Genomic DNA, 55,070 nt, shown 5'->3' on the forward strand with positions numbered 1-55,070 from the left:
GAAGAAGATCTTCAGGTTGCCGATCATGTGGACGACCAGGTACAGCAGCATGATCAGCCCGCTGACGGCCATCACGGTCTTCTTGCCGACGGAGCTGTCCCACACGGTGCGTGCCATGGACGGCCGTCGGTCCGTCCGCGTTGCCAGAGCCATGGGTCAAGACGTTAGAACCGTCCCTCCCGATCGGTCCAAGACATGGTCCGGCTTGATTCCATAGCCGGCGGCTATCGTAGGAGAGTGCAGTTCCAGCAGCTCCAGTACTTCGTGGCGGTCGCCGAGACCCGCCACTTCACCCGTGCCGCCGAGACGGTCCACGTCGCCCAGCCCTCGCTGTCCCAGCAGATCAGGGCGCTGGAGCGGGAGCTCGGGGCGGATCTCTTCCTGCGCGCCCGCGGCAACATCACGCTCACCGACGCGGGCGAGGCGCTGCTGCCGCTGGCCCGCCGCATCCTGGCCGACGCGGACACCGCCCGGCACGAGGTGCAGGAACTGGTGCAGCTGCGCAGCGGCCGGATCCGGATGGGCGCGACCCCGAGCCTGTGCACGGGTCTGCTGCCGGACGTGCTGCGCGCCTTCCACGACCGCTATCCGGGCATCCGGCTGATGATCGAGGAGGGCGGTTCGCACGATCTCGTACGGCTGCTCGCGCGCGGTGCCCTCGACCTGGCCCTGGTGGTCCTGCCGCTGCCCACGCCGTCCCCGGCGCTGACCACGGTGGAGCTGCTGCGCGAGGACCTGGTCGTGGTCTCCTCGCCGGAGGGTCCGGCGCCGGGTGGTCCCGGCCGCCGTACGGTCCGCGTCGCCGATCTGGAGAGCGCGCCCCTGGTGATGTTCCGGCACGGCTACGACCTGCGCGAACTGACCGTGGCCGCGTGCCGTGCCGAGGGGTTCGAGCCGGACTTCGCGGTGGAGGGCGGGGAGATGGACGCGGTGCTGGGCTTCGTGCGGGCGGGGCTGGGCGTGGCCGTCGTACCGCGCATGGTCGCCACGCGGGCGGGGCGCGGGCTGCGGGTCACGCCCCTGGCCCGGCCGGGCCTGCACCGGACGATCGCGCTGGCCCACCGCAGCGACGTGGCTCCGCCGCGAGCGGCACGGGAGTTGCAGCGGATGCTGCTGGAGCGCTGAGCGGCCTTAGCATGGGGCTTTCTCGCGCGGGGGTGGGCGGATGACACGGCGGGCGGTTGTCATGGGCGCGGCGCTGCTGGTGCTGGCGGGGTGCACCGCGTCCGGCGGACCGAGGAACCCGGCCGTCTCGTCGTCCCGCGCCCCGGGGCCGACGGTGGAGACGTTCTCGACCTCGGTCTCGGGCCCGTGGCGCGCGTGGACGGCGTCCCTCACCCGCCCGGAGGCGCACGGCAGTTGCGGCGCGACCGCGCACCAGGTGGTGTGTGCGACCGACACCGGTGCCCTCGTGGGGCGTTCGCGGGCCGACGGCCGGGTCACCTGGACCGTGCCCGGCGACACCCACGCCAAGACCGCCCAGCTCCTCGTCGACGCGGCCGACGCACGGGCCGTCGCCGGGGTTGCGGGCGTGCTCCGCGCGGCGGACCTGCGGACGGGTGAGCAGGCCTGGACCCGTCGGCTGCCCGCCGGCCGCGCCTACGTCGCCCTCGCCGCCACGAACGGGATCGTCTACGCCCTGCACGCACCGGACCCCTTCATCCGCACCGGCGCCGTCCTGGACGCCGTCCGCGCGTCCGACGGCACGCCGCTCTGGCACCGGAACGTCACCTGGAGCACCGGCGAGCCCCTCGCCGCCTTCCGGGGCCGCGTCTACACGGCCGACGGCGTCACCCGGGTCACCGCCCGCGACGCCCGCACCGGCGCCACCGTGGCGACCAGCCCCGCGGCCGTCGAGTGCCAGCACCTCGTCACCGGCGGCCACTACCCGGTCTGCACCGGCAGCCCGTACTCCGCCGGGGACGTCTTCCCGCCCATGCGGCGCCTGGATCCGGCCACGCTGAAGCCGCTGCCGACCCCGCGGAACACGATCAACAAGCCCGTGCAGGGAGTCATCTCCGACGACGGCGTCCTGGTGCTGTACGAGGCCGGCGCGGAGGACACGAGCGCGGGCGCCTGGTACGCGTACGACCTCGTCAACGACCGCAGGCTGTGGAGCACGTACGCCACCGCGACGGACGGCGTCGGTGTGGCCGACGGCCGGTTCGTGACCTTCACCCCCGTCAACGACCGCGCCACGCGGGACCGCGTGATCACGATCGACCTGCACGCCGGTCCGCAGGGCACCGGAAGCACCGCGCCCCGCCTGTCCCCGGCGTACGCGCAGACCAGGGGCGGCGAACACCCCGCACTCGTGGTACCGGGCGGGGACACGGGCCATGTCGTCGTCATGGCCCGCACCCACGGTTCGCTGCGGTCGCTCCCACTGCCCTGAGGAGGCGGGCGTTCAGCCCGTCGCGTCCACCAGGGCCAGCTCGTGCAGGCGTTCCGGTGGGCCGGGGCGGGCGTAGTACCAGCCCTGGGCGGTGTCGCAGCCCAGTATCCGCAACTGCTCGGCCTGGGCGCCGGTTTCGACGCCCTCGACCGTCACCGCGAGGTTCAGGCCGTGGGCGAGCGAGACGATCCCCTCGACGATCTTGAGGTCGACGGGGTCGGCGGGGAACTGCTGCATGCTCTGCGTGAAGGAGCGGTCCAGCTTGAGGACGCTGACCGGCAGGCGGCGCAGGTTCGCCAGGTTCGAGTAGCCGGTGCCGAAGTCGTCCAGGGCGATGTCGACGCCCATCTCGGCGAGTTGGCGCAGCGGCTTGAGCAGGTCGTCGTCGGCGCCGATGAGGGCCGACTCGGTGACCTCCAGGCAGAGGGCGTCCGGAGCGACACCCGTGCGTTCCAGGATGTCGACGGTGTCCTGGACGAGACCGGGGTGGGTGAGCTGGCACGGCGACAGGTTGACATTGATCCGCAGTGGACCGCCCGCCGTGTCCTCACCGTAGCGTTCTCGCCATTCCCGGGCCTGGCGCACCGACTGCTCCAGGACCCAGCGGCCGAGCGGCACGATCAGCCCGGTGTGCTCGGCGAGCGGGATGAACCGGTCCGGGCCGAGGACGCCGTGCTGCGGGTGCAGCCAGCGCACCAGCGCCTCGGCGCCGCGCACACTGCCGTCGCCGAGGTGGACCAGCGGCTGGTACTCGATGAAGAACTCGCCGCGATCCAGGGCCGCGGGCAGCTGGGTGGTCAGGCCGTGCCGGGTGATCGCGCGGGCGTCGGCCTCCGGGTCGGCCAGCTCGAAGCGGTTGCCGCCCGCCGACTTGGCCCGGTACATCGTGATGTCGGCGCTGCGCAGCACCTCCGCCGGGCCCCGCTCCCCCGCCGGGCCCTCGACGATGCCGATGCTGCCCCGCACGGTCAGCTCCCGGCCGTCGATGCGGACCGGGGCGAGCAGGACGTTCATGATGCGGGTGGCGAGCTCGTCGACCTCGCTCTCGGTGTCGGGGCCGGTGGTCAACGCCACGAACTCGTCGCCGCCGAGCCGGGCCACCATCTCGCCCGGCGCGGTCGCGCAGGACTGCAACCGGTCGGCGACCTCGACGAGCAGCCGGTCGCCGGCCGCGTGGCCGAGGCTGTCGTTGATGGTCTTGAACCCGTCGAGGTCGAGGTAGCACAGGCCGAACCGCTGGCCCTCGCCGGCACTCAGCGCCTTCTCCAGACGCTCGAAGAACAGCGTGCGGTTGGGCAGTCCGGTGAGGGCGTCGTGGGTGGCCTCGTAGCGCAGCCGGAGGTTGAGCAGCCGGCGCTCGGTGGTGTCCTCCATGAGGGCGAGCTGGTACTGCGGGGTGCCGTCGGCGTCCCGCAGCAGGGAGACCGTCAGATTGGTCCACAGGACCGTGCCGTCGGGGCGGGAGAATGCCTTTTCGACGTGGTAGTGCTCGCGCTCGCCGCGGACGAGCTCGTCGTAGAGCGTCCAGGTCTGGGGCGCGTCCTCGGGATGGATCCACCCCCGGACGTTGCGGCCGCGCATGTTCTGGTCGGTGATGCCGAACATGCGCAGCAACGCGTCGTTGACCTGGAGGACGTTGCCGTCGAGGTCCGCGATGCCGATCCCTATGGCCGCGCCTTCGAACACCGCGCGGAAGCGGGCCTCGGTCGCGTGCAGCGCCTGGGCCACCACGCCCTGCGCCTCCAGGGCGGCCTGCGCGATGGCCTCCTGCTCGGCCAGGGTGCGCTCGCGCAGCGCCTGGGCGAATCCGGCGGCCATCGCGTGCTGGAGTCGGGCGGACCGGCTGCGCAGGTCCTCCCGGTCGCCCTCGCCGCCGCAGTACAGGACCAGGTAGGCGTCGACGCAGTCCAGGGAGCGGGTCAGCGCGTCGGGGTCGGTGCAGTGCGCGGTCACCAGGGCGGCGCCCACCGCCCGGCCCTCGTCCGTGTCGACGGTCCTGGCCAGCAGCGCCTGGCTCAACCGGCGGGCCAGCGGCAGCAGTTGTCCCTCGAACTCCGCGCGGGTCAGCGAGGTCGAGGTCACCGGGAACACGGCCCGGCTCCAGATCGTCGCGAACCGGCGCAGTCTGTCCTCCGGCCCGTCCGGCTCCGCGCTCACGCCGTCCGCCCCACGCCGCCGAACTGGGAGAAGGCCCATGGATCCTCTTCGTCGGGGTCCCAGTTCTCCGACTCCGGCCGCCACCGCGGCATCGGCACCAGCCCGGGTTCCACCATGTCGTACCCCTCGAAGAACCGTGCGATCTCGTTGTGCGAACGCATGATCAGCGGGTTGCGGATGTCCTTGTACACGTCCACCGCGCCCTGCACCTGCTCCTGCGACAGCGGGATCCCCTCGAACGCGGCGTGCGTCAGCACCAGCAGGCTGCCGGGCGCGAGCGCGTCGCGCAGTTCGGCCACCGCCCTGTAGGGGTCGTCCGCGTCTTCCACGAAGTGCAGTATGGCAACGAGGAGCAGCGCCACCGGACGCTTCAGGTCGAGCAGCCGCTGGACCTCGGGGCTGTCGAGGATCTCCTGCGGCTTGCGGAGGTCGGCCGCGACGACGCCCGCGTCGGGGTTCTCCGCGATGACCGCCCGGCTGTGCGCGACGGCCACCGGATCGTGGTCGACGTACACCACACGGGCGCCGGGGCTGGCGCTCTGGGCGACCTCGTGGACATTGCCGAAGGTGGGGATGCCGGAGCCGATGTCGAGGAACTGGGTGATGCCCTGCTCGACGGCGAACCGCACCGCCCGCCGCATGAACGCCCGGTTCGCCTGCATGATCTTCGGCAGTCCCGGTACGTGCTCCATGGCCTTGCGGGCCGCCTCCCGGTCGGCCTCGAAGTTGTGCGAACCGCCCAGGTAGAAGTCGTAGATACGCGCCACGCTCGGCACCGAGATGTCGATGCTCCGGGGAGCCCAGGCGGGACGCTCCATGTATCTCTCCAAGGCGTAGACGATCCGGTGTTCGAGCTGAGGCTACTGATCGCCCGCCAATGGAGCGAGTGGAAACGGAAATTGACCATCCGTTCCCGGTCACTGCCCGCGGCACGTGCCGCCGGTGCACGGCCGCCGGGCCACCACGAAACGTAGGCGCCGCACTCCGGAGAGTTCCGGAACGGGCGCCGACTCGCGGGGAGTTGGGGGGAATGACGGCAAACCGGTCCGACCCCTCCGTGCGGCGCGGAGGGGTCGGACCGGTGGTCCTGGCGAGGCCCTGGTGAGAGGGCCGTCACTTGTCGGAGACGCCGACCATCTTTCCGTCGGGACGGACGGCGTACCACGTGCCGCCGACGCCCTGGCCGTTGGTGTCGCCGGGCTCCTTGTCGCCCGAGAAGGTGTAGATCGGCGAGCAGTTGACCGTCTGCTGCCTCGCCCCGTCACCGCGGGTGAAGCTCATGAGGCCCTTCTTCTGGACGCCCTTGGTGTCGTTCGCCGACACCGGGCTCACGACCGGCCACTTCTCCAGGCAGGCGCCGTTGCAGTTCGAGACCGGCTTGGGCCACGCCTTGTCCTTGGCGAAGCGGTAGACCGTCATGCCGTTCTTGTCGACGACGATCTCGCCCAGCTTGGGGTCGTTGCGGGTGGACAGTCCGGGAAGGCTCGCGACGGACGCCTTCTTGCCCGTGGGGGCCAGCGCGTACCACTTGCCGCCCACGCCCTGACCGGTCAGGTCGCCGGCCTTGGTGTCCTTGGCGTAACGGTAGGCGGGCCAGCCGGCGATGGTCAGCTGCTTGCTGCCGTCGGCGCGGGTGACCTCGCCGAGCAGCGCCTTGTCGATGCCGGCACCGGCCGAGGCGTCGTCCGCGGGCACCGGCGGCCAGGCCGTCGCGCAGTCGCCGTTGCAGTTCGACTTCGGCGGCTCGGCGGTGTCCTCGTCGAAGCGGTAGAGGGTGAGGCCGGTGGCATCGGTCAGCACGTCCCCGAGCTCGGGGTTCGCGGACACCTGCAACTTGCCGGCCGAGGCCGACTGGGCGCCCAGGTTGCCCTGGCCGACCGCGGAGGTCGAACTCGCGCTCGGGCTGGTCTCGGTGCCGGTCCCGATGCCGGAGCCCAGACCGCCGTAACCGCCCGCGGCCGCGGTGGCGCCGACGTTCTGGCTGCCCACCGACGAGGCGCCGCTGTCCTGACCGCACGCCGTCGTGAGGGCGAGCACCGCCGCGGCGCTTGCCACGAGTGAGGCGTTCCGCCAGGAGGTCTTCATCGTCAACTCCCCATAATTAAAAAGGGTGTTGCAGCGCCCTGCTGCGCCGCCGCACGACAATGGGTACGCATCGGGGCAGGGGTTGTGTTCAACCGTCCGGCAAATTTCTTTCCGGACGCTGTGACCACACCCGGCTCAGGCCGCACAGACGTACGCCTGATCGGACGCACGAACGTCCCGGATTCAAACATCGGGTGGCCTTTTTCCCTCCTTCGGAGCAATCTCTTCGCGCCCGCGCGTAAGGCGGCGCGGCAGGCCTCATGATCTCCGACGTGCATCGACCCGAATCGCCCCAAACCGCCTCCGCCATACGGGTGTTGGCCCTGCTGGCCTTGACGTGGGCGCTCGTCGCCCCGACGGCCGGGGTGGCCGAGGCGGATGCCTGCGCCTACGCCTCCGTCGGCCCCGACGGCGCCAAGGTCGTGGCGGTCGCCGGGAGCCTGGACTGGCCCACCCTGCCGCCCTGCCCGAAACCGAAACCGCCGCCGCCCACCCCGACCCCGACTCCCCCCGAGCCTCCTTGTACTCCGACGCCCTCCCCCGATCCGACGCCGACGCCGCCTCCGACCCGGAAGCCGCCGAAGCCGACCCCTCCGCCGCCCCCGGCCCCCGAGCCGCCGGCGCCCGAGCCCACACCTCCGCCGCCCGCACCGGCCCCGCAGCCGGCCGCACCGCGGCCGCGGCCCACCCCACCCCCCGAGCCCACCCCGACCCCGACTCCCACCCCGACACGGACGCCGCCGAAGCCGGCCCCGGGTCCCTCCGCGAGCCCGGTGACGTACCCGGCGTACCACCACGCGAAGGCGCCCGACCGGACCACGCACAGCACGACCTCGCCCGTGATCTACGTCTTGCTCATCACCGCGCCCGCGGTGGTCGCCGTGGCCGCCCTGCGGCCCCGCTAGTGCCGATCCTGGAGGCATCCCTTGCCGGAATGGCTTGTTCTCATCCTCGCGATGCTGGCCGCGTGCGCCGTGGTGGTCGCCATCACGCTCATCCGCCACAAGGCGGCACCCGTGGACGAGGATCCCAGCGAGACCCCGGACGTCATCGAGTACATGACGATGTGGATCGGGGTGGTCTACGCCATTGTGCTGGGTCTGGCCATCGCGGGGGTGTGGGAGGCCCGCAGCGCCGCACAGGACCACGTCCAGGCGGAGGCCCAGGCGCTGCACGAGATCTCGGAACGGGTCCAGGTGTATCCGGCCGGTGTCCGTGACCGTATTCGGGCCGATGTCAACGCCTATGTCGGACACGTCGTCACCGTCGAGTGGAAGGAGATGGCCGACCACGACCGGACGACCGCGCGCGGCGCCGAGCTGCTCGACCGGATCCGCACCGACGTCACCTCCTACCAGCCGGCGACCGACTTCGAGGCCCAGGCCTACCAGCCGCTCGTCGACCAGGTGGCCGCCGTGGACCAGGCCCGCAACGCGCGCGCGGACTCGGTCGAGCCCACCATGCCCGGGGTGGTGTGGTTCGGACTGCTGGGCGGGGCGGTGATCACCATCGGGATGGTGTTCGCGCTCCAGATCAGGCGTACGGCGCGTGAGCTGATCCTCGCCGGGCTGTTCTCCGCGCTGATCGCCTTCCTGCTCTTCCTGATCTGGGACTTCGACGCCCCCTACAGCCGGGGCATCACGGCCTCGGCCGAGCCGTTCCTCTCGCTCTTCCCGGGCATCAAGGGCTGACGGCCGCTCACCACGGGCCGGTCGGGGGGTGCTCGGCGTGCGACACGCCGTCGGTGTCCCCTGACCGGCCCAGTGCTGTGCCCCATTCGGCGCGACAGGGATCGCGCGGACGTACACGTGTTCCTAGCGTTTCGGTCATCGAGGTGCATTTCTGACGTAGGCGGAAAAGGTCCGCAGCTGCTCCTCGGGGACCGGAGGAACCACCATGCGCGCGATACGCGTCGCCTCGGCCGCACTGCTGGGCCTGACCGCCCTGACCTTCGCCGCACCGGCCGCCGTGGCGAAGAGCGACAACAACATCACGCCCTTCGGGTTCAGCGTGCTGCCCTCGACGGTCGCGCCGGGCGGCGAGGTGACGCTGCTGCTGGAGCGGGACCACGGTGGCTGCAAGGGCTCGGCCACGGTCACCTCGGCGGTCTTCGACACCATCACCATTCCCTCGCACCGGAGCCAGGCGACGGCCGTCGTCGACTGGGACGCGAGGCCGGGGGCGGTCCACCGGGTCACCTTCACGTGTGACGGCGTCAGCGGGTCCACGTCCCTCACCATCGCCGGGGTCCGGCCGGTCGAGCCCACACCGGTGCCGCTCCACCCGGGCCGGGGTGTCCAGGCCGGTGAGGGCGGCAGCCTCGCCGGGTTCGACCTCAAGCAGATCGGCATGGGCGCCGCGCTCGTCGTGGGCTCGGTCGGCACGGCCTACGCCCTGTCCCGCCGCCGCGGCAACGAGGACGGCACCTGACGGGTCGGCGGGGCGCGTGCCGGCAATGCCGGGCCCGGAAACACACCGCACCGGGAACGACCGAGGCGGGCAGATTCGGGGGCGAGCCGAATCGACCTCCCGCCCCGCGCTCAGAAACGGCCGAGACCGGGCAGACCTGAACCCCGACCTCGGGAGCGAGCCGGCTACCCGGCTCTCCACCCGGCCTCAGCAACAACGGGAACAGGGCAGCGCTCAGCCCCACGCAAGAAAGCGACCGGAAACCGGGCACGCCCCCGCCACGGACTCATCAGCAGCCGCGACCGTGCAGCACCCCACCCGAACCGGCAAGGAACCAACCCCCGCAGACCTCCGCCCCGGGCCCGGAAGCGAGGCGGGGCGGGGCGGAGGGTCGGGGGCGGTGTGGGCGGTGATCTCCGAAGGGGTGGGGATCAACGGGCTCCGAAGGCGTGCGGACTCAGATGTGCCGCTCCGACCTGCGGCGCATCCAGAACACGCCGCCGCCGATGACCGCCAGGGCCACGAGTCCGCCGCCGATGGCCATGTCGGTCGGGGTGGCGCCGGTGGAGCTGCTGCCGCCGAGACCACCGCGGACACCGCCGATGACGGTGAAGGCCGTGGGGTTGATGACGGTGCCGTTGCGGCACACGACGCTGATGCTGTGCGACCCCGTCCGCGCGTTCTGGTTCACGGTCGCCCGTCCCGTCGCCACGTTGCCCTGTCCCACGCGCAGCGTGATCGTCGGGAAGGCGTCCGAGCTGGCGGTGGCCGGGGCCGTGCAGTTGTTGACCGTGATGGTGAGCTGACCGCCCCGGGCGATGACGCTGGGCAGGGCGACGACGTTGCTCGGGCTCAGGTTCATGCCGTCCTTGGCGACGGCGACCGGGGTGGCGAGACCGAGAACCGCGACGGCGGCGCCGGCGGCCGCCAGGGCACGAGTGGTACGCATGTGATCCTCCGCGGGAGACGCCCGGGGAACGGTCCCCGGTTGATCGGCGAGAAAGCGCCTCCCAGACAGACCCTCAGATGCCTTGCGCCGCACCGCATTTCGACAATGGTCCGTCCTGGTGAGCCAACACGCCGAACGAAAAGCGCACAATCGGATATCTCCGCAGGTCACGGACCGTCAGAAAATTCCTGTTCACGGCAACTCGGATGGCGCACCACCCGCATTCGGGGGCCACCCGTTCGCCTTCGCCCCGTCGCCGGTTGCGCGCGCGGCATTTAGCGTTCTCGTATGCGCGAATGACGTGGCGACGGCCGCGTCGAGAGGGGAAGTCAATGTCTGCGTCCGAGCTGGCCGATCTGGCCGAAGTGGAGGAGCAGCGGAGGAAGCGCGCTCCCTGGGGCGTGATAGCGCTTGTTCTGCTGACCGGCCTCGCGCTCATCCGGAACGGCTCGGGGGAGTTCGACGTCGGCCCGCCCCAGCCCGCCTCGGCGGCCGCGGCGGACACCCGATTCCACGGCACCACGTTCGGCAACTCCCCCGCCGCCCTGCCGTTCGCCGCGCCCGACCGGGTCCTCATCCCGGCGATCCGGGTGGACGCACCGGTGCTGCCGGTCGGCCTGGACCCGGACGGCTGGGTCGCCGCACCCCCGCCGGAGGACCCGAACCTGGCCGGCTGGTTCACCGGCGCGGTCTCCCCCGGCGAGAAGGGCACCGCCGTCGTCGTCGGCCATGTCGACAACAAACAGGGCCCCGCCGTGTTCTACGGACTCGGGGCCCTCAAGAAGGGAAATCGCATCGAGATCAGGCGCAAGGACGGAAAGACGGCGATCTTCGAGATCTACGGCATCGAGGTCTTCGAGAAGAGCAATTTCCCCGGCGACCGCGTCTACGGTTCCAAGGGCACCCCCGAATTGCGGGTCATCACCTGCGGGGGCGGTTTCTCGAAGCAGCACGGTTATGCCGGGAACGTCGTCGCGTTCGCCCGCCTGGCCGAGGTCCGCTGAGCGTTCCCCGGCCGGCGGGCCGCGCCGGCGGTTACGCGTACTGCCTCCGCGGAACGGTGATGTGATAGCCCGAGTCGAGCAGCCGCGGGAGATAGTCGCGCAGCGCCCGGACACTCTGGGTGCGGTCGCCCCCGGCGTCGTGCGAGAGCACCACGACGCCGGGGGCGGCGCCGTTCTCCACCCGGCCGACGATCCTGCGGGTGCCGGGCCTGGTCCAGTCGAGGGTGTCGACCGTCCAGGCCAGGGGGTCCATGCCGAGTTCCGCGCCGAGCTGGAAGGCGGCGCGGTTCCAGGCGCCGTAGGGGGCGCGGAACCACTCGGGCCGCTCGCCGTAGCCGTCCTCGATGACATCGCAGGTGCGTTCCATCTCGGAGCGGATGCGGGAGCGGGTCAGCCGGGTGAGCAGCGGGTGCGACCAGGTGTGGTTGCCGACGACGTGTCCCTCGTCGGCCATCCGGGCCAGCAGGTCCTTGTTGTCGACCGCCATCTCGCCGCACACGAAGAACATCGCGCGGACGTCGTACTCGGCGAGGGTGTCCAGGATGTGCGGGGTGTAGCGGGGGTCAGGGCCGTCGTCGAAGGTCAGCACCATGGTCCGGCCGCGTCCGGACACCTTCAGCATCGGCTCGTGGCGTACGAGTGTGCGGTGGGGGGCGGCCTCGGGCGGGCCGTATCCGGTGAGGGGCTGGAGGCGGTAGGCCGAGGGCTGGAGCGGACGGGCCGCGGCTGGCGGGCCGGCGGCGGGGAGGGCCGGCCGGACCGGCTTCTCGTCGCCGACCACCGCGAACACCCCGGCCGTGCCGGCGGCTCCTGCCGCGGCGACTCCGGCCACCAGGGCCCGGCGCCGGGTCAGGACCGCCGCCTTCGTCGCCGACAGTCGTGTGAGCAACTGATCCTTCGTCATGACTCATCAGTCGCCCGGCGGAGCGCCGACGCACCTCAGCAACACCGGTGCGGCGGCACGAATACACCCGCCCGGCCCAGTGAGGACGCCCCGGTCGGCCATGACGGCTCGTCAGGGCAGGCCCCCGGAGGGTGTGTCGGCCCCGGCCTCGTCCCCTCCGTCGAGGCCGGGTGCCGAGGGCGGCGGCGGGCTGCGGCGGCGGCCCGGTCGCGCCCGCCCCCACGGGTGCCCCGTTCGGCCGCTCACGCACACCCGTTGTGGCCGGTCCCGCCCGCCGTCCGGACCTGCGGGTTCCGATAGCCTCGCAGCCGTGACGGAACAGCATTCGCACCAGTTCGAACGGGGCACGGACGGGCCCAAGGTGATCGTGGTCGGCGTGGACGGCTCCGATTCCTCGCTCCGGGCCGCCGCGTACGCCGGAGGTCTGGCCCGGCGGCAGCACGCGCTGCTCGCCGTCGTGTACGTCCAGCCGGTGCTCGCCTCGGGCGCGGCGCTCGGTGCTCCGGTGGCCGAGACCACGGACGAGATCGCCGAGGACCTGGTCGCCCAGATCCGGCGGGCGACCGAGCAGAACAAGGGGATATTCGATGTGCGGTGGGAGTTCCACACCTTCCGTGGCGACCCGTACAGCGGGCTGACGAAGGCCGCGGACGAACTGAAGGCCGACGCGGTCGTGGTGGGCGCCTCGGAGCAGGCCGGGCACCGGATCGTCGGTTCGGTCGCGGTGCGTCTGGTGAAGGCGGGGCGGTGGCCGGTGACGGTGGTGCCGTAGCCGGGCCCATGGCGGGGCCGCGGCCCGGTGCCGGCCCTCCCGAGTCGGCCGCACGTCGGTCGGGCATGTCGGTCGGTTCAGGCCAGCGCCTCCTCGCGCAGCCGGTCGAGCACCTTCAGCCGGCCGTCCGTCTCGATGCGGGTGGTGGTCACGCGCTCCGGATAGCAGCGCATGAACATCCGGGTGAAGTGGGTGCCGTAGTGGATGTACGCGGTGGGGTCCGCGGTGTCGAGCGGGCGGGCCACCGCGTTGAAGGCCGGTTCGTGGAAATAGGCGAGGGTGTAGCGCTCGCGGTCGGCCAGGCGGACCTTGTGCGGGGTCGACAGGAGGGCGCCGCCGGTCATGAACTGCATGATGTCGCCGGGGAAGACGGTGAGGACGGCCGGGACCGGGGTGACGTAGGTCCACGGCTCCTCGTGCTCGTGACGGCCGGCCATGGACTCGCCGGGCAGCCAGTTGCGGCCGCGTTCCTCGCCGGGGACGGGTGGCCGGACGTAAAGGCCGCCGACGTCGTCCTGCGCCGCGATGACGAGCAGGCCGTAGTCGGTGTGGGCGCCGATGCCGCGTTCGGAGCCGGCGTCGGCGGGCGGGAACCGCAGGACCCGCATGTGGTGCCAGCCGTCCGCGGTGAGGCGGGTGAAGTGGTCGGGGTCGTCCAGGCCGAGGCCGAGAGCCGTGAGCCGGAGCAGGCGGTGGCCCAACTCGCCGACGGCCGTCATGTAGCCCTTCATGGCGCGGGCGTAGCCGGGTGAGGGCCAGGGTGCCGGGCCGTGGCAGGGCCATCGGTCGATGACGCGGGGGTCGTCGGCCCGGATGTCGGGGCACACCGTGAAGATCTCCGAGCCGTCGCGCTCCCCCGCCGTCTCCTCCTCGCCGGAGGCCACGTAGCCGCTGTAGCTGAGGTCCGAGACGTACCCTGCCTTCTCGCTGAGGGGTTTGCGGCAGAAGGCCCGGGACGCCTCCAGTGCCCTTTCGGTGGCTTCCTGCTGGGCGGGGGTGGCGTGGACCTGGAAGATGCCGTCGGACTGCCAGGCGGCGACGAGCTCCCGGCCGAGGGCCCGGTCGGCGTCCGTGCCGTCGACGGCGGACGGCAGCCGGAACGTGCGCAAGGGCGGCGGGACATGTGGGTCGGTGGTCATTCTGGAACCTCCGAGAACTCCGCTCAGTGGTTGCGGGACAAACTACTCCGACCCACGAACTGAACGGCCGTTCAGTTCACTTGCTTCCGCCGGGTATCTGCGCGGTGTCTTCCGTCCCAGGCGTCTCGGTGTCGTCACGATCTGCCGTCACCCCTTTGGCGAACGCGAAGAGGTGAGGCATATGCCCCGGCTCCGGACCGGCGAGGGATTCTCCGCCGCAAACCGACCGAAGGCGGCGAGGAGACGGAATCCAGCGCGACCACTGGCCTGGAACGGTCGCTCGGGCTGTGCCGGCTGACCGCAATCGGCGTAGGCGGCGTCATCGGTGCGGGCACCTTCCCTCCGTCCGGGACAGTGGCGGACGGTACGGCGGGGCCCGCAGTCCCGTCTCCTTCCTCGTGGCGGTCGGTGTCGGCGGAGCGTCAGAGCTCGCGGAGAAAGTCCAGCAGGATCGCGTTGAACTCCTCGGGCTTCTCCAGGTTGGGGAAGTGCGCGGTGCCCTCCACCAGGACCGAGCGGCCGTTGCGGGCGGTGTTCGCGAAGCGTTCGGCGTCGGCGAGCAGGTCCGGCGAGTCCAGGGTGCCGTTGACGGTGAGCACCGGGACGTCGATCTTGGACACCCGGGCCCAGGTGTCCGTCATCGGCACATGCCAGTTCCGCTCCCCCGGGGTGTGCTTGGCGAGGGTGTGCAGGGCCATCTCGCGCAGGTGGTCGAGGATGCGCGGGTCCAGGTCCTCCGCCGAGCGGAAGGGGCCGGCCGCGGAGCCGAGGAACACCTTCAGCCAGCCGTCGATGTCGCCCGAGTGCAGCGTCCGCTGGGACTCCTCGACGACCCGCCGGGTGACCTCGTGGGTGTACTGGAAGTCGCTGACGGAGGCCCCGCTCAGGACGATCCCCCGGACCAGTTCCGGGTACTCCATGGCGGTGTCGCCCGCGACCGCCCCGCCCATCGAGACGCCGGCCAGGACCGCGGGGCCCGCGTCGAGGTGCCGCAGCAGACACGCGAGGTCGTCCGCCCAGCGGAAGGGCTCGGTCGCGTTGGCGGTCCAGCCGTGGCCGCGGATGTCCACGGCGACCACGCGGTGCCCGGCGGCAAGAGCCGGGATCTGGGCCTCGAAGAGGCGGTGGTCGACATAGCCGGCGTGCAGCAGGACCACGAGGTCACCGCTTCCGGTGTCGAGGTAGGCGATGTCCCCGTCGGTGGACGGGAAGAAGGTCAGTTCCGAAGCAACCGTCATGACAACCAAGGTGTCATCTTCTGGCGAGTTTGACAACCTGGTTGTCATGATGGGCCGGTGCATGATGAGCGGGTGAACGACATCGACGAACCCCTGCCGCCCGACGAACTCGGCCACCGCGTCTCCGAGGTGTTCGACCTCGTCGGCGCGCTCTACCGGCGCGGCCTGCGCACACTGGAGCAGGACGAGGCGGACCGGGGGATGTCCGTCGGCGTGCGTTCCGTTCTCGTCCTGCTGCACCGGTACGGGACCATGACGGTCCCGCAGATGGCCCGGGTGATGTCGCTGACCCGGCAGTTCGTCCAGCGGATGACCAACGAGGCGATGGACCGGGGCTGGGCGGAGGCCACCCCCAACCCGGCGCACCAGCGGTCCTCGCTGATCCGCATCACGGCCGAGGGCGAGGCCGTCGTCGAAGCGGTCCTCGCGCGCGAGCACGCCCTGAACCGGCAGGTCGGCGGCGGCGAGCTGACCGGCGCCGAACTCCAGGCGTGCGCGCGGGTCCTGAAGGAGATGCTGCGCACCTTCGACCACGTGGAGGTGGACTGACCTGCTGCGGGCCACCGTGGGCGGGCCTACTGCCCCATCGTGAGCCCCGCCTGTGCCGCGCCCCGGCTCAGCACCACCTCCCGGATGCGGTCGCGCACGCCGTCCAGATCGGCGCCCTGGGCGATCGCCTGATTCAGGTTCACCACCCGCCCCGCGTCCACGTCGAACATCTGCGGCACGAACTCCGCCCTGGTGACCCGCCAGCGCCCACCCGGCCGGGCCGGCGGGGCGAAGGTGAAGCGGCCGAGGGTGGACTGGTTGCCGCGCGGGTCCTGGGCGCCCTCGTGGTTGAACATCTCGCCGGCGATCTGGTCGCCCATGCCGTAGACCACCCAGGTGCCGTTGACCTTCTCGTAGGCCTGCGGGACATGGGCGTGGGTGCCGAGGATCATGTCGATGTCGGGGCGCCCGCCGGTGCGGGCCGCGGTGAGGTCGCGGGCCAGCGCCTTCTGCTGCTCGTCGGGCGCGTCCTGCCATTCGGTGCCCCAGTGCAGCGACACGACGACCACGTCGGCGCCCGCCTTCCGGGCGGCCCGGGCGTCCGCGAGGATCTTGCTCTCGTCCATCAGGTCGACCGCCCAGGGCTGCCCCTGGGGCATCGGGAAGCCGTTGGTGTCGTAGGTGTAGGCGAGGTGGGCCACCTTCGCCGCCCCGGCGCGCAACAGGGTGACCGTGCGCGCCTCCGCCTCGTCGCGGGCCGATCCGGCGTGCCGTACGCCCGCCCGGTCGAGCGCGTCGAGAGTGCGGCGGACACCGTCGGCGCCGTCGTCGAGGCTGTGGTTGGAGGCGGTCGAGCAGCCGTCGTAGCCGGTGGCGGCGAGCGCCTGGGCCACCTCGGGCGGGGACTTGAAGGTCGGGTAGCCGGTGTAGTTCCCGTTCGCGCCGTAGACGGTCTCCATGTGACACAGCGCCAGATCCGCGCGGGAGACGACGGACCGGACACCGGCCAGCATCGGGCGGAAGTCGTAGCCGTCGCCGCCCGCGTCGAACCGGGCCCGGTCGATGATCGAGCTGTGCGGCAGGACGTCGCCGGAGGCGACGAGCGTGAAGCCGCGCGCGGCGGCGGACGGGGCCGGGCGTCCGGGCGTCCCGTGGTCGTGCGCCTGACAGGCGGCTCCTCCCGCGAGAAGTGCCGTGAGGGCCAGGGCAATCTGCCGTCTGCGTGCAATCATCAGCTCACCCCACTGTGGTCATATTTAGTGACGAATAGGTATGAGCTTGTCGGGGCCCGCAAACGGCCTGGACGGCTAGTTGACCCGTCCGGAGCGGAACGAACCGTTCGTCGAACCGTTCGTCGACGCGATCGACCGTCCGCCGCAGATCCTTGTGCGTGGCCTGTCCCCCGGCCCCGCGCTGAGGTGCCATACGGCCATGACGGCCGGAACCACGCTCACGAACGGGACGACCGCCGAGCACGAGCTCGCCGCACTGCAGCGGGAGCACGGCCGGCCCCTCTTCGCGCTTCTGCTCCGGCTCAGCGACGGCGACCGGCAACGCGCCGAGGACCTCGTCCAGGAGACCCTCGTCCGCGCCTGGCAGCACCCCGAGGCGTTGCGCGCCGACGACTTCGACTCCGTACGGCCCTGGCTCATGACGGTGGGACGGCGGCTGGCCATCGACGCGCGCCGGGCCCGGCAGGCGCGTCCGGCCGAGGTCGGCGACGCGGTGCTGGAGAACGCGCGCGTGTGCGCCGATCACGCGGAGCGGGCGGCCGCCGCCCTCGACGTACGCGAGGCTGTGAAGACACTCACTCCGGAACACCGTGAAGTCCTGGTGCTGGTGTACTTCCAGGGGGCAAGTGTGGCGGAAGCCGCCGAAATCCTCGGAATCCCGCCCGGTACGGTGAAGTCCCGCGCGTACTACGCGCTGCGCGCCCTGCGCCGGGTGCTTCCGGGATACGCGGCCGACCTGCGGTGAAACCAACGGGAAAGTCAAACCTCCGTAAAGCGCCTTGCTGAGGACCCCGGTTGAGTAATCGGCTGTCCTCATCCGTGTTCCGGATGGGCCTCCCACCGAGGCCCGGCGACGGGCGACGCGCACGCACCGGAGGAAGGCAGGCAAGGATGCTGCACAGAGGTCAACAGAGCACGGACGGCACCGGCGGCGGCGAACTCGTCGTTCCCATGGCCTGGTTGTACGCCGAGTACATCGCCGACGAACTGCTGCGTTCCGGCGATCTGATGCCGCCGACGTCCTTCGAGTTCCGGGCCGGGCGGGACGCGCTGGCGCTGACCGTCTTCCTCGCCGACACCGAGAACGAACTCTCCGGCATCCAGGTGGTCTCCCAGTTGGAGAACTGGCTGTCGCTGACCGCGTACGACCAGCCGTGGCAGGACTGGGTCTGTGAGCGGATGGCCGCGCTGACCGCCGAGGCGGTGGCCTCGGGCGAGCCGGTGCCGGACCTGGAACTCGCGGCGTCGGCCTGGCGCTGGCTGGAGGAGACCGAGCTGCTCGCCCCCGATCTCAACGCCGTTCCGGGCGGCGGGGCGGGGCTCGGTGAGGACGAGGGGCCGAAGGTCTGGACGCCCGCGTGGCAACTGGGCCTGCCGCTCGGCCACCTGGCCATCCACCTGTTCTAGGTGTTCCGGATTCTTTTCGATTCGGACCAATCCGCGGGGCCGACCGCTCCGAATCCCTTGGTCACGATTCTGCGTACCCCTTGAGTGATTCGGCGGGCTGGTGCGTACCGGTGGGAGCAACGAGTAACCCCACCCACACCCAACGGCACGAGGTTTCCGCATGAGGTCCTTGGAGAGGCATCGCGACGTCGGCGCGTACGCGCTCGGCGTGCTGGACGAGGCGGAGGCCTTCCGCTTCGAGGACCACCTCATGGAGTGCCCCCGGTGCGCGGCACACGTGACGGAGTTCGGTCCGGTGACCCGCCAGATGATGCTGTACCGCCGGGCGACGCCCCGGGTCGTGCACCCGATGGCGCAGCCGGGCCCCCAGCTGCTCAACCGGCTCCTCGGCGAGGTCGCCACCCGGCAGCGGGCGCGCCGCAGGCGATTGGTGTTCGCCCTGGCCGCCTCGGTGGTCCTGGCGGTGGGCGGCCCCGCCCTCGCCCTGACGGCCGGCGGCGACTCCTCGCGGGACGCCGAGGCCGCCCCGCGGACCACCAGCGTCGAGGCCACCGACGCCAAGTCCGGGGTGTGGGCCCAGGTCGTCACCGAGGACGAGGACTGGGGCACCGCGGTGGAGCTCAAGGTCAAGGACGAGTCCGGCCCCCGCTCCTGTCACCTCGTCGCGATCAGCCGCGACGGCCGGGAGGAGACCGTGACCGGCTGGAACGCCACCGGGCACGCCTCCGGGGACAACACCATGATGGGCAGCTCCACCTTCCACGCCGGCCAGATCGACCGCTACGAGGTCCGCACCGCGAGCGGCGAGCACCTGGTGACCCTCGACCCCAGCTGACGCCCTGCCGGGAGTGAGTTCAGGTCACTTCAGGAGCCGGGACAGTCTGCGGTCCGCGAGCGGCTTGCCGCCGGTCTGGCAGGTCGGGCAGTACTGGAGCGAGGAGTCACTGAAGGAGACCTCGCGGATGGTGTCGCCGCACACGGGACAGGGTTCGCCGGTGCGTCCGTGGACGCGCAGGCCCGACTTCTTCTCCGCCTTCAGACGTCCCGCCGCGACACCCCGGGACCGCTCGACCGCCTCGGTGAGGGTGGTCCGCAGCGCCTCGTGGAGCCTGCCCGTCTCCTCGGCGGTGAGGGTCGCGGTGGGCTTGAACGGGGACATCCTCGCGGCGTGCAGGATCTCGTCGCTGTAGGCGTTGCCGACACCCGCGATCAGGCCCTGGTCGCGCAGGGCGCCCTTGATCTGCCGCCGTTCCCCCTTCAGCAGGGCAGCCAGGCGGGCCTCGTCGAAGTCGTCGGCGAGGGGGTCGGGGCCCAGCCGGGCGATGCCGGGGACCTCCTGCGGGTCGGCCACGACGTACACCGCGAGCCGTTTCTGGGTGCCCGCCTCCGTCAGGTCGAAGCCGGCGCCGGTCTCCAGGGCCACGCGCAGGGCGAGCGGGCCCTTCCCGGGGCGGGGCATGCCGCTCGGGAGCCGGTCCTTCCAGTGCAGCCAGCCCGCCCGGGCCAGATGGGTGACGAAGTGCGGGCCGCCGTCGGTCTCCAGGTCGAGGAACTTGCCGTGCCGGTGCACGGCGACGACCTCGCGGCCCTCGACGGCGGTGGGCGGGGGGTCGTACGTCTTCAGGACGCTGATGGCGACCGGCAGCACGCGCACGATCTCGTGGCCGACCAGGTTCTCGGTGAGGAAGTCCTTGAGCGCTTCGACCTCGGGGAGTTCCGGCATACGTCCAGAGTGCCACCGGTGACGCCGGGGGTCAGGTCAGCCACGGTCCCGCACGGCGGGATCGCGGCCGCGGTCAGCGCCGGTCCCGTACGACGAACTCGCACCACACGCACTTGCCGCGGCCCCGCGCCTCCACGCCCCAGACGTCGCTGAGCAGGTCGACCAGGAGCAGCCCGCGGCCGGAGAGCCCCGACTCGCCCGCGTCCCGGCGCCGCGGCAAGGCGCTGGAGGAGTCCTCGACCTCGAGGCGCATCCGCCGGTCGGAGCCGGTCAGCGCCCGCAGCGTGACGATCGCGGCGCCCTCGGTGTGCATCAGGGCGTTGGTGATCAGCTCGTCGGCGACCAGTTCGATCTCGTCGGAGCGCTCCCGCGCGCCCCAGGCGGCGACCGCGGCCCGGATCATGTGCCGGGCCTGCATGAGGGCCTCGGGGTCCCCGGACGCCACATGCTGGCGGAGGCGGCCGCCGGACTGCTGGGCGTCGGCGGTGCGGCGGCGCAGCAGGAGCAGCGCCACGTCGTCGTCGCCGCCGCGTGCCTCGGCCACGTCGATGAGCTTGTCGGCGAGCTCCCACACGTCCTCGGGGCCCACGGAGATGAGACCGGTGAGGGTCCGCATGCCGTCGTCGAGGTCGGCGCCGGGCGTTTCGACCAGCCCGTCCGTGCACAGCAGCAGGGTGTCCCCCGGTTCGAGTTCGAGGGTGGCGACGGGGTAGTCGAGCTGCCCGAACTCCGCGGACAGACCGAGCGGCAGCCCCCCGTCCACGGTCACCCGGCGGCAGCTGCCCCCGGCCTGCCGGACCAGCGGGTCGATGTGGCCCGCCCGGACCACCTGGACGACCCCGGTGTCCAGATCGGCCTCGGCGTACAGGCAGGTCGCGAAGCGGTCGGTGTCCAGCTCGTGGAGGAAGACGGAGGCGCGGGCCATCACGGTGGCCGGGGTGTGGCCCTCGGCGGCGTAGGCCCTCAGGACGATCCGCAGCTGGCCCATGACGGCCGCCGCGTGCGTGTCGTGGCCCTGGACGTCCCCGATGACGGCGCCGACCCGGCCGCCGGGCAGCGGGATCAGGTCGTACCAGTCGCCGCCGATGTCCCGGCCGAGGGCGCCCTCGGTGGAGGCGGCCCGGTAGCGGACGGCGACGTCGGTGCCGGGGACGCTGGGGATCGTGCGGGGCAGCATGGCCTGCTGGAGGCCGGTGGCGAGGTCCTTCTCCTGCTCGTAGAGCATGGCCCGCTGGAGGCTCTGGGCGATGCTGCTGCCGAGGGCGATCAGGACGTTGCGGTCCTCGGGGGTGAAGCCGTGGCGGTCGCTGTAGAGCAGGCCCATGGCACCGATGGGACGGGCCTCGGCGATGAGCGGGAGGTAGGCGGCGGAGGTGATGTTGAGGCCGGTGATGTGCGGCCACAGGATCGGGTAGCGGTCCGCGAACTCCTCCGGCGACTCGATGAACCGCGGGGAGAGCGTGCGCACGGCCTCGCTCATGGGGTACGGCTCGTCGATCCGGGTGATGTCGGTGCCGGGCACGAAGCTGCCCGCGGGGCCCTCGGCGATCAGCCGGATCCGGCCCGCCTCGACGAGCCCCATGACCAGGCTGGTGGCGCCGAGGTGGGTGAGGCCGTGGGTGTCCTTGAGCACGTCGATGACGTCCTGGACGGTCCGGGCGTGGGCCAGGGCGGCGGTGGTGAGCTGGACGACGCTGGTCTGCCGGCGCAGGGCCTCGTCCTGGGCGGCCTGTTCCCGCCGGGCCTCCAGCTCGCCCATCTCCTGGGTGGCGTCGCGCACGATGCCGACGATCCGGCGGGGACGGCCCGTCTCGTCCCGGCGGATGTAGCCCTGGGTGTGCGTCCAGCGCAGGGTGCCGTTCCGGCAGCGCAGCCGGAAGTAGGTGCCGTAGTTCTCGCTGCCGTCCTTGATGGCCTTGGCGACCAGGGCGTCGAGCCGCTGCGCCTCGCCTCTGGGCACCCGCACGCCGAGGCTCATCGGGTTGCCGTCGTATTCGTCGGGGCGCAGGTCGAAGACCTCGTGGGCCTGGGCGTCCATGTGGAGCAGGCCGCTGTCGAGGTCCCAGTCGAAGCTGCCCATGCGGTTGAGCGCCAGGATCGGATCCGGGTGGGCGGGCCAGTCGTCCGGGAGTGCCAGGGCGCTCGCTCCCCGATCAACCATGGGCCCACCTTGCCAGGAATCGCCCGATTATTCGACCGGGGAGGCGAGGCTGTCGAGGACGGCGCCGGTCCGGGCTGCCGAGCCGCAGGGGCCGTCGGAGGGGGCCCTCGGAGGGGGCGTCGGGGCGCTTGCCCGGGCCGCCTCGCGCGCGCGTTCGGGTTGCGCCGACGGAGAAGGAGGTACACGGAGAGTCACCATGGGTGTCCGGCGCGACAATGGAGGCAGGAGCGAACGCGTGGACTGGTTCACCGCACCCGACTACTGGCTGAGCCGGCTGGTCTTCCAGCGGGCTCTTGCCGGGCTGTACTTCGTCGCGTTCCTGGCCGCGGCTCTCCAGTTCAGGGCGCTGATCGGGGAACGCGGCATGCTGCCGGTCCGGCGTTTCGTCGCCCGGGTGCCCTTCCGCAAGGCGCCGAGCCTGTTCCAACTGCACTACTCGGACCGGTTCTTCGCGGGCTGCGCGTGGACGGGCTGCGGGGTGGCCCTGGCGCTCGCGGCCGGGCTCGACTCGTGGCTGCCGCTGTGGGCCGGGATGCTGCTCTGGCTGGTGCCGTGGCTGCTGTACCTCTCGATCGTCAACGTGGGCCAGACCTGGTACGGCTTCGGCTGGGAGTCGCTGCTGCTGGAGGTCGGCTTCCTCGCGGTGTTCCTCGGCAACGACGAAGTCGCCCCGCCGATCGTGGTGTTGCTCCTGCTGCGCTGGATCCTGTTCCGGGTCGAGTTCGGCGCCGGGCTCATCAAGATGCGGGGTGACGCGTGCTGGCGCAAGCTCACCTGTCTCTACCACCACCACGAGACCCAGCCGATGCCGGGCCCGCTGAGCTGGTGGTTCCACCATCTCCCCCGCCCCCTGCACCGGGCGGAGGCGGCCGCGAACCACGTCACGCAACTCGCCGTGCCGTTCTTCCTGTTCGCCCCGCAGCCGATCGCCACGGCCGCCGCCTCGCTGATGATCGTGACCCAGCTGTGGCTGGTGCTCTCGGGCAACTTCGCCTGGCTGAACTGGATCACGATCGTGCTGGCGGTGCCGGCGCTGCACCTCCCGGGCGAGGCACCGGATGTGCCCGCCGCGCCGCTCTGGTACGAGGTCGTGGTCATCGCCGTCGCCGCGCTTCTCCTCGGCCTGAGCTATCGCCCGGTCCGCAACATGCTCTCGCGCAGGCAGATCATGAACCGCTCCTTCGACCCGCTCCATCTGGTCAACACCTACGGTGCGTTCGGCAGCGTCAGCCGGATCCGCCACGAGGTGGTCGTGGAGGGCACGACGGACGACGTACCGCGCCGGGACTCGCAGTGGAAGGAGTACGAGTTCAAGGGCAAGCCGGGTGATCCGCACCGCCGGCCGCGCCAGTTCGCGCCCTACCATCTGCGCCTGGACTGGATGATGTGGTTCGCGGCGCTCTCCCCCGCCTACGCCGACGCCTGGTTCGGCACGATGGTCGAACGGCTCCTGGAGAACGACCCCGCCACCCTGCGACTCCTGCGTCACTCCCCGTTCCCCGCGGACGCCCCGCCCCGGTACGTCCGTGCCCGCCTGTTCCGCTACCGGTTCACGACGTGGCGGGAGCGCAGGGAGACGGGGGCGTGCTGGGAGCGGACGTACGTACGGGACTTCCTGCCGCCGACACGGTTGGCAGGGGTGGCTCAGAGGCCGTAGACGCGGGTGGCGGGGGTGCCTCAGAGGTCGTAGACGCGGGTGGCGGGGGTGGCTCAGAGGCCGTAGACGCGGGTGGCGGTGGCGGCGAGGACCTGGTCGGCGTCGCCCTGACCGATCAGTTCCCGGGCGGTCACCAGCACATCGTCATAGGTCGCCGCCGCAGTACACACGGGCCAGTCCGAGCCGTACATCACGCGGTCCGGACCGAAGGCGTCCAGGACCGTGTCGGCGTAGGGGCGCAGGTCGTCGACGGTCCAGTGCGCGGGGTCGGCCTCCGTGACCATGCCGGAGAGCTTGCAGACGGTGTTGGGGAGGGCCGCGAGGGCGCGGAGGTCGCTCGCCCAGGGCTCCACGGCGCCGGAGGCGATGGGGGGCTTGCCCAGGTGGTCCAGGACGAAGGTGAGGTGCGGCAGGGACTCGGCCGCCTCGACGCAGGCGGGCAGCTGGGGCGGCAGCACGACCAGGTCGTACACCAGGCCCGCCTCGGCGACCGCCGCCAGGCCGCGCAGGACGTCCGGGCGCAGCAGCCAGCGCGGGTCCGCCTCGCCCTGGACCTGATGGCGGATGCCCTTGAGGAAGGAGCCGCCGGGGAGCGCGCGGAGACGGGCGAGTTCCTCGGCGATGCCGGGGCGGGTGAGGTCGGTCCAGCCGACGACCCCCGCGATCAGGTCGTGCCCGGCCGCGAGGGCGAGGAACTCCGGGGTCTCCTCGGGCACGGTGACCGTCTGGACGAGGACCGTACGGTCGACCCCGGCGGCGCGGGCCTCGGTGGCGAGGTCCTCGACGGTGAAGGTCCGGCGCAGCGGGCTGTCCGCGGGGATCCAGTCCTGGTCCCGCACCGCCAGGTCCCACACGTGGTGATGCGCGTCCACGACCGTCACGGCAGCTCCCACACCACCGGCAGACCGGCGGCCGCGCCCTCGTCCGAGTAGTCGTGGACCACGTCGAGGAGTTCCGCCATCCTGGCCTGCCAGGCGACGTTCACCGGCAGTTTCTCCAGTTCGGCGAGGAGGCGGCCGTAGTCCTCGCACTCCAGGACGTGGAAGAGGTCCGTGCCGCTGCGCCAGATCGTCCAGGAGGAGGCCCCGGCCGCACGGATGGCGTCGGTGAGTTCGACGGGGACCTCGCGGTGGGCGGCCTCGTACGCGTCGACGCGGTCGGCACGGACCGTGGTGTGCAGGGCGACTCTCATGCGTGGTCCTCCAGCAGTCCCGTGTCCCGCAGCTCCTGCCAGAAGGTCTCCGGCACCGGCACCGCGAACTGGTCGGCGCAGTCGTTCACCTCGGCCGCCGAGCGGGCGCCCACCAGGACGCTCGCGACGGCCGGGGGGGCCGCGCAGAAGGCGAGGGCGGCGGCCCGCAGGCTGATGCCGTGCCGGCCGGCGATCTCCTTCATGCGCAGCGCCTTGTCGAGCAACTCGGGCGGTGCCGCGGTGTAGTTGTACGTCGCTCCGGGCTGCGGGTCGGCCAGCAGACCGGAGTTGAAGGCGCCGCCGACGACCACCGACACGCCCCGCTCGACGGCCGCGGGCAGCAGAGCGTCGAGCGCGCTCCGGTCGAGCAGGGTGTAGCGGCCCGCGCACAGCACCACGTCCACGTCGGTCTCGCGGACGAAGCGGGTGAGCATCTCCACCTGGTTCATCCCGGCGCCGATCGCCCCGACCACGCCCTCCGAGCGCAGCTTCTCCAGGGCCGGGTAGCCCTCCCGGAAGGCCGCTTCGGCGTGGTCGTCGGGGTCGTGCAGGTAGACGACGTCCACCCGGTCCAGGCCCAGCCGTTCGAGGCTCGCCTCGAGGGTGCGTCGTACGCCGTCCTCGGTGAAGTCCCAGACGCGGCGCCGGGTCGCCGGGACCGCGAAGCCGTTGGCCAGGTCGTCGCCTCCCGCGTCGGAGGGCTCCAGCCGGCGGCCGACCTTGGTGGAGAGGGTGAACTCCGTGCGCGGGTACGCCTTCAGGGCCTCGCCGAGCCGTTGCTCCGACAGGCCGAGACCGTAGTGCGGGGCGGTGTCGAAGTAGCGGATGCCGCGTTCCCAGGCGGCGGTCACCGCCTCGTGGGCCTGCTCGTCGCTCACCTCGGTGAAGAGGTTGCCGACGGCAGCCCCGCCGAAGGCCAGTGCGCTGACCTCGACTCCGCTGCGCCCGAGGGTGCTCACTGGCCCACCGGCCGCAGCCGCAGGCCCTGCATGCCGCCGTCGACGGCCAGCGAGGTGCCGGTGGTGGCGCCGGAGAGGGGGCTCGCCAGGTAGGCGACGGCCCCGGCGACCTCGTCGGCCGAGACGAGTCGGCCGGTGGGCTGGCGGGCCTCCAGTGCGGCGCGTTCGGCGGCCGGGTCGGCGGCGCTCGCGAGCAGGCGGCCGACCCACGGGGTGTCCACGGTGCCGGGATTGACGCAGTTCACGCGGATGCCCTCACGGACGTGGTCGGCGGCCATCGCGAGGGTCAGGGCCTGCACGGCCCCCTTGGTCGCGCTGTACAGCGCCCGCTGCGGCAGGCCCGCGGTGGCCGCGATGGAGGAGGTGTTCACGATCGCCGGGTGCGCGGACTGCCGCAGATGGGGCAGGGCGGCGCGGGTCACCCGGACCATGCCGACGACGTTGACGTCGTAGACGCGGTGCCATTCCGCGTCGTCGTTGTCGGCGACGGTGCCCTGGGCGCCGATACCCGCGTTGTTGACCAGGACGTCGAGGCCGCCGAGGTCGGCGGCGGCCGCCGCGACGGCCGCGCGCACGGATGCGTCGTCGGTGACGTCGGCGCGGTAGGCCAGCAGGGGTTTGTCGACCGAGGTCGGATCCAGGTCGAGGACGGCGACCTGGGCGCCGCGCGCGGCCAGGAGTTCGGCGGTGGCCCGGCCGATGCCGGAGGCCCCGCCGGTCACCAGGGCCTTGAGACCCTCGAAGTCGCTCATGCCGCCTGCCCCTTCTTCGGTGTGTCGTCGGCGAGATCTTCTGCCCAGAAGGCGCCGTCCGGGAACGTGTAGCGCGCGATGGACTCCGGGTACATCTCGGCGGAGAGACCGGGAGCGGTGGGTGCCGTGTAGTGGCCGTCCCTGATCACCACGGGATCCCGGAAGTGGTCGTGGAGATGGTCGACGTACTCGATGACCCTGTCCTCGGTGGTGCCGGTGACGGCCACGTAGTCGAACATCGAGAGGTGCTGGACGAGTTCGCACAGGCCGACGCCGCCCGCGTGCGGGCAGACCGGGACGCCGAACTTGGCGGCGAGCAGCAGGACGGCGAGGTTCTCGTTGACGCCGCCGACGCGGGCCGCGTCGATCTGGACGACGTCGACGGCCCCGGCCTGGAGGAGCTGCTTGAAGACGATCCGGTTCTGGACGTGCTCGCCGGTGGCGACCTTGACCGGGGCGACGGCCTTGCGGACGGCCGCGTGGCCGAGGACGTCGTCGGGGCTGGTGGGCTCCTCGATCCAGTACGGGTCGAACTCGGCGAGGGCCCGGGTCCAGCGGATCGCCTCGTCGACGTCCCAGCGCTGGTTGGCGTCGATCGCCATGCGGATGTCGGGGCCGACGACCCGGCGGGCGACCCGGCAGCGCCGTACGTCGTCGTCCAGGTCCGCGCCGACCTTCAGCTTGATCTGCCGGAAGCCGTCGGCGACGGCTCGGGCGGCGAGCCGGGTGAGCTTGTCGTCGTCGTAGCCGAGCCAGCCGGCGGAGGTGGTGTAGGCGGGGTATCCCTTGGCCAGGAGCTGTGCGGATCTTTCCGGGGCGCCCTCCCGGCCCCGGCGCAGGATGTCCAGGGCCTCCTCGGGGGTGAGCGCGTCCGTGAGGTACCGGAAGTCGATCTGGCCGACCAGCCATTCGGGGTCGCTCTCGGCGAGCAGCCGCCACAGGGGCTTCTCGGCGCGCTTGGCCGCCAGGTCCCACACGGCGTTGACGACCGCGCCGATCGCCATGTGCATCACGCCCTTCTCGGGCCCGAGCCAGCGCAGTTGGCTGTCGCCGACGAGGTCGCGGTACAGCGTGCCGGGGTCCGCGGACAGTTCGTCGACGGACCGTCCGACCACATGGCCGCGCAGCGCCTGGATCGCGGCGACCTGGACATCGTTGCCACGCCCGATGGTGAAGGTGAAGCCGTGCCCCTCGTGCCGGTCGGGCGCGTCGGTGCGCAGCACCACATAGGCCGCCGAGTAGTCGGGGTCCGGGTTCATCGCGTCGGAGCCGTCGAGCTCCCGCGAGGTGGGGAAGCGGATGTCGTAGGTGTCTACCGCGGTGATGCGGGCGGTGGTCGGGGACACGGAGTGCCTTTCGGTCGGTTGCGGGGGGAGTCAGTCCTGGGCCCGGCCCGTCGTGACACGGGCGATCATGAGGGCGACCAGGATGATTCCGCCGTAGATGGCCTGGATCCAGAAGGACGGCACCTGGGCGAGCGTGAGCAGGTTCTGTACGACACCCAGCAGGAGCACGCCGGTCAGGGCGCCGAACATGGTGCCCTTGCCGCCGTCGAGGCTGATGCCGCCGATGACCGCGGCCGCGAACACGGTGAAGATCATGTTCTGGCCCTGGTTGGCGCTGATCGCGCCGACGTACCCGGTCTGCATGATGCCGCCGACGGAGGCGAGCACACCGGCCACGACGAACACGCCGAGCATGACGCGCTCGACCCGGATGCCGGCGGCGCGGGCCGCGTCGGGGTTGCCGCCGATGGCGTACAGGGCGCGGCCGACGCGGTGGTACTTGAGCACCAGGCCGGCGACGGCGAAGGCGACGGCGGCGAGCCACACCGACATCGGGATGGTGAGGAAGGTGGTGGTGGCCAGGGAGTAGAAGCTGTCCGGCATCCCGAAGAGGGTCTTGCCCTTGGTCGCGCCGACGAGCAGTCCGCGCAGCACGATCAGCATCGCGAGCGTCACGATGAACGCGTTGAGCTTGAACTTCACGACCAGGACGCCGTTGAAGGCGCCCACCACAGCGCCGGCCACGAGGACCGCCAACAGGGCGAGGGCGGCCGGGAACTCGGTCCCCCAGCCGGACTGGGCGGCGGGCAGGACGAGCAGCGCCCCCACGGCGGGCGCGATGCCGACGACCGACTCCAGGGACAGGTCGAACTTGCCGGTGATCAGGACGAGCGACTCGGCCAGGACGACCATCGCGAGGGCCGCCGAGGCGCCGAGGATGGAGATCAGGTTGCGTTCGGTCAGGAACGAGTCGTTGACGAACGCGCCGAGCACCATCAGCAGCAACAGGGCGGGGACGAGGGCGAGTTCGCGGGCCCGGCGCAGCAGCACCGTCCGGGCCGTGCCGGGGGTGAGGGCGCGTGCGGGCGCGAGCGGGCGGGCCTTGGTGTCAGCCATGGTCCACTCCTTCTATGGAGGCGATCAGCTCGTGGTCGCGCCAGCCCGCCGGGTGCTCGGCGACCACGCGGCCGTGGAAGAGGACGAGTACGCGGTCGCAGCGCCGCAGGTCGTCGAGTTCGTCGGAGACGACGAGGACCGCGGTGCCGTCCTCGCGGGCGGTGTCGACGCGCGCGAGCAGGGATTCCTTGGACTTGACGTCGACGCCCGCGGTGGGGTTGATGAGGACCAGCAGCCGGGGGTCGGAGGCGAGGGCCCGGGCCATGACGACCTTCTGCGCGTTGCCGCCGGACAGGTCGGAGACGGGCTGGTCGGGGCCCTCGGCGTGGATGTCGAGGCGGTCGATGAGCGCGGTGGCGAAGCCGCGTTTGCGCTCGGTGCGCACGAAGCCGCGGCGGCCGAGCCGGTCCAGGACGCTGAGGGTGGCGTTGTCGCCGATGGTCATGCCGAAGACCAGGCCCTGGGCGTGCCGGTCGCGCGGCACGAAGCCGACGCCGGCCTTGAGCGAGGCCTGCACGTCGCCGAACGGCAGGGGTCTGCCGTCGAGCCGGGCCGTGCCGCCGGAGGGGGTGTGCAGTCCGGTGAAGGTCTCGGCCAGCTCGATCTTGCCGCTGCCGCTGATGCCGGCGAGTCCGACGACCTCCCCGCGGCGGACGGTGAGGTCGACGTCCTGGTAGGCGTCGGAGGTCAGGCCGCGGGCGTCGAGGAGGACGGGGGCGTCCGTCTCCCGTGTCCGCACGGCCTGTTGCTGTTCGGCGACGGTCTCTCCTGCCATCGCCTCGACCAGGGCGGCCCGGGGCATGTCGGCCACGGGCGCCGTGGTGATCCAGCGGGCGTCCCTGAGGACGGTGACCGTCTGGCACACCTCGTACACCTCCTGGAGGTGATGCGAGATGAACAGGAAGGTGACACCGGAGTCCTGGAGCCCGCGCATCCGGTCGAAGAGCCGCTCGATCTCCCGGTTGTCGAGCTGCGCGGTCGGCTCGTCGAGGACGATGAAGCGGGCGCCGAAGCTCAACGCCCGGGCGATCTCCACCATTTGCCGGTCCTCGACCTTGAGGTCGGCGGTGCGGGCGTCCGGGTCGACGCGTACGTCCCAGGTGTCGAGGAGTTCGGCGGCCTGGGCCCGCAGCGCCCGCCAGCTGATCAGACTCCGCCTGAGGGGCTGCCGGTTGATGAAGAGGTTCTCGGCGACCGTCAGCTCGGGTACGACGGTGGGCTTCTGGTAGACGCAGGCGACCTTGCCGCGCCAGGCGTCCCGGTCGGCGAGCGGGGGTGCGAGCTCGCCGTCGAAGCGGACGGTGCCCTCGTCGGGGGCCTGGAGGCCGGTGAGGACGCTGACGAGGGTGGACTTGCCCGCGCCGTTGCGGCCGACGAGGGCGTGGGACTCGCCGGGCAGCACGGTGAGCCGGCCGTCGGCGAGGGCGGTCGTGGGGCCGTACCGCTTGACGACCCCCTGGGCTTCAACGAGTGGCGTGACCGGTGGGGTGCTCATTTGACCGTGTTGCCCCACAGCTTCGGGTCGTCGACGTTGTCCTTGGTGACCAGGGGCGCGGGCAGCTGGTCCTCGAGGATGCCGTTGGGCAGCTTGACGATCGTGGAGTCGTGGTCGGTCGGGCCGGGCTTGAAGGTCTTCCCCTGCATCGCCGCCTTGATGTAGTACATGCCGTACTGGGCGTACAGGTCGGCGGGCTGGGAGACGGTCGCGTCGATCTCGCCCTTGCGGATGGCGTCGAACTCCTGCGGGATGCCGTCGTTGGAGACGATCGCGATGTGGCCCGCGGTGCCCGCCTTCTTCAGCAGCCCCTTGGACTTCAGGGTCTGGAGCGTCGGCGCGAGGTAGACGCCGCCGGCCTGCATGTAGATGCCCTTGAGGTCAGGGTTGGCGTTCAGGAGGGTGCTGAGCTGCGAGGCGGCCGTGTCGGACTCCCACTTGGCGGGGATCTCCAGCACCTTCAGCTTCGGGAAGTTCTTCTTCACACAGGCCCGGAAGGCCTCGGAACGGTCACGGCCGTTGACGGAGGCCAGGTCGCCCATGATCTGCACGACCTTGCCGGAGGTGATGTGCTCACCGAGGTACTGGCAGGCCTTCTCGCCGTACGACACGTTGTTCGCCCGCACGACCATGGCGACCTTGCCCTTGTCGGGGGCCACGTCGACCGCGACGACCGGGACGCCCTTGCGTTCCGCCTGGTCGAGGCCGGCCTCGATGGCGGCGCTGTCCAGCGGGGCCACGACCAGGCCCTTGACTCCCTGGTTGAGCTCGTTGTTGATGTCGGTGATCTGCTGGGAGGGGTCGCTGTTGGAGTTGACGGTCTTCAGCGCGTCCACGCCCTGGGACTTGGCCATCTTGGGCACGTAGTCGTTGTACGACTGCCAGAACGGCGAGGTCAGCAGCGGCAGGACCACGCCTACCTTGCCGCTCCCGTCGCCGCCCTCACTGGTGCTGCCCGCGGTGTCCTTGGTGCTGCCGCACGCGGTGAGCGCGAGTGAGGCGCTCGCGGCCACGGCCACCGCGCCGATGATCCGGACCCTGGTGCGCTTCCCTGCTGTTCTGCCTGGCATCTCGTGGCTCCTCATTGAGCGTGGTCGAGCAGATGACGGCATATTTATCAGACCAATCTGCCTTGGCAATACCCTCCGGGGCCAATTTTTCCCGCATCTCCGCCATAGTGGTCTGACCACCTGGCCGGTTAGACTGCGGCGCACCCGGCGAGTGGAGGAGTGGCGTGGACGAGACAGCCCCGCAGAAGGGCACCGTGACGCAGCGCGCCATCGAGCAGATCAAGGCGATGATCGGCGAGGGCCGTCTGGAGCCCGGCCAGCGGCTGCCGACCGAACGGGATCTGGCGGTCCAGCTGGGCATCTCGCGCAGTTCGATGCGCGAGGCGATCCGCGCGCTGACGGTCCTGGGCGTGCTGGAGGCCCGGCACGGTTCGGGCATCTACGTCACCCAGCTGGAGGCCGGCGACCTGCTGGAGACCTTCGGTGTGGTCGCCGACCTGTCCCGGGGACCGCGTCTGGTGGAGCTGCTGGAGGTCCGGCGGATCCTGGAGTCGACGGCGACCGCGCTGGCCGCCGCCCGGATCACGCCCGACCAGCTGGCCGAGGTCGAGAAGCACCTCACCGCGATGAACGCCACCGAGGACCCGGAGGAGATCCTCGCCCACGACCTGGCCTTCCACCGCGAGATCGCGGGGGCGGCCGGCAACGAGACGATGGCGGCGATCCTGGACGGCCTGTCCTCCCGCACCTTCCGGGCCCGCGTCTGGCGCGGCTACCAGGAGGAGGGCGCCTTCGCCCGCACCCGGCGCGAGCACACGGCGATCCACCGCGCCCTGGTCGCGCACGACCCGGAGGCGGCGCGGGCGGCGGCGGCCGCGCACGTGGGCGAGGTCGAGCAGTGGCTGCGGGCACAGCTCGGCGCGTGACGCTGGGGCTGTACGTGCAGGCCTTCCTCACACCGCCCCTGTGCCGAACGCCCCACGACGAACCGCGCGAGCGCTCTCGACGTCAGGTCCGCCGCACGGCAGAGTTCTCCTCACGTACTCGCCAGTAGCCCGAGGAGCGCACGTGACCAGCTGGGTCGGCCGCACCGCCGCCGAGATCGCCGCCGCCGTCCGCGAGAAGCGGGTCACCCCGCGCGAGGTGGTGGCCGAGCACCTCGACCGGATCGGGAAACTGGACGGGCGCCTCGGAGCGTTCCGGGTGGTGCGGGCCGAGGCGGCGCTCGCGGAGGCCGACGAGGTGGGTTCCCGGGACGATCTCGGCGAACTGCCCCTGGCCGGGGTGCCGGTGGCGGTCAAGGACAACCTCTCCGTGCGCGGCGAGAGCAACCGCGTCGGCACCGCCGCGACCCCGGACACCCCGGCCGAGGCCGACCATGTCGTGGTGGCCCGGCTGCGGGCGGCCGGCGCGGTGGTCGTGGGCCTCACGAACGTGCCGGAACTGTGCGTCTTCGGTACCACGGAGGGCGTCCACGGCACCTCCCGCAACCCGTGGGACACCTCGCGCACGGCGGGCGGCTCCTCCGGCGGCAGCGCGACCGCGGTCGCCGCCGGACTGGTCCCGCTCGCCCTCGGCAACGACGGCATGGGCTCGCTGCGCATCCCGGCGGCCAACTGCGGCCTGGTCACCCTGAAGCCGGGCTCGGGGGTGGTCCCGGCGGGCATCAGCGACGGCGACTGGTTCGGCATGTCCGAGAACGGCCCGCTCGCGACCACCGTCGAGGACGCCCGCCTGCTGCTGTCGGTCATCGCCGGCACCGAGTTCGTACGACGGGACGCGCCCGCCACCCTCGACGTGGCGGTGTCCCTGCGCAGCCCGCTCGCCGGGGTCACCGTCGGCGCGCCCTACAAGAACGCGGTCCGGGAGGCGGCCGGACTGCTGATCAAGGCGGGGCACCAGGTGCGGCGCGCCGACCCGCCGTACCCGATGTCGCTGGGCGTCACCTCGCTGGCCACCTGGACGGCCGGCACGTCGGTGGACGCGCAGGGGCTGGATCCGCGGCTGCTGGCCCGGCGCACCCGGGTGCACGCGGCGATCGGCCGGCGCTTCGTCGCGGGCGTGCGGACGGGCAAGGCGCGGCAGGCGCTGCGCGACCGGCTCGAGCCGTTCTTCGCCGAGCACGACGTCCTGCTGCTCCCGGCGCTGGCCCGCCGCTCCCCCAAGGCGGAGGCGTGGCACGAGCGGGGCTGGCTGCGCAACGTCCTCGCCAACACCGCCTACTCGCCCCTCACCCCGCCGTGGAACCTCACCGGCTGGCCGGCCATGTCGGTCCCGCTCGGCACCCTGCCCTCGGGCGCCCCCACCGCCGTACAACTGGTGGCGCGGCCCGGGTCGGAGACCGTGCTGCTGGAGGTCGCGGAGGAGCTGGAGCGACGGCAGCCGTGGCAGCGGACCGCACCGGTCGACTGAGCCGTGCCCCGGGGCGGAGCGAAATCGTTCGCGGTGCCGTCCCGCCGTCCCTAGCCTGAACTCCGTGATCACACTTGGGCTTTCGGACCGCGCCGGGCGTCAGGTCGTCCTGCGGGACGTGGACGACGAGAACTGGCGCGCCGTCGCGGATGTCGCTCCGCTGGACGAACAGCGCCGCTATGTGGCCGCGTTGGCGGCTCGCTACCTGCTGCTGTCCCAGCGGGAGGGGGTCTGGCACTCGCTGGCCGTGTGCGCCGACGACACCGTGGCCGGTCATGTCATGTGGGGACGCGACGAGGACGGCTCGTACTGGCTCGGGGGGATGGTGATCGACGGCCCCGAACAGGGCAAGGGGGTCGGGCGGGCGGCGGTGCTGACCCTCGTGGAGTGGCTGGCCCGCCGGTCGGACTGCGCGGAACTCCGTGTGTCGTACCACCCGGACAACACGCCGGCCGCCCGGCTGTATACCGCCGTGGGCTTCCGGCCGACGGGCGAGGTCTCCGACGACGAGGTCGTGGCCGGTCTGCGCGTGGTCGACGGGCGGCCCCTGGCGGGGTGATTCAGAGGGCCCTGTGCATGACGTGCAGGCCGACCCTGCCGTGCCGGGGGTGTTCGAAGGCGTCCGGGACAGTGCCGAGGATCGTGAAGCCCAGCGAGGTCCAGAGCCCCACGGCCGGGTTGGTCTCGACGACGGCGTTGAACACCATGCCGCGGTAGCCGTCGGCCGCGGCGGCCGCCAGGACGTGCTCGGCGAGGGCGCGACCGTAGCCGCGGCCGCCCCGGTCGGGGTCGACCATGAAGCCGGCGTTGGCGATCCGGGCGGCCGGGCCGCCGTAGTTGGGGGTGACGTAGGCCGAGGCGACGATCGCACCGGTCTCGTCCTCGACGACGAAGACGCGCTTGGCCGGGCTCATCCACAGGGCGCGGGCGGCTTCCTCGGAGGTGTCGGGGTCCCAGGCGTAGGTCTCGCCGGCGGCCACGATCCGGTGCCAGAAAGGCCAGATCCGCGGCCAGTCGTCGGCCGCGGCTTCTCTGATCAGCATGGGCGCGAGTCTTCCACGCCCATGCCGTCGGCGATCGCGAAGGTCCTGCTGTCAGTCCACGCTGGGCAGGATGTGGGGCTCGGCGAGGTCGTCCTCGTAACCTGCGAGACGGATGGGAGCGGAGCGCGCCCACACGTCGAGACTGCCGATGTCCCCGGGCCGTCGGCCCGCGCGCTCCGGGCGTTCCTTGGGGCGCTGTTCGCGATTCGTCTTCTCCGGTGTCACCGCGCACTCCTTATGTGTCGGGCTCACCCTCGGGACGGGTACCTGTCAACCTGCGGTCCGGTGCCTGGACGTCCGCTCGGGTCTGGGTCGAGATCGGGTTCGGACGCGGTGGCGCCGGCAACTCAGGTGAGAGCAGGCCATGGTGAACGGCTTGTCCCGGGACGGACTGTGGGTGTGGGTGGGACCCCGTACTGCCGTCCGTCCGCTACAGACTAACCAGATGAGCGGGGGCGCGCTCGATAGGGGCCAAAAACAAGGTGTAACCATTGCAATTCGACTGTGTTCTTTCAGCCGTTTTCCGGGTGATTTGTCATTCAATACCCCTTCCTGAAGTCACCCGTTCGGCCTAGGGCTCGACCGGGCCTCCGAGCCCGGCGGCAGCGCAGTTCAGGTCCCGTTGGCCGAATCGCAAGGCGACCGTGCTGTGCTGGCCCGTGGCAACGGCCGGCCCGGCGGGAGGTCTGACGTATGGAACTGCGCAGTGTCGACGAGCTGATGGATCTGCTGCACGCCTGCGGCAGCGAACACGCCCTGCGGACCGCCGCGCTGCTGCGCCGCAGCCGGCCCGCCGACAAGGAGCTCCAGGTGGCCGGCCTGCTGCTGGGCCTCGGACCGGCGGCCGAGGCGTTCCGCGGCCTGCTCGGCGACCGGGTCCACCGGCTGCTGCGCCGGCACGGCCCCACCACCGACGACGACCTGCTCCGCCTGGCCGGCGAGGACGGCCTGACGGCCCGTTTCGACGCGGGCGTCCTGGAGGACTGGCGGGCCGTCCTCGAACTGGTCGCGGCACACAACTCCCGTCTGGAGTCTGTCGACTGACGGTCCGTCATGAGACGGTACGGCGATGACGTCGTCGTACGGACTCAACGGCAGGGCCGCCCTGGTGACCGGCGGCACCCGCGGGATCGGGCTCGAGGTCGCGCGGCAACTGGCCGACGCCGGGGCGCTGGTGTGCGTCACGGCCAGGGGCCGGGAGGACGTCCGCAGGGTCGCCGGCGAACTCGGAGGCATCGGACTGGCGGGCAGCGTCGCCGACCCGGACCATCCGCGCGCGGCCGTGGACCTCGTCCTGCGTGAGTTCGGCCGCCTCGACGTGCTGGTCAACAACGCGGCGACCAACGAGCCGTACGGCCCCCTCATGGAGGTCGATCCGGACGCGTGGCACGAGGCGTTCACCGTCAACGTGGAGGCTCCGCTGCGGCTGGTGCGCGAGGCCTGGCGGGCGTGGCTGCGGGAGCACGGCGGCTCGGTGGTGAACGTCTGCACGGAGGGTGCCGCGCATGTCGGGCCGAACGTGGGCGCCTACGGCACCAGCAAGGCGGCGCTGCTGCATCTCACCCAGCAGCTGGCGGGCGAGCTGGCTCCCCGGGTGCGGGTCAACTCCGTCTCCCCCGGGCTCGTCCGCACCGAGATGGCACGGTTCGTGTGGGAGCAGGGGCCCGTCGAGCTGCCGCTCGGGCGGATCGGCGAGCCCGAGGACGTCGCGCGGGCCGTGGTGTGGCTGGCGTCCGACGCCGCCGGGTGGATCACCGGAGCGGATCTGCTGGTGGACGGGGGCACCCGGGTGCGGGCGGCGCGCCCGGGCGGGTACGCGGTCCACGACCGGCTGCGGTCGTCGGCGCCGCGGCCCTCATGACGGGGTCACGGGAACAGGGCGATGCCCATGAGGACGATCAGGCACAGGAAGACGACGAGCGCGATCATGCCCCAGCTCCAGGGGTGCCGGAGCCGGTCGGAGGCACCGCCGCGGGGCCGGTCCTCGGGAAGCTCCCGCCGGACCGGACGGTCGCTCGCGTAGAACTCCTCGTCGGTCGGGTAGCGGTTGCGCGGGTCGTCGAACGCGCGCGGATCGATGCTGTGTGGACGTTCCATGACAACTCCTGGCAGGGAACTGGCCGTCTTCCGGGTTCCCCGCCGCCGTCGGCCCACACGTCAGGGCCGACGGTCGCGGCGGCCACGGCTCACCACTTGCCGGGCGCGTAGTCCTTCAGGAAGACCCCGTACACGTCCTCGCCGTCCTCGCCGCGCACGATCGGGTCGTAGACGCGGGCCGCGCCGTCGACCAGGTCGAGGGGCGCGTGGAAGCCCTCCTCGGCGAGGCGGAGCTTGTCGTAGTGGGGGCGCTCGTCGGTGATCCAGCCGGTGTCGACGGAGGTCATGAGGATGCCGTCGCTCTGGAACATCTCCTGTGCGCTGGTGCGGGTAACCATGTTCATCGCGGCCTTGGCGGCGTTGGTGTTGGGGTGGCCCGCGCCCTTGTAGCCACGGCCGAAGACGCCCTCCATCGCGGAGACGTTCACGACGTAGGCGCGGCCGCTGCTTGCCTTCTTCGCCGCGTCGGCCATCGCCGGGCGCAGAGCGCTGATCAGGATGAACGGCGAGGTGTAGTTGCAGAGCTGGGTCTCCAGGAGCTCCACCGGGGAGATCTGGTCGATGGTCTGCACCCAGGTGTTGCTCTCGACGACGTCCGGGACCAGGCCGCCCGCGTCGATGGCGGTGCCGTCGAGGTGCCGGGCGACGCTGGCGTTGCCCGCGACCAGGGCGAGGTCGGCGACCTGCTGGGCGTCGATGCCGGAGATCCCGGCGGGCAGCGAGGCCAGCCCGTCGACCGCGCCGGAGCCGAAGGCACCGATGACGTGGTGGGCGGGGAGCTCGCCTGCGGGCAGCGGGGCGCTCTCGCCGTCGACCAGGGCCGCGTACGCGGACGGCAGCCGCCGTACGGTCTGGGTCGCGTTGTTGACGAGGATGTCGAGCGGGCCCGCCTCGGCGACCTGCTCCGCGAGGGCCACGGCCTGGGCCGGGTCGCGCAGGTCGATGCCGACGACCTCCAGGCGGTGCAGCCAGTCCCCGGAGTCCTCCATGGCCTTGAAACGGCGGATGGCGTCCTTCGGGAACCGCGTGGTGATCGTGGTGTGGGCGCCGTCGCGCAGCAGCCTCAGCGCGATGTACATGCCGATCTTGGCGCGGCCGCCGGTGAGCAGGGCGCGCTTGCCGGTGAGGTCGGCGCGGGCGTCGCGCTTGCCGCGGTTCAGCCGGGCGCAGTCCGGACAGAGCTGGTGGTAAAAGTAGTCGACCTCGACGTACCGGGTCTTGCAGGTGTAGCAGGAGCGGGGACGCTGGAGTATCCCCGCGACCCTGCCCTCCTCGGTGATCGAGGACGGCAGGATGCCCTCGGTCTCGTCGTCGATGCGCTGGGCGGAGCCGGTCGCCGTGGCCTCCGTGACCGCCTTGTCGTGCGCGGTCTTGGCGGCCCGGCGCTCCTGTCGGCGGCGCTGCTTGACGGTGCGGTAGATCCCGGCGGTGGCCCGGCGCACGGCGATCGCGTCGGGGTGGTCGACGTCCAGCTTGTCGAGCTCGTCGAGCACGCTCAGGCAGACGGCCAGCCGCTCCGGGTCGATGCCGGGGCCGTACACGACCTCGTCACCGGGCTCGTGCATGGTCGCCGAGCCGTCGTCTGTCACCGTCATCGCGCTGCCGTTTCCCTGGTCACCCGTGCGGCACCCGGGCCGCGTCCACTGGTCGAACGCGGAATTTTACTTCAGCGCGGGGCCGGGCCCGCAATCCGGAAACGATCAAGAGCCGCAGGCGGACAGGAGTCCGGCCACCTCCTCGGACAGGGACCGGGCGAGCAGGTCCAGGTCGGGCACCGCTTCCGCGTCCGCGACCAGGCCGTAGTGGACCTGTCCCCGGTACGTCGAGATCGCGACGGCGAGGGACTGGCCGCGGGCGAGCGGGGCGAACGGGTAGACCTCCGTGACCGGGTTGCCGCCGAGCTTCAGGCCGATGCTCGGCAGGGGCACGCTGGTGACCAGGATGTCGAACCAGAGCCGGGCGCCCTGGCTGACCAGCGGGCCGCCGAGCCGGTGGCCGAGGGCCGGGACGTGGTCGGCGAGCAGGGCGACCGCGCCCGCGCCCCGGTTGGAGCCCGCGTCCTTGTTGCGGTCCATGGCCCTGCGGACCGTGTCGAGGCGGCCCAGCGGGTCGGGGTCGGAGACCGGAAGCCGTATCAGGTAACCGGAGAGCCGGTTGCCCTGTGGGTGCGCGGTGCGCGGACGGCGCTTGGAGACGGGGATCAGCGCGCGGGGCGCCACGCCCGCACTGCCGTCGCCGCGTTCGTCCAGCCAGCGGCGCAGGGCGCCCGCGACGACGGCGATCAGGACGTCGTTGACGGTGCCGCCGCGGGACTTGCGGACGCGGTGCACATCGTCGAGGTCGACGACGACTCCCGCGGTGCGGCGGGTGCCGCTCGGCTCGGCGGTGAGCGCCTGGGAGGAGCGCACGGCCACGGACGACAGGGCCACGCAGGCGCCGATGTCGAGGGCGCGGCCGAGGTCGGAGACGGCGCCCCGGACGAGGCCGGGCAGGCTGCGCACGTCCGGCAGCAGGCTCTTGGCGGGCTCCTCGGGGCGTGGCCTGCGCTCGGGCAGGTCCATCGGGTCCAGGACGGCGGCGGCGAGCGTCAGCGCGCGCAGTCCGTCGGCCAGGGCGTGGTGGAACTTGAAGAGCACGGCGAAGGAGACACCGTCCTCGCCCGGCAGCACGTGGGCCTCCCAGGGCGGGCGGTCCCGGTCGAGCGGCCGCTGCATGAGCCGGCCCGCCTCGCTGTGGAAGTCGGCGGTCGGGGCGTGCAGCAGGACGTGCCGGAGCGGGTCGAAGTCGGGGTCGGGCACGCGCGCGGCGCCCCCGAAGGCGTACGGGAGGCCGAGCGGCCACGCGTCCCGGATCCGCATCCTGAGGCCGGGCACGGCGGCGGCCCGGACCGCGAGCAGATCGGCCGCGTGGGCGCCCGCGGTGGGCGAGTGCGCCGTGAAGACGCCGAGTGCTCCCAGGTGCATCGGGTGCTCGGCGGTTTCCATGTTCCAGAACGCCAGGTCGAGAGGGGCGAGCAGGTCTGAAGTCAATGGCTTGCCTCGCGTCGACGACGGGTGGACCAGCAGTCAATCGCCCTCCGGCGATTACGGTCAAGTACGATCAAGCTACGCACAGTTAACAGCAGATTACGTTCGAGTCGCTGGCGCAAGGGGTGGGACACAAGAGGCGTACGCGATCAACCGCCGGTTGCAGCACAGGGTTCAGCCGCCGGGGGTCCGCTTGAGGTAGGTGGCCGTCTCGGCGAAGCCCAGTCGGCGGTAGAAGTCGGCGGCCCTGCGCGTCGGCACGCACACCTCAACGTCGGCGGCCCGCTCGGCGGCCTCCAGCACCGCGCGCACGAGCCGTGAGCCGAGCCCACGGCCGCGCAGTTCCGCCTCGACGGTGAGCTCCAGGAGTTCGAGGACCGTGCCCCCGGCGAACAACGTGGGCACGCGGACGGCGTACACGTACCCGACCACACGCCCGCCGTCCTCGGCCGCCAGGAACTCGGCCCGGCCGGCCGCCGCGGAGGCGAGGACCGCGGGGAAGGTGACCGTCCTGAAGCGGCCCGGTTCCGGGATGTGGCTCGTGGTGAAGGCGCGGAGCAGGCGGAGGACGTCGTCCGCGTCGGCCGCCCGCACCGCGCGGACCGTCACCTCGGGTCTCACCGCGCGGACCCTCGACCAGTTCCCGCTCCGCATCCGCCTACGACACCAGCTGCCCCTTCCCCAGGGCGATCACCCCGCCCTTGGACACCGTGTACAGCTCCGCGTCCCGCTCCGGGTTCACTCCGATCGTGGCGCCCGGCGGCACCTCGACGTTCTTGTCGATGACCGCGCCCCGGACCACCGCGCCCCGGCCGATCTTGACGTTGTCGTGGAGCACCGAGCCCTGGACGACCGCGCCCGGGTCGACCAGGACGCCGGGCGACAGGACGGAACGGGTGACCTGGCCGCGGATGAGACAGCCGGCACTGATGATGGACTCGCTCGCGATGCCCCCGGCGTTGAAGCGGGCCGGGGAGAGCTGGCCGGAGTGGGTGTAGATGGGCCACTGCCGGTTGTAGAGGTTGAAGGCGGGGCGCTCGGCGATCAGGTCCATGTGGGCGTCGTAGTAGGCGTCCAGGGTGCCCACGTCCCGCCAGTAGCCGCGGTCGCGGCTGGTCTCGCCGGGGACGTGGTTGGCGCTGAAGTCGTAGAGCTGGGCCTCGCCGCGGTCGGTGAGCTGCGGGAGGATCGAGCCGCCCATGTCGTGGACGGAGTTCTCGTCCTCGGAGTCCCGCTGGAGCGCCTCGATCAGGGCCTTGGTGGTGAAGATGTAGTTGCCCATCGAGGCGTACACGGTCTCCGGGTCGTCCGCGAGACCGGGCGGATCGGCGGGCTTCTCCAGGAACCGCTCCACCGTGAGGCCGTCCGAGCCCGGCGAGATCACCCCGAAGGAGGAGGACTCCGAGCGCGGGACCCGGATCCCGGCCACCGTGACGCCCGCGCCGGACTCGATGTGCTGCGCGAGCATCTGGCGCGGGTCCATCCGGTACACATGGTCGGCGCCGAACACCGCCACGTACTCCGGACGCTCGTCGTAGATCAGGTTCAGGGACTGGAGGATCGCGTCCGCACTGCCCAGGTACCAGCGCGGACCGAGGCGCTGCTGGGCGGGCACCGGCGTGATGTAGTTGCCGAGCAGGCTCGACATCCGCCAGGTGGTGGTGATGTGCCGGTCCAGCGAGTGCGACTTGTACTGCGTGAGCACGCAGATGCGCAGGATGTCGCCGTTGACGAGGTTGGAGAGCACGAAGTCGACGAGGCGGTACGTGCCTCCGAACGTGACCGCCGGTTTCGCGCGGTCAGTGGTCAGGGGCATCAGGCGTTTGCCCTCTCCGCCCGCCAGTACGATGCCGAGCACCGAAGGTCCACCACGACGCATGGCCGCTCCCCTCACCCTGGTTTGAACCATGCCTGCCCTTGAGCGGGGCTTAGTACGCCTGTTTGACGATCTCCTCGTAGAGCCGGACCGTGCGCCGGGCGACGGCGTCCCAGCCGAACTCGCCCACCGCGCGCTCCCGGCCCGCCTCGCCCATCCGGCGGGCCCTCTCCGGATCTCCGATCACGGAGTCGAGTGCCCGCGCGAGGGCCGGCTCGAACGCGTCGTCGACATCCACGAGCAAACCGGTCCCGCCGTCGTCCACGACCTCGGGAATGCCGCCGACCCGTGAGGCGACCACGGGGGTCCCGCAGGCCATCGCCTCCAGGTTGACGATCCCGAGGGGTTCGTACACCGAGGGGCAGACGAACACGGCGGCGTGGGTGAGGAGCTGGATCACCTCGGGGCGCGGCAGCATCTGCGGGATCCAGTGCACGCCCTCGCGGACCCGGCTCAGCTCCTCGAAGAGCTCGCGGAACTCCCGGTCGATCTCGGGGGTGTCCGGGGCGCCCGCGCACAGCACCACCTGTGCCGCCGGGTCGATGTCCCGCACCGCGCGCAGCAGGTGGGGCACGCCCTTCTGGCGGGTGATGCGGCCGACGAACAGCACGAAGGGGCGGCCGCGGTCCAGGCCGATGCGGTCCAGTACGTCGGTGCCGTGGTCCGGTCGGTACAGGGCGGTGTCGATGCCGTTGTGCACGATGTGGACCTTGGCCGGATCCAGTGCCGGGTAGCAGCCGAGGATGTCCTCGCGCATCGCCCCGGACACGGCGATCACCGCGTCGGCGGTCTCGATCGCGGTGCGCTCGGCCCAGCTGGACAGGGCGTACCCGCCGCCGAGCTGCTCGGCCTTCCAGGGCCGCAGCGGTTCCAGGGAGTGGGCGGTCATCACGTGCGGGATGCCGTGCAGCAGCTTGCCGAAATGACCCGCGAGGTTGGCGTACCAGGTGTGCGAGTGGACCAGTTCGCGGTCCTCGAGCCCGGCCGCCATGGACAGGTCCACGGAGAAGGTGCGCAGCGCGTCGTTGGCGGCGTCCAGCGCCGACCAGGGCCGGTGCCGGATCACTCCGTCCCCGCGGCCCTCGCCCCAGCAGTGCACATCGAGGTCGACGAGGGACCTCAACTCCCGGGCGAGGAACTCGACATGGACACCCGCGCCGCCGTACACGTCCGGCGGGTACTCCCGGGTCAGCAGGCCCACTCGCACCCGGAACCCCCTGTCTTTCGGCTGGTCGGCTTTCATGGTCACCCAGATGTGCCGCGCGGGGAAGAGCGCGGGGCTCGTGTGAAGCAACAGTCACCGCACACGCCGCCTCCCGGCAACCGGTAGTACAGACAGCAGCTGCGGCGGCGGAGGGTGCGGGGGTCGAGGGCGCCTTCGAGCAGCGGATGGGCGAGGAGTTCGGCCGCGAGAGCGCGGGCGCGGGCACCGGCGCCGTGGGGGCCCAGTTGCCGGACGGCTCCCACGAGCGCCGAGGCCGCGTTGCCCCACAGCAGTCCGGAGGCCGGCCGGTAAGCGGTGCGCAAGGCCGCGGCCAGGGGTTCGAGGTGGCCGTGCAGGACGACGTCGGCGAGGGTCCGTGCGTCACCCTGCAGGGACTCCCCCGGTTCCCGGGGAGCCAGCCAGAGGTCCTCGGGCGCGCTGCCGTCGGGGTCCCAGTGCAGGCGCCCGGGCGAAAGGTCGGGAATCCGGCCGTAGACCGCCGCACAGCCGAGCGCCGCGGACCACAGCCGGGCCGCGAGGCCCAGGTGGGCGATGGAGGCCGCGATCCGGGGCTCGGGGGCGTCCAGGGCGTCGGCGACCTTCCGAATACGAAAAGTCAGTGGATTTCCGTAAACATCCGATGACGCGTTCTCGTAGACTTGTGCGAGAGTCGGCAGCGCCGGGCGCGAGGTCTCGGCGGGGTCGCCGATCGTGCGTAGGACGAAGAAGGCGCCGAGCGGTCGCAGCGCCGCGAGTTCCGGGTCGAGGTCCACGACCAGCAGTAGTACCAAGGCCCCTAGGGGCGCCCCGCAGGGGCCCTCCACCCCGTGTCACCCGCCCTGGGGAGGACACGGACCGTTTTGTACTCCATCGGCAGTAGGACCCATTGCCTGCTCAGGTACGACGACGGGAAGAACTTTTACGGGCATCGTGTTGGTCATGGAAGACGACCGTTCGTCGCGCCGGGCACACCGCCCACGCCTCACGCAGAGGAGCTGCTCATGAGTGCCCTCGCGTTGTCCGTGCTTCTGTCCCTCGTCTCCGCCGTGGCCTACGCGGGCGGCGCGATCGTGCAGGAGCAGGTCGCGGTGTCGCACCCCGACGAGCAGTACGCGCCGCTGCGCCGGCCGAGCTGGTGGGCGGCGGTCGCGCTGAACGGCCTGGGCGGACTGCTGCACGTGGTGGCGCTCGCGTACGGTCCCCTGAGCCTGGTCCAGCCGCTGGGCGCCCTGACGATCGTGTTCGCGCTGCCGATGGCCGCGCTGTTCGTGGGCCGCAGGGCCGGGGCCACCGCCTGGCGGGGCGCGATCATGGCGACGGTCGGTCTGGCCGGACTGCTCTCTCTGGTGGGCGCGTCGGACGCGCAGTCGCTGGGCACCACCCAGCGGGTGTTCGCCGGGCTGGTCACGGCCGCCGCGGTGGTCGCGCTGATGATCGCGGGCCGGGCCGCGCACCGGCACCCGGTGGTGCGCAGCGTGCTGCTGGCCACCGCGTCGGGCATAGCGTTCGGCATGTCCTCGGTGTTCACCAAGACGGTCGCCGTGGACTGGACCGACGGCATCGCGACGGCGGACCTGCCGTCGCTGGCCGCGATCGGCGCGCTGGCCACGGCCGGTCTGATGCTGTCGCAGGCCTCCTACCGCGGCGCGGGCCTCGCGGCCCCGCTGGCCACCCTGACGGTCGTGAACCCGGTGGTGGCGGCCGCGGTCGGCATCACGATGTTCGGCGAGACCTTCCGCTACGGCACCACCGGCACCGCGCTCGCCCTGAGCTGCGGTGTGGTGGCGGCCGGCGGTCTGATCCTGCTCACCACGGAGCGGATCCAGCGCACCCACGCCGAGGCGGAGCCCGCGGCGGCCGAGCAGGACGAGGTGTTCCTGCCCGGGCCCGCCGAGGCACCGGCCGACGCGCTGGTGCGCGAGGGCGTGCTGGTCGAGCAGGTCGCCGCCCTGCGGGACGAACTGCGCGAGGAACTGCTCATCCCGTCCCCTGGAGCGACTCGGCCGGTCCTGACGGACGGACCGCCCGGCGGGCACCCGGAGTCCGGCACCGCACTGCCGACGTACTACGGCCCCTTTTACGGCGCCGCGTACATCCCGGTACCGGTGCTCGACCGGCACCGCACCCGCGTCAAATCCTGACGCCGCCGGCCCGGAGGTACGCCACCGGGTCGATGTCGGAACCGAAGCCGGGCCCGCTGCGCACCTCGAAGTGCAGATGCGGGCCCGTGCTGTTGCCGGTGGACCCGGAGCGGCCGATGCGCTGTCCGGCGCCGACCGTCTGCCCGGCCTTCACGGAGATCGCGGACAGGTGGGCGTACTGGGTGTAGCGGCCGTCGCCGTGCCGGATGACCACCTGGTAGCCGAAGGAGCCGCCCCAGCCGGAGGCCACCACCTTGCCCGCCGCGACCGCCTTCACCGTGGTCCCGGTGGGCACCGCAAAGTCGACACCGGTGTGGTAGCCCTTCGACCAGGCGGAGCCCGCCTGGTGGTACGGGGTCCCGAGGGAGGCGTTCACGGGGGCGACGAGCCCGGTGCCGTGGGCCTTCTCCTGCTTCTCCGAGGCCCGCGAGGGGGACGTCTTCTTGGAGGACTTGGAGGACTTGGAGGAGACAGGGTCGGCGGTGGTGGTCGTGCCGGCGGGGCCCCGCAGCTTCAGCCGCTGCCCCGGCAGGATGAGGTCGGGATCGGCCCCGATGGTCTGCCGGTTGGCGTCGTAGAGCTGCCGCCAGCCGCCGCGGACCCTGTGGGCGTCGGCGATCCCGGAGAGCGAGTCGCCGCGGACCACGGTGTACATCCGTGCGGTACCGGCCCGGGACTGCGGAGTGGTCTGCGGCTTCACGTCCCGCACGGCGGCCGACTTCTCGCCGAGGGGCTCGATGTCCGGGGTGCCGCCGCCCCGGGTCAGCCCGGCCCGAACCGAACACGTCGGCCAGGCGCCCGGCCCCTGTCCGTCCAGCACCTTCTCGGCCACCGCGATCTGCTGGTCCTTGGTGGCCAGATCCGCACGGGCCGCGTAGCGGGTGCCGCCGTACGCCTCCCAGGTGGACCGGGTGAACTGGAGCCCGCCGTAATAGCCGTTGCCGGTGTTGATGCTCCAGTTGTTGCTGGACTCGCACGCGGCGACCTTGTTCCAGGTGTCCACGTCGGCCGCGTGGGCCGTACCGGTGCCGATGAGCGGGACCGCGATCCCGACCCCGCCCGCCGTGACGGTGAGCGAGGCGCGGTTGATCCTGTTCGGCTGATACCGGCGGTGCCGGCCTCGTACGGCCATGGAGGCCTCCCCCTACGACATGGGTCCTGCGCCAGGAGGGGCAAAAGTAAGCGCAGCGAACAGGCCATGACAAGACGGCAACCGGCCGAGCCGCGGCTCAAGCGGGCGGCTTCCCGGCGGAGTTGGGAGACGGCTGCGGCGGGTGGGGGTTCCGTTGAGGCGGGTGGGGGGTTCCGTGCGTATGTGCCTGCGTAACACCGCACACCCCGGACGTGCGCACGCCGTACCGGCACGTCAGGATGGCCAGGGTCGATACTGGTCGGACGACCGGCACCACCGATAACGGATGCTTTAGGAGCCACACCGTATGAGCACTACAGCGCAGATCGGCGTCACGGGCCTCGCGGTCATGGGCCGCAACCTGGCCCGCAACTTCGCCCGCAACGGCTATACGGTCGCCCTGCACAACCGGACCGCGTCGCGTACGCACGCCCTGGTCGAGGAGTTCGGGAGCGAGGGCGACTTCATCGCGGCCGAGACCGCCAAGGAGTTCGTGGCGGCCCTGGAGCGGCCGCGCCGGCTGGTCATCATGGTGAAGGCCGGGGAGCCGACCGACGCGGTGATCCAGGAGTTCGCGCCGCTGCTCGAGCCCGGCGACATGATCATCGACGGCGGCAACGCCCACTTCGCGGACACCCGGCGCCGGGAGCGTGAACTGCGGGAGCAGGGCATCCACTTCGTCGGCATGGGCGTCTCCGGCGGCGAGGAGGGCGCGCTCAACGGCCCGAGCATCATGCCGGGCGGCCCGAAGGAGTCGTACGACTCGCTCGGCCCGATGCTGGAGAAGATCTCCGCGAAGGCGGCCGACGGGTCGCCGTGCGTGACCCACGTCGGTCCCGACGGGGCCGGGCACTTCGTGAAGATGGTGCACAACGGCATCGAGTACGCCGACATGCAGCTGATCGGCGAGGCGTACCAGCTGCTGCGCGATGTCGCCGGGTACTCCCCCGCGCAGATCGCGGGCATCTTCCGCACCTGGAACACGGGTCGACTGGACTCGTACCTGATCGAGATCACGGCCGAGGTGCTGTCCCACGTGGACGCGGAGACGGGCAAGCCGTTCGTGGACGTGGTGGTGGACCAGGCCGAGCAGAAGGGCACGGGTCGCTGGACCGTTCAGATCGCCCTCGACCTGGGTGTCCCGGTCTCGGGCATCGCGGAGGCGGTCTTCGCGCGCTCGCTGTCCGGCCACGCGGAACTGCGGGAGGCGTCCCGCGGTCTCGCCGGGCCCAAGGCGTCGCCGCTGTCCGAGTCCGAGGCGGGTGCCTTCGCGGACCGGGTCGAGCAGGCGCTGTACGCCTCGAAGATCGTGTCGTACACGCAGGGCTTCCACGAGATCGCGGCCGCGCGTGAGGAGTACGACTGGGACATCGACCTGGGCGCCGTCTCCGCGATCTGGCGCGGTGGCTGCATCATCCGGGCGGCCTTCCTGGACCGGATCCGCTCGGCGTACGACACCCGCGCGGACCTGCCGAGCCTGCTCTCCGACGACACGTTCGCCCAGGAGATCGCCGACGCGCAGGACGACTGGCGTGACGTGATCATCGCGGCGACGCGGCAGGGGGTTCCGGTGCCCGGGTTCTCGGCGGCCCTTGCCTACTACGACGCGCTGCGCGCCGAGCGGCTGCCGGCTGCGCTCACGCAGGGGCAGCGGGACTTCTTCGGTGCGCACACCTACCGGCGCACGGACCGCGACGGCTCGTTCCACACGCTGTGGGGCGGGGACCGGTCCGAGGTGACGGGCTGATCGTCGCGCGGACGAGGCAGGGGGACCACCGGTGGGTGGTCCCCCTCTTGTCTGTGCTCCCCGTCAGGTGAGCGGCGGTCCCGGTTCCGGGTTCGGCACGGGCTCGGGGCCGGGCGGAACGGGGTCGGGGCCCGGCGGAACGGGGTCGGGGCCCGGCGGAACGGGGTCGGGGCCCGGCGGAACCGGGGAGGGCGCCGGGTCGGGGGCCGGGCCGGGTCCTGGTGTCGGGGTCGGGTTCGGGGGTGCCGGGGGTTCCGGTGCCGGACCCGGTGTGGGGACCGGGCCGGGGCCCGGGGTGGGACCCGGGGGGACGGGGTCGGGGTACGGGTTGGTCATCAGATCCTCCAGCCAGTCGATCGACACCGGCACGGTTTCGTGTGCCGCCGTCTCCGGACTACTCCCCACGTACCCGCGAGCCTTCCTGGCAGTCACTCGGGGGTGTGAGGGGTGGGGGCCGGGTGGGGGTGTTGGGGGTGTGGAGGGGGGCGGGGGTTCGGCTGGGTTTTTGGGTTCTGGTGCCGGGAGGCGGGGGGGTTCGGGGGCTTCGGGGTCTGGTGCCGCGTGGGGCGGTGGGGGTCGGGAGCGTCGGGTCCTGGCGCCGGGTGGGGCGGTGGGGGTCGGGAGCGTCGGGTCCTGGCGCCGGATGGGGCGGCGGAGTTCGGGAGCGTCGGGTCCTGGCGCCGGATGGGGCGGCGGGGTTCGGGAGCGTCGGGTTCTGGCGCCGGGTGAGGCCGAGGTGCTGATGTACGGCGGGCCGGTGGAGCGGCGGCGCGGCGAGGCTACGGCTCGGGCGTCGGCCGGGGCTTGCGGAGGGCGGGGCAGCGGCTCAGGGGCAGTGAGGGGCACGGCGCAGGAATCGACGGGGAACGCAGCCGACGCGGCGGCGATGCTCACGCAGCGGTGGGACACCCGCTCAAGGACGGTGCGGCTTCGGCGCCGCAGGCGGCAGGGCCCTGCTCGTGGAGCTGCCGTGCCGTGGCCGACGGGTCGGCGGGACTGTCGGAGTCACAGGGCCGCGCCCCATGCGGCGACTGGAGCCGCGGCCCTGGTCACAGGCGTCGGCCACGTCGCCGCCCCATGCGGCGCCGCAGTTGTCAGAAGCCCTCGGGGTTCGCCTTCAGCCAGTCCTTCGCTGCTCGGAGCAGGTTCGGGTCGGCGGCGGGGGCTTCGTCGGGGTGGCGTTCGGCCCACTTGACGACGTACGGGCACAGCGGAGCCACGGGTACACCCTCGCGGGCCGCGATGGCGTAGAGCTCACGGGCCAGGGAGCCGGCGATGCCTTTTCCCTCGTGGGCCGGTTCGACGATGGTGTGGACCGGGACCAGGGCGCGCTCGGGAGACTCGAGGACGAAGTACTGGATGTGGCCCACGACTTCGCCTCCCCCGGAACCGAACGCCTCCAGGCGCCCGGCCTGTCGGTCGTCGCGGATCTCGATGTCGCTCATGGGCACGCTCCTGGTCCGAAGGTGGTCGGGCGGGTCAGACCGACACCGCCTGCGGGCTGCGCTCCTGGTCCGACCCCGGCACCGGCTCGGACGGATCGGCCCCGAGCGCGATGATGCGGTTGTCCCGGTCCACGTGCACGACCCGGGGTTCAAGTGCCCGCGCCTCGGCGTCGGTCACCTGAGCGTAACTGATGATGATCACCAGATCTCCGGGATGCACGAGATGGGCGGCGGCACCGTTGATCCCGACGACACCGGAACCGCGCTCGCCTTCGATGACGTACGTCTCCAACCGGGCGCCGTTGGTGATGTCGACGATGTGGACGAGCTCACCGGGCAGCAGATCGGCGGCGTCGAGAAGATCCGCGTCGATGGTCACCGATCCCACGTAGTGCAGGTCGGCCTGGGTGACGGTGGCGCGGTGGATCTTGGACTTGAACATGGTACGCAGCATTTTCAACTCCTGGAAGACGGCTCCCTGCCTGCTTTGCGCAGGTCAAGGGCGGTCCTCACCGTACACGGGCGCGCGTCGGAGTCAATGGTCGCGGGGAACATCGCTTCGGCTGACGCAGGTCAGACGCACCGGCGCCTCCGCCCCTCTCATCCGAGCCACGCGGACTCCCTGTGACGCAGGCGCGGAGACACGTCCGAGCGGCCCGTGACTGTCGGTGTGCCCGGGTTGCCGGGTACGGCCGCGTGTCCCAGGTGCCGGTGCACGGAGTGGATGGCCATCGCTCCCTCGCCGGCCGCGGAGGCCACCCGCTTCACCGAGCCGCTGCGGACGTCCCCCACCGCGAAGACGCCGGGCAGGCCGGCCTCCAGGGTCATGCACGAGCGGCCACGGCCGTGCCACATCTCGGGGTGGGCGCAGGCTTCCTGGGCCTCCGGGCCGGTGACGACGAAGCCGCGGGAGTCGAGGGCGACGGTGCCGGCGAGCCATTCGGTGTGCGGTTCGGCGCCGGTGAAGACGAACAGGCTCCGCGCGACGAGGCGGCGGTGCACGCCCGTGCGGTTGTCGACCACGTCGAGCTCCTCCAGGACCTCCTCGCCGATGACCTCGGTGACCTCGGTGTGCAGCATGACCTCCACCCGCGGATGGCGCTCGACCTGGTCGACGAGGTAGCGGGACATGCCGGCTCCGAGGTCGGCTCCCCGGACCAGCAGGTACACCTTCGGCGCGTACCGGGCGAGGAACAGCACCGCCTGGCCCGCCGAGTTGCCTCCGCCGACGACGGCCACCGGGTCGGTGCGGCACTGCTGGGCCTCGTGGACGGTCGCCGAGTAGTGCACGCTCGTTCCCTCCAGGCGTTCGATGCCGGGCACCCGGAGCCGGCGGTAGCGGGCGCCCATGGCCAGGACGACGGCGCGGGCGGCGATCTCACTGCCGTCGGCGAACGCCACCACGTAGTGGTCCTCGTCCTTGGCGTGCAGGGCGGTCGCCTCCAGCGGAAGGCTGATCCCGGCGCCGAACTTGTCGGCCTGGAGCACGGCGCGTTCGGTGAGTTCGGCGCCGGAGATGCCGGACGGGAAGCCCAGCAGGTTCTCGATGCGGGACGACGTACCGGCCTGGCCGCCGGTGGCCATCGCCTCCACCACGGTGGTGCTCAGGCCCTCGGAGGCGGCGTACACCGCGGCGGCGAGGCCGGCGGGTCCGGAGCCCACGATGAGGACGTCGCCGTGGCGGTGTCCGTCCGACAGTGAGGGCAGGCCGATGAGCCGGGCCAGTTCCGCGTTGCTGGGGTTGCGCAACAGGGTGGTGTCCCGCCAGATGACGAGGGGGGTCTCCGCCGGGCCGACGCCGAAGCGGCGCAGCAGTTCCTCGGCCTCCTCGTCGGTCTCCAGGTCGATCCAGCGGTGCGGCAGCCGGTTGCGGACGGCGAACTCGCGCAGCCGCCTGGTGTCGGGCGAGTAGCGCGAGCCGACGATGCGGAAGCCGGCGCCCTGTCCGACGAGCAGGGCGCGCCGGCACAGACAGGCGCGCAGCACGGTGTCCCCGATGGTGGGGTCCTGGGACACCAGGTGGCGCAGCCGGTCCAGGGAGACGACGAGGACCTCGCCGGGCTCCCTGGCGACAGCGGTGTAGAAGGCCACTTGTCCGTGCAGCAGGCCGAGTTCGCCGATGAAGCGACCGGGGCCGTGCACGCGCAGCACGTGCTCCTCGGGAGTGCCGTGGTTCTCGACGACGGCGACGGTTCCGCTGAGGACGACGAAGAACGCCTCGCAGGGCTCACCCTCCCGGATCAGCACGTCGTCCGGGGCCATGGTCCGGCGTTGCCCGTGCTCCGCGAGACGTGCTGTCTGGTCCTCCGTGAGGCGCGGGTACGCGCCGTAGAGGTCCGGGGTCTCCCAGAAGGCGGCCTCGTCCGCTTTCTCCGGCATCGGTTCCTCGCCGGGCGGCGGCCGGTCGCCGGACATCAGACGAACGCCTCGTGGACGTAGCACCAGCGCCATTCCTCGCCGGGCTGGAAGGACTGCACGACCGGATGGGCTTCGGCAGCGGCGTGCTTGCGCGCGTGCCGGTTCGGCGAGGAGTCGCAGCAGCCGACGTGCCCGCAGGTCAGGCAGAGCCTGAGGTGGACCCACGGGGAGCCGGTCGTCAGACACTCCTGGCACCCTTCCGGGGTCAGCGGCCGGACCGGCCGGACCAGCGCGAGGTGGGGGTCGGCGTGCAGGGTCATCCGGATCATCCTTTCCGGGCGGTGATCGACTGTTCCACCCACCGGCGCAGCGCGGGGGCGGGTGCCGCTCCCGCCTGCCGGGCGAGTGTCTCGCCCCGGTCGAGGATCAGCAGGGTCGGTACGGCCTGGATCTCGAAACGCCGGGACAGCCGTGGGTTCTTGTCCGTGTCGACCTTGACGAGCTTGATGCGGCCGGCGAGGTCGGTGGCGACCTTCTCCAGTGCGGGGCTGACCATGCGGCAGGGTCCGCACCAGGTGGCCCACAGGTCGACCACGACGGGGATGTCGGCCCGCTCGGCGACCTCGGTGAAGTCGTCGTCGCCGGCGTCCACCATCCACGGCAGGGGCTGCTTGCAGTGGCCGCACCGGGGGCTGCCCTCGGCGGCCACGGGCACCCGGTTGGTGCGCCCGCAGTGGGGACAACTGACGGTCGTCGCCTGCGTCGTGCTCATGCGGCACGCACTCCCTTCACGTCCTCGGGCCGGTCGTAGGTGACCACCAGCTCTCCGTGTGCGGCGTCGACGCGGACCGTCGCACCGTCCTGGACGTCCCCGCGCAGCAGGGCGCGTCCGACCATCGTCTCGACCTCGTGGGAGATGTAGCGGCGCAGCGGCCGGGCCCCGTACACCGGGTCGTAGCCCTGGTGGGCGATCAACTCACGTGCGGAGTCGGTGAGTTCGACGGCGATGCGGCGTTCGGCGAGGCGGCGGCGCAGTTCGTCGAACTGAAGCTCCACGATCCGCTCGATCTGCCGCTCGCCGAGCGGCTTGAACAGCACGATGTCGTCGACGCGGTTGAGGAACTCCGGGCGGAAGTGCCCGCGCAGCTCACCCGTCACCAGGGCGCGGGCGTCCGGCTTGATCTCGCCGTCGGCGGTGGCGCCGTCGAGGAGGTGCTCGGAGCCGATGTTCGACGTCATGATGATCACGGTGTTGCGGAAGTCGACGGTACGGCCCTGGGAGTCGGTGATGCGGCCGTCGTCGAGGACCTGAAGGAGGGTGTTGAAGACGTCGGTGTGCGCCTTCTCGATCTCGTCGAACAGGACGACCGAGTACGGCTTGCGGCGTACGGCCTCGGTGAGCTGGCCGCCTTCCTCGTAGCCTACGTATCCGGGCGGTGCGCCCATGAGCCGGCTGACGGTGTGCCGCTCCTGGTACTCGCTCATGTCGAGGCGGACCATGTTCTCCTCGGAGTCGAACAGGGCCGCCGCGAGGGTCTTGGCCAGCTCGGTCTTCCCGACGCCGGTGGGGCCGAGGAAGATGAACGAGCCGATGGGGCGGCGCGGGTCGCGGATGCCGGAGCGGGCACGGATGATGGCGTCGGCGACGAGCTTGACGGCCTCGTCCTGGCCGATGACCCGCTCGCGCAGGATCTCGTCCAGGCGCAGCAGCTTCTCGCGTTCGCCCTCCTGGAGACGGGCCACGGGGACGCCGGTCCAGGCGGCGACGATCTGGGCGATCTCCTCCTCCGTGACGACCTCGCGCAGCAACCGGTTCTGGCCCTGTTTGGCGGCCAGTTGCTCCTCCTCGGCCGCCAGCCGGCGTTCCAGGTCCTGGAGTCGGCCGTAGCGGAGTTCGGCGGCGCGGTTGAGGTCGTAGACGCGTTCGGCCTCCTCCGCCTCGTGGCGGGCCTGTTCCAGTTCCTGGCGCAGCTCCTGCACCCGGCGGATGGCCTGCCGCTCGGCCTCCCACTGGGCGTGTTTGGCGTCGGCCTCGCCGCGCAGGTCGGCCAGTTCCCTGCGCAGTTCCTCCAGGCGGGCTTTGCTGGCGGCGTCGGTCTCCTTGGACAGGGCCGCCTCCTCGATCTCCAGGCGGGTCACCCGGCGGGTGATCTCGTCGAGTTCGGCGGGCATGGAGTCGATCTCGGTGCGCAGCCGGGCGCATGCCTCGTCGACGAGGTCGATGGCCTTGTCGGGCAGGAACCGGTCGGTGATGTAGCGGTGGCTGAGGGTGGCCGCGGAGACCAGTGCGGTGTCCTGGATCTTCACGCCGTGGAAGACCTCCAGGCGTTCGCGCAGTCCGCGCAGGATGGAGATGGTGTCCTCCACGCTCGGCTCGTCGACCAGGACCTGCTGGAAGCGGCGTTCGAGGGCGGCGTCCTTCTCGATGTGCTTGCGGTACTCGTCGAGGGTGGTGGCGCCGATCATGTGGAGTTCACCGCGGGCGAGCATCGGCTTGAGCATGTTGCCCGCGTCCATGGCCCCTTCGGCGGCGCCCGCGCCGACGACGGTGTGGAGTTCGTCGACGAAGAGCAGGATGCGGCCCTGGGCGGCCTTCACCTCGGACAGCACGGCCTTGAGGCGTTCCTCGAACTCGCCGCGGTACTTGGCGCCGGCGACCAGGGAGCCCATGTCGAGGGCGAACACCGTCCTGTCGCGCAGTCCTTCGGGGACGTCGCCGCGGACGATGCGCTGGGCCAGCCCCTCGACGATGGCGGTCTTGCCGACGCCGGGATCGCCGATGAGGACGGGGTTGTTCTTGGTCTTGCGGCTGAGGATCTGGGTGACGCGGCGGATCTCCGCGTCACGGCCGATGACCGGGTCCAGCCGTCCGGACCGGGCCTCGAGGACGAGATCGCGGCCGTACTTCTCCAGTGCCTCATAGGCCACTTCGGGGTTGGCGGAGGTGACGCGCTGGTTGCCGCGGACCTGGGTGAGCGCGCTCAGGAACGAGTCCCGGGTCACGCCGTGCTCCTTGAGCAGGCGTCCGGCGGCGGTCGCCGAGCCCTCCTCGGCCAGG

Annotated in this window: 54 protein-coding genes (2 of these 54 cut by a window edge); 19 read left to right on the plus strand and 35 right to left on the minus strand. The window is 71.8% G+C overall.

Annotation, left to right across the window (positions count from 1 at the left end; genetic code table 11):
* Positions 1-117: the start of a succinate dehydrogenase gene (locus AQJ54_RS12940; RefSeq protein WP_062029632.1), read on the minus strand. Its footprint begins 555 nt before the window's first position; the window shows 117 of its 672 coding nt (coding positions 1-117); its start codon is at positions 115-117; its stop codon lies beyond the left edge, outside the window.
* A gap of 120 nt (positions 118-237) precedes the next feature.
* Here AQJ54_RS12940 and AQJ54_RS12945 point away from each other — a divergent pair, with 120 nt between their 5' ends.
* Both AQJ54_RS12945 and AQJ54_RS12950 read left to right on the plus strand, forming a co-directional pair.
* Positions 238-1,125, plus strand: coding sequence for a LysR family transcriptional regulator (locus tag AQJ54_RS12945; protein ID WP_062237223.1), 888 nt, complete (start codon positions 238-240; stop codon positions 1,123-1,125).
* Positions 1,126-1,165: 40 nt separating this feature from the next.
* The gene (locus tag AQJ54_RS12950) at positions 1,166-2,395 is read left to right on the plus strand and encodes an outer membrane protein assembly factor BamB family protein (RefSeq protein ID WP_062237225.1); all 1,230 of its coding nucleotides are present in this window, start codon (positions 1,166-1,168) and stop codon (positions 2,393-2,395) included.
* A gap of 12 nt (positions 2,396-2,407) precedes the next feature.
* Here the strand turns inward: AQJ54_RS12950 and AQJ54_RS12955 are convergent, their stop codons facing one another.
* From AQJ54_RS12955 to AQJ54_RS12965, 3 genes are all read right to left on the minus strand, one after another.
* Positions 2,408-4,552: a putative bifunctional diguanylate cyclase/phosphodiesterase gene (locus tag AQJ54_RS12955; protein ID WP_062237227.1), complete on the minus strand. Its 2,145-nt coding sequence runs from the start codon at positions 4,550-4,552 to the stop codon at positions 2,408-2,410.
* The gene (locus tag AQJ54_RS12960) at positions 4,549-5,370 is read right to left on the minus strand and encodes an SAM-dependent methyltransferase (RefSeq protein ID WP_062237229.1); all 822 of its coding nucleotides are present in this window, start codon (positions 5,368-5,370) and stop codon (positions 4,549-4,551) included. The genes AQJ54_RS12955 and AQJ54_RS12960 overlap by 4 nt, the downstream gene beginning before the upstream one ends.
* A gap of 295 nt (positions 5,371-5,665) precedes the next feature.
* Positions 5,666-6,637, minus strand: a complete 972-nt coding sequence (locus tag AQJ54_RS12965) for an SCO0930 family lipoprotein (protein ID WP_062029625.1) — start codon at positions 6,635-6,637, stop codon at positions 5,666-5,668.
* Between the two features lie 272 nt (positions 6,638-6,909).
* On the opposite strand from AQJ54_RS12965, the gene AQJ54_RS43440 reads away from it, so the two are divergent.
* The 3 genes from AQJ54_RS43440 to AQJ54_RS12975 all read left to right on the plus strand — a co-directional run bounded on the left by AQJ54_RS43440 (position 6,910) and on the right by AQJ54_RS12975 (position 9,067).
* Entirely contained in the window at positions 6,910-7,542 is a 633-nt protein-coding gene (locus AQJ54_RS43440) for a hypothetical protein (RefSeq protein WP_107121058.1), read from the plus strand.
* A 21-nt stretch (positions 7,543-7,563) separates the two neighbouring features.
* Entirely contained in the window at positions 7,564-8,328 is a 765-nt protein-coding gene (locus tag AQJ54_RS12970; protein WP_079069846.1) for a bestrophin-like domain, read from the plus strand.
* A 205-nt stretch (positions 8,329-8,533) separates the two neighbouring features.
* Positions 8,534-9,067 (plus strand): hypothetical protein, encoded by a 534-nt coding sequence (locus tag AQJ54_RS12975; protein WP_062029617.1) that lies wholly within the window; start codon positions 8,534-8,536, stop codon positions 9,065-9,067.
* A gap of 436 nt (positions 9,068-9,503) precedes the next feature.
* On the opposite strand, the gene AQJ54_RS12980 is transcribed toward AQJ54_RS12975, so the two are convergent.
* Complete coding sequence (locus AQJ54_RS12980; RefSeq protein ID WP_079069847.1) at positions 9,504-9,995, minus strand: hypothetical protein; 492 nt, start codon at positions 9,993-9,995, stop codon at positions 9,504-9,506.
* Positions 9,996-10,327: 332 nt separating this feature from the next.
* On the opposite strand from AQJ54_RS12980, the gene AQJ54_RS12985 reads away from it, so the two are divergent.
* Complete coding sequence (locus tag AQJ54_RS12985; protein ID WP_062237232.1) at positions 10,328-10,999, plus strand: class F sortase; 672 nt, start codon at positions 10,328-10,330, stop codon at positions 10,997-10,999.
* Positions 11,000-11,030: 31 nt separating this feature from the next.
* Here AQJ54_RS12985 and AQJ54_RS12990 read toward each other — a convergent pair whose 3' ends face one another.
* The gene (locus tag AQJ54_RS12990; RefSeq protein WP_062029612.1) at positions 11,031-11,903 is read right to left on the minus strand and encodes a polysaccharide deacetylase family protein; all 873 of its coding nucleotides are present in this window, start codon (positions 11,901-11,903) and stop codon (positions 11,031-11,033) included.
* Between the two features lie 310 nt (positions 11,904-12,213).
* On the opposite strand from AQJ54_RS12990, the gene AQJ54_RS12995 reads away from it, so the two are divergent.
* Positions 12,214-12,675 carry a universal stress protein gene (locus AQJ54_RS12995; protein WP_062029605.1) on the plus strand — a complete coding sequence of 154 codons (462 nt, stop codon included), beginning with the start codon at positions 12,214-12,216 and terminating at the stop codon, positions 12,673-12,675.
* A gap of 77 nt (positions 12,676-12,752) precedes the next feature.
* On the opposite strand, the gene AQJ54_RS13000 is transcribed toward AQJ54_RS12995, so the two are convergent.
* On the minus strand, positions 12,753-13,814 hold the full coding sequence (locus AQJ54_RS13000) for an isopenicillin N synthase family dioxygenase (protein ID WP_062237234.1): 1,062 nt from the start codon (positions 13,812-13,814) through the stop codon (positions 12,753-12,755).
* Between the two features lie 422 nt (positions 13,815-14,236).
* A complete protein-coding gene (locus AQJ54_RS13005) occupies positions 14,237-15,052 on the minus strand; it encodes an alpha/beta fold hydrolase (protein WP_062237236.1) in 816 nt (271 codons plus the stop codon).
* Between the two features lie 72 nt (positions 15,053-15,124).
* Between AQJ54_RS13005 and AQJ54_RS13010 the strand changes: the two genes are divergently transcribed.
* Positions 15,125-15,601 (plus strand): MarR family winged helix-turn-helix transcriptional regulator, encoded by a 477-nt coding sequence (locus AQJ54_RS13010; protein ID WP_062029600.1) that lies wholly within the window; start codon positions 15,125-15,127, stop codon positions 15,599-15,601.
* A gap of 26 nt (positions 15,602-15,627) precedes the next feature.
* Here the strand turns inward: AQJ54_RS13010 and AQJ54_RS13015 are convergent, their stop codons facing one another.
* Positions 15,628-16,773 (minus strand): CapA family protein, encoded by a 1,146-nt coding sequence (locus tag AQJ54_RS13015; RefSeq protein ID WP_062237238.1) that lies wholly within the window; start codon positions 16,771-16,773, stop codon positions 15,628-15,630.
* A gap of 199 nt (positions 16,774-16,972) precedes the next feature.
* On the opposite strand from AQJ54_RS13015, the gene AQJ54_RS13020 reads away from it, so the two are divergent.
* The 3 genes from AQJ54_RS13020 (at position 16,973) to AQJ54_RS13030 (ending at position 19,015) form a co-directional block, all read left to right on the plus strand.
* Positions 16,973-17,518, plus strand: coding sequence for a sigma-70 family RNA polymerase sigma factor (locus AQJ54_RS13020; RefSeq protein WP_030327027.1), 546 nt, complete (start codon positions 16,973-16,975; stop codon positions 17,516-17,518).
* Between the two features lie 146 nt (positions 17,519-17,664).
* Positions 17,665-18,180 (plus strand): hypothetical protein, encoded by a 516-nt coding sequence (locus AQJ54_RS13025; protein ID WP_030327029.1) that lies wholly within the window; start codon positions 17,665-17,667, stop codon positions 18,178-18,180.
* Between the two features lie 160 nt (positions 18,181-18,340).
* Positions 18,341-19,015, plus strand: a complete 675-nt coding sequence (locus tag AQJ54_RS13030) for a zf-HC2 domain-containing protein (RefSeq protein WP_062237240.1) — start codon at positions 18,341-18,343, stop codon at positions 19,013-19,015.
* Positions 19,016-19,039: 24 nt separating this feature from the next.
* Here the strand turns inward: AQJ54_RS13030 and AQJ54_RS13035 are convergent, their stop codons facing one another.
* Both AQJ54_RS13035 and AQJ54_RS13040 read right to left on the minus strand, forming a co-directional pair.
* The gene (locus AQJ54_RS13035) at positions 19,040-19,903 is read right to left on the minus strand and encodes an Fpg/Nei family DNA glycosylase (RefSeq protein WP_062029594.1); all 864 of its coding nucleotides are present in this window, start codon (positions 19,901-19,903) and stop codon (positions 19,040-19,042) included.
* Positions 19,904-19,976: 73 nt separating this feature from the next.
* Complete coding sequence (locus AQJ54_RS13040) at positions 19,977-22,064, minus strand: SpoIIE family protein phosphatase (RefSeq protein WP_062237243.1); 2,088 nt, start codon at positions 22,062-22,064, stop codon at positions 19,977-19,979.
* 235 nt (positions 22,065-22,299) lie between these two features.
* Here AQJ54_RS13040 and AQJ54_RS13045 point away from each other — a divergent pair, with 235 nt between their 5' ends.
* Positions 22,300-23,721 carry a lipase maturation factor family protein gene (locus AQJ54_RS13045; protein ID WP_062237245.1) on the plus strand — a complete coding sequence of 474 codons (1,422 nt, stop codon included), beginning with the start codon at positions 22,300-22,302 and terminating at the stop codon, positions 23,719-23,721.
* Between the two features lie 53 nt (positions 23,722-23,774).
* Here the strand turns inward: AQJ54_RS13045 and AQJ54_RS13050 are convergent, their stop codons facing one another.
* Genes AQJ54_RS13050 through AQJ54_RS13085 form a run of 8 tightly spaced genes read right to left on the minus strand, consistent with a single transcriptional unit; the run spans position 23,775 to position 31,591 of the window.
* Positions 23,775-24,602, minus strand: coding sequence for an amidohydrolase family protein (locus AQJ54_RS13050; RefSeq protein ID WP_062237247.1), 828 nt, complete (start codon positions 24,600-24,602; stop codon positions 23,775-23,777).
* Positions 24,599-24,913, minus strand: a complete 315-nt coding sequence (locus AQJ54_RS13055) for an L-rhamnose mutarotase (RefSeq protein ID WP_062029586.1) — start codon at positions 24,911-24,913, stop codon at positions 24,599-24,601. Before AQJ54_RS13055 ends, AQJ54_RS13050 begins: the two co-directional genes overlap by 4 nt.
* A complete protein-coding gene (locus tag AQJ54_RS13060) occupies positions 24,910-25,872 on the minus strand; it encodes an aldo/keto reductase (protein WP_062237249.1) in 963 nt (320 codons plus the stop codon). Before AQJ54_RS13060 ends, AQJ54_RS13055 begins: the two co-directional genes overlap by 4 nt.
* Positions 25,869-26,624 (minus strand): SDR family NAD(P)-dependent oxidoreductase, encoded by a 756-nt coding sequence (locus AQJ54_RS13065; protein WP_062029582.1) that lies wholly within the window; start codon positions 26,622-26,624, stop codon positions 25,869-25,871. Before AQJ54_RS13065 ends, AQJ54_RS13060 begins: the two co-directional genes overlap by 4 nt.
* The gene (locus tag AQJ54_RS13070; RefSeq protein WP_062237250.1) at positions 26,621-27,970 is read right to left on the minus strand and encodes an L-fuconate dehydratase; all 1,350 of its coding nucleotides are present in this window, start codon (positions 27,968-27,970) and stop codon (positions 26,621-26,623) included. The genes AQJ54_RS13065 and AQJ54_RS13070 overlap by 4 nt, the downstream gene beginning before the upstream one ends.
* A 30-nt stretch (positions 27,971-28,000) precedes the next feature.
* Positions 28,001-29,026 (minus strand): ABC transporter permease, encoded by a 1,026-nt coding sequence (locus AQJ54_RS13075; RefSeq protein WP_062237252.1) that lies wholly within the window; start codon positions 29,024-29,026, stop codon positions 28,001-28,003.
* On the minus strand, positions 29,019-30,521 hold the full coding sequence (locus AQJ54_RS13080) for a sugar ABC transporter ATP-binding protein (protein ID WP_062237255.1): 1,503 nt from the start codon (positions 30,519-30,521) through the stop codon (positions 29,019-29,021). The genes AQJ54_RS13075 and AQJ54_RS13080 overlap by 8 nt, the downstream gene beginning before the upstream one ends.
* The gene (locus AQJ54_RS13085) at positions 30,518-31,591 is read right to left on the minus strand and encodes a sugar ABC transporter substrate-binding protein (RefSeq protein WP_062237257.1); all 1,074 of its coding nucleotides are present in this window, start codon (positions 31,589-31,591) and stop codon (positions 30,518-30,520) included. The genes AQJ54_RS13080 and AQJ54_RS13085 overlap by 4 nt, the downstream gene beginning before the upstream one ends.
* Positions 31,592-31,755: 164 nt before the next feature.
* Here AQJ54_RS13085 and AQJ54_RS13090 point away from each other — a divergent pair, with 164 nt between their 5' ends.
* The 3 genes from AQJ54_RS13090 (at position 31,756) to AQJ54_RS13100 (ending at position 34,502) form a co-directional block, all read left to right on the plus strand.
* Entirely contained in the window at positions 31,756-32,457 is a 702-nt protein-coding gene (locus AQJ54_RS13090; protein ID WP_062029573.1) for a FadR/GntR family transcriptional regulator, read from the plus strand.
* Between the two features lie 142 nt (positions 32,458-32,599).
* Entirely contained in the window at positions 32,600-33,943 is a 1,344-nt protein-coding gene (locus AQJ54_RS13095) for an amidase (RefSeq protein ID WP_062029571.1), read from the plus strand.
* A 64-nt stretch (positions 33,944-34,007) separates the two neighbouring features.
* Entirely contained in the window at positions 34,008-34,502 is a 495-nt protein-coding gene (locus AQJ54_RS13100) for a GNAT family N-acetyltransferase (RefSeq protein ID WP_062237259.1), read from the plus strand.
* Position 34,503: 1 nt separating this feature from the next.
* Here AQJ54_RS13100 and AQJ54_RS13105 read toward each other — a convergent pair whose 3' ends face one another.
* Together AQJ54_RS13105 and AQJ54_RS44945 are read right to left on the minus strand one after the other, a co-directional pair.
* Positions 34,504-34,986 carry a GNAT family N-acetyltransferase gene (locus AQJ54_RS13105; protein WP_062029568.1) on the minus strand — a complete coding sequence of 161 codons (483 nt, stop codon included), beginning with the start codon at positions 34,984-34,986 and terminating at the stop codon, positions 34,504-34,506.
* A 51-nt stretch (positions 34,987-35,037) separates the two neighbouring features.
* Positions 35,038-35,211: a hypothetical protein gene (locus AQJ54_RS44945; protein ID WP_007386357.1), complete on the minus strand. Its 174-nt coding sequence runs from the start codon at positions 35,209-35,211 to the stop codon at positions 35,038-35,040.
* A gap of 468 nt (positions 35,212-35,679) precedes the next feature.
* Between AQJ54_RS44945 and AQJ54_RS13110 the strand changes: the two genes are divergently transcribed.
* Positions 35,680-36,030, plus strand: coding sequence for a hypothetical protein (locus AQJ54_RS13110; RefSeq protein ID WP_062237261.1), 351 nt, complete (start codon positions 35,680-35,682; stop codon positions 36,028-36,030).
* A 25-nt stretch (positions 36,031-36,055) separates the two neighbouring features.
* Positions 36,056-36,847, plus strand: a complete 792-nt coding sequence (locus AQJ54_RS13115; protein ID WP_062237263.1) for an SDR family oxidoreductase — start codon at positions 36,056-36,058, stop codon at positions 36,845-36,847.
* A 5-nt stretch (positions 36,848-36,852) separates the two neighbouring features.
* Here AQJ54_RS13115 and AQJ54_RS13120 read toward each other — a convergent pair whose 3' ends face one another.
* The 7 genes from AQJ54_RS13120 to AQJ54_RS13150 form a co-directional block, all read right to left on the minus strand.
* On the minus strand, positions 36,853-37,083 hold the full coding sequence (locus AQJ54_RS13120) for a hypothetical protein (protein WP_062237265.1): 231 nt from the start codon (positions 37,081-37,083) through the stop codon (positions 36,853-36,855).
* Between the two features lie 89 nt (positions 37,084-37,172).
* Complete coding sequence (locus AQJ54_RS13125) at positions 37,173-38,678, minus strand: SDR family NAD(P)-dependent oxidoreductase (protein WP_062237267.1); 1,506 nt, start codon at positions 38,676-38,678, stop codon at positions 37,173-37,175.
* Positions 38,679-38,783: 105 nt separating this feature from the next.
* The gene (locus AQJ54_RS13130; RefSeq protein ID WP_062029560.1) at positions 38,784-40,112 is read right to left on the minus strand and encodes a wax ester/triacylglycerol synthase family O-acyltransferase; all 1,329 of its coding nucleotides are present in this window, start codon (positions 40,110-40,112) and stop codon (positions 38,784-38,786) included.
* Between the two features lie 171 nt (positions 40,113-40,283).
* Positions 40,284-40,763, minus strand: coding sequence for a GNAT family N-acetyltransferase (locus AQJ54_RS13135; protein WP_063806420.1), 480 nt, complete (start codon positions 40,761-40,763; stop codon positions 40,284-40,286).
* A gap of 4 nt (positions 40,764-40,767) precedes the next feature.
* Positions 40,768-41,988, minus strand: coding sequence for a glucose-1-phosphate adenylyltransferase (glgC, locus tag AQJ54_RS13140; RefSeq protein WP_062029558.1), 1,221 nt, complete (start codon positions 41,986-41,988; stop codon positions 40,768-40,770).
* A 49-nt stretch (positions 41,989-42,037) separates the two neighbouring features.
* Positions 42,038-43,192: a glycogen synthase gene (glgA, locus tag AQJ54_RS13145; protein WP_062237270.1), complete on the minus strand. Its 1,155-nt coding sequence runs from the start codon at positions 43,190-43,192 to the stop codon at positions 42,038-42,040.
* Positions 43,193-43,230: 38 nt separating this feature from the next.
* Positions 43,231-43,980: a (2Fe-2S)-binding protein gene (locus tag AQJ54_RS13150; RefSeq protein WP_062237271.1), complete on the minus strand. Its 750-nt coding sequence runs from the start codon at positions 43,978-43,980 to the stop codon at positions 43,231-43,233.
* A gap of 210 nt (positions 43,981-44,190) precedes the next feature.
* On the opposite strand from AQJ54_RS13150, the gene AQJ54_RS13155 reads away from it, so the two are divergent.
* Positions 44,191-45,330, plus strand: a complete 1,140-nt coding sequence (locus AQJ54_RS13155; protein WP_062237273.1) for a DMT family transporter — start codon at positions 44,191-44,193, stop codon at positions 45,328-45,330.
* Here the strand turns inward: AQJ54_RS13155 and AQJ54_RS13160 are convergent.
* Positions 45,320-46,462 carry a transglycosylase family protein gene (locus AQJ54_RS13160; protein WP_062237274.1) on the minus strand — a complete coding sequence of 381 codons (1,143 nt, stop codon included), beginning with the start codon at positions 46,460-46,462 and terminating at the stop codon, positions 45,320-45,322. The genes AQJ54_RS13155 and AQJ54_RS13160 overlap by 11 nt on opposite strands.
* A gap of 307 nt (positions 46,463-46,769) precedes the next feature.
* On the opposite strand from AQJ54_RS13160, the gene gndA reads away from it, so the two are divergent.
* Positions 46,770-48,209, plus strand: coding sequence for an NADP-dependent phosphogluconate dehydrogenase (gene gndA / locus AQJ54_RS13165; RefSeq protein WP_062237275.1), 1,440 nt, complete (start codon positions 46,770-46,772; stop codon positions 48,207-48,209).
* A gap of 1,094 nt (positions 48,210-49,303) precedes the next feature.
* On the opposite strand, the gene AQJ54_RS13170 is transcribed toward gndA, so the two are convergent.
* The 6 genes from AQJ54_RS13170 to clpB form a co-directional block, all read right to left on the minus strand.
* A complete protein-coding gene (locus AQJ54_RS13170; protein WP_062237276.1) occupies positions 49,304-49,654 on the minus strand; it encodes a GNAT family N-acetyltransferase in 351 nt (116 codons plus the stop codon).
* A 34-nt stretch (positions 49,655-49,688) separates the two neighbouring features.
* Positions 49,689-50,108, minus strand: coding sequence for an aspartate 1-decarboxylase (gene panD / locus AQJ54_RS13175; RefSeq protein WP_062029545.1), 420 nt, complete (start codon positions 50,106-50,108; stop codon positions 49,689-49,691).
* Between the two features lie 146 nt (positions 50,109-50,254).
* A complete protein-coding gene (locus AQJ54_RS13180) occupies positions 50,255-52,069 on the minus strand; it encodes an FAD-dependent oxidoreductase (protein WP_062237277.1) in 1,815 nt (604 codons plus the stop codon).
* Positions 52,069-52,332: a UBP-type zinc finger domain-containing protein gene (locus AQJ54_RS13185; protein WP_062237278.1), complete on the minus strand. Its 264-nt coding sequence runs from the start codon at positions 52,330-52,332 to the stop codon at positions 52,069-52,071. The genes AQJ54_RS13180 and AQJ54_RS13185 overlap by 1 nt, the downstream gene beginning before the upstream one ends.
* A 5-nt stretch (positions 52,333-52,337) precedes the next feature.
* Positions 52,338-52,784: a thioredoxin gene (trxA, locus tag AQJ54_RS13190; RefSeq protein WP_062237279.1), complete on the minus strand. Its 447-nt coding sequence runs from the start codon at positions 52,782-52,784 to the stop codon at positions 52,338-52,340.
* Positions 52,781-55,070 carry the 3' portion of an ATP-dependent chaperone ClpB gene (clpB, locus tag AQJ54_RS13195; protein ID WP_062237281.1) on the minus strand. Its footprint extends 350 nt past the window's final position, so the window shows 2,290 of its 2,640 coding nt (coding positions 351-2,640); its start codon lies off the right edge, out of view — the gene reads right to left on this strand; it ends in the stop codon at positions 52,781-52,783. The genes trxA and clpB overlap by 4 nt, the downstream gene beginning before the upstream one ends.

Origin of the sequence: Streptomyces griseorubiginosus, assembly GCF_001514195.1 — a bacterium.
GTDB lineage: Bacteria > Actinomycetota > Actinomycetes > Streptomycetales > Streptomycetaceae > Streptomyces > Streptomyces griseorubiginosus.

Excerpts from the sequence above, each read along its gene's own strand:
- glgC (WP_062029558.1), bottom strand. The coding sequence starts at position 41,988 with ATGCGTCGTGGTGGACCTTCGGTGCTCGGCATCGTACTGGCGGGCGGA.
- AQJ54_RS13170 (WP_062237276.1), bottom strand. The coding sequence starts at position 49,654 with ATGAGCGACATCGAGATCCGCGACGACCGACAGGCCGGGCGCCTGGAG.
- AQJ54_RS12950 (WP_062237225.1), top strand. The coding sequence starts at position 1,166 with ATGACACGGCGGGCGGTTGTCATGGGCGCGGCGCTGCTGGTGCTGGCG.
- AQJ54_RS13040 (WP_062237243.1), bottom strand. The coding sequence starts at position 22,064 with ATGGTTGATCGGGGAGCGAGCGCCCTGGCACTCCCGGACGACTGGCCC.
- panD (WP_062029545.1), bottom strand. The coding sequence starts at position 50,108 with ATGCTGCGTACCATGTTCAAGTCCAAGATCCACCGCGCCACCGTCACC.
- AQJ54_RS12985 (WP_062237232.1), top strand. The coding sequence starts at position 10,328 with ATGTCTGCGTCCGAGCTGGCCGATCTGGCCGAAGTGGAGGAGCAGCGG.
- AQJ54_RS13120 (WP_062237265.1), bottom strand. The coding sequence starts at position 37,083 with ATGGAACGTCCACACAGCATCGATCCGCGCGCGTTCGACGACCCGCGC.
- AQJ54_RS12980 (WP_079069847.1), bottom strand. The coding sequence starts at position 9,995 with ATGCGTACCACTCGTGCCCTGGCGGCCGCCGGCGCCGCCGTCGCGGTT.
- AQJ54_RS13085 (WP_062237257.1), bottom strand. The coding sequence starts at position 31,591 with ATGCCAGGCAGAACAGCAGGGAAGCGCACCAGGGTCCGGATCATCGGC.
- AQJ54_RS12965 (WP_062029625.1), bottom strand. The coding sequence starts at position 6,637 with ATGAAGACCTCCTGGCGGAACGCCTCACTCGTGGCAAGCGCCGCGGCG.
- AQJ54_RS13115 (WP_062237263.1), top strand. The coding sequence starts at position 36,056 with ATGACGTCGTCGTACGGACTCAACGGCAGGGCCGCCCTGGTGACCGGC.
- AQJ54_RS13020 (WP_030327027.1), top strand. The coding sequence starts at position 16,973 with ATGACGGCCGGAACCACGCTCACGAACGGGACGACCGCCGAGCACGAG.
- AQJ54_RS13080 (WP_062237255.1), bottom strand. The coding sequence starts at position 30,521 with ATGAGCACCCCACCGGTCACGCCACTCGTTGAAGCCCAGGGGGTCGTC.
- AQJ54_RS12990 (WP_062029612.1), bottom strand. The coding sequence starts at position 11,903 with ATGACGAAGGATCAGTTGCTCACACGACTGTCGGCGACGAAGGCGGCG.
- AQJ54_RS13125 (WP_062237267.1), bottom strand. The coding sequence starts at position 38,678 with ATGACGGTGACAGACGACGGCTCGGCGACCATGCACGAGCCCGGTGAC.
- AQJ54_RS12960 (WP_062237229.1), bottom strand. The coding sequence starts at position 5,370 with ATGGAGCGTCCCGCCTGGGCTCCCCGGAGCATCGACATCTCGGTGCCG.
- AQJ54_RS13185 (WP_062237278.1), bottom strand. The coding sequence starts at position 52,332 with ATGACCCTGCACGCCGACCCCCACCTCGCGCTGGTCCGGCCGGTCCGG.
- gndA (WP_062237275.1), top strand. The coding sequence starts at position 46,770 with ATGAGCACTACAGCGCAGATCGGCGTCACGGGCCTCGCGGTCATGGGC.
- AQJ54_RS13110 (WP_062237261.1), top strand. The coding sequence starts at position 35,680 with ATGGAACTGCGCAGTGTCGACGAGCTGATGGATCTGCTGCACGCCTGC.
- AQJ54_RS13000 (WP_062237234.1), bottom strand. The coding sequence starts at position 13,814 with ATGACCACCGACCCACATGTCCCGCCGCCCTTGCGCACGTTCCGGCTG.
- AQJ54_RS13025 (WP_030327029.1), top strand. The coding sequence starts at position 17,665 with ATGCTGCACAGAGGTCAACAGAGCACGGACGGCACCGGCGGCGGCGAA.
- AQJ54_RS13160 (WP_062237274.1), bottom strand. The coding sequence starts at position 46,462 with ATGGCCGTACGAGGCCGGCACCGCCGGTATCAGCCGAACAGGATCAAC.
- trxA (WP_062237279.1), bottom strand. The coding sequence starts at position 52,784 with ATGAGCACGACGCAGGCGACGACCGTCAGTTGTCCCCACTGCGGGCGC.
- AQJ54_RS13015 (WP_062237238.1), bottom strand. The coding sequence starts at position 16,773 with ATGATTGCACGCAGACGGCAGATTGCCCTGGCCCTCACGGCACTTCTC.
- AQJ54_RS13065 (WP_062029582.1), bottom strand. The coding sequence starts at position 26,624 with ATGAGCGACTTCGAGGGTCTCAAGGCCCTGGTGACCGGCGGGGCCTCC.
- AQJ54_RS13055 (WP_062029586.1), bottom strand. The coding sequence starts at position 24,913 with ATGAGAGTCGCCCTGCACACCACGGTCCGTGCCGACCGCGTCGACGCG.
- AQJ54_RS12975 (WP_062029617.1), top strand. The coding sequence starts at position 8,534 with ATGCGCGCGATACGCGTCGCCTCGGCCGCACTGCTGGGCCTGACCGCC.
- AQJ54_RS13135 (WP_063806420.1), bottom strand. The coding sequence starts at position 40,763 with ATGCGGAGCGGGAACTGGTCGAGGGTCCGCGCGGTGAGACCCGAGGTG.
- AQJ54_RS13035 (WP_062029594.1), bottom strand. The coding sequence starts at position 19,903 with ATGCCGGAACTCCCCGAGGTCGAAGCGCTCAAGGACTTCCTCACCGAG.
- AQJ54_RS13155 (WP_062237273.1), top strand. The coding sequence starts at position 44,191 with ATGAGTGCCCTCGCGTTGTCCGTGCTTCTGTCCCTCGTCTCCGCCGTG.
- AQJ54_RS13180 (WP_062237277.1), bottom strand. The coding sequence starts at position 52,069 with ATGTCCGGCGACCGGCCGCCGCCCGGCGAGGAACCGATGCCGGAGAAA.
- AQJ54_RS13105 (WP_062029568.1), bottom strand. The coding sequence starts at position 34,986 with ATGCTGATCAGAGAAGCCGCGGCCGACGACTGGCCGCGGATCTGGCCT.
- AQJ54_RS13005 (WP_062237236.1), bottom strand. The coding sequence starts at position 15,052 with ATGACGGTTGCTTCGGAACTGACCTTCTTCCCGTCCACCGACGGGGAC.
- AQJ54_RS13030 (WP_062237240.1), top strand. The coding sequence starts at position 18,341 with ATGAGGTCCTTGGAGAGGCATCGCGACGTCGGCGCGTACGCGCTCGGC.
- AQJ54_RS13075 (WP_062237252.1), bottom strand. The coding sequence starts at position 29,026 with ATGGCTGACACCAAGGCCCGCCCGCTCGCGCCCGCACGCGCCCTCACC.